This window comes from Streptomyces sp. H27-H5 (assembly GCF_026627505.1).
In the GTDB taxonomy this organism is placed as follows: domain Bacteria; phylum Actinomycetota; class Actinomycetes; order Streptomycetales; family Streptomycetaceae; genus Streptomyces.
Window position 1 is genome coordinate 1 of the sequence record NZ_JAPNLK010000012.1, and the last position, 56408, is coordinate 56408.

Sequence of the window (56408 nt, forward strand, 5' to 3'; positions counted from 1 at the left end):
CTCCTTCGTCATCCGCAGCAGCGCCGCCGGCGCGGCCCGCGTCAGGTCCGTCATCCACGCCTGCACCGGCTGCCGCCGCGCGTCCGTCCACTCCCCGAACAGCAGCATCTCCCGCCCGGCGAACCACCCCCCGCCCCCGCTGCCCGGGCCAATCCAGCCCCGCCGGCGTTTGAGGCGCGGGGCCGGTCCGACCCCACCCAGCCCCGCCGGCGTTTGAGGCGCGGGGTCCGGGGCGGAGCCCCGAAAGCCCGGCGGAGCCGGGGCCGCCCGCGCAACGGCGCCGCACCCGAACCACCCCCCGCCCCGCGGAACCGGCACCGGCACCGCCACCGCACGCAACCCCCACCAACCGGCGGAGCCCTACGCCTCCCCCCGCCCACTCGCCCGCCGAGCGTCCAGCACCGCGCGCGTCTTGCGCAGCCGCAGCGCCATCTGGATCTCCAGGGCCTGCGCCGGCTTCTGCCAGCCCTCCCCCAGGAGTTCCGCGATGCGTTCCAGGCGGCGCGACACCGTGTTCGGGTGGACGTGGAGTTCCTCCGCCGCGTGTGTCGGGCTGCCGCCCGAGGCGAAGTACGCGTCCAGCGTGCGGGTCAGGTCCGTGAGGCGGTCGGTGTCGTACTCCAGGACCGGCCCGATCGTCGAGGCGATGAACGCCTCCACGTCGTGGTCGGCGGACAACAGCAGTCCGAGGAAGCCCAGTTCGCGCAGCGAGGCCGTGCCCCCGGCGCCGTCGAGCGCGGTCAGCGCGTCCAGGCAGCGCACCGCCTCCGCGTACACCCGGGCCACCTCCCCCGGCCCGGCCGCGGGCCCGGCGGCGCCGGTGGACACGGCGTGGCCGAGCAGCGGGGACAGTTCACCGGAGGCCCGGTGCGCGGCGGCCGAGGCGTCCGTGCCCGGGAGGACCAGCACGATGCAGCCCCGGCGGACCCCCTTGAGCCCGCCCATCCGGTACGCGTACGAGGATGCCCAGGCGACGGCCTTGCCCAGTTCCCCGCCTTCCGGGCGGGCCACCACCACCACGTGCGGCCGGTCGAGGTCGAGGCCGAGGCGGCGGGTGCGGTCCGACAGGTGCGGGCCGACGGCGTGGGGCCGTTCCAGCAGGTCGGCGAGGAGTTCCTCGTGCACGGGGCCCTCGGCGGCGGCCGTACCGCGCTGGATGAGCATCAGCGAGGCCACCGACTGGGCGGCGAGCTGCAACAGCCGTACGTCCTCCTCCACCAGCGGCGCGGACGCGCTGAGCAGCAGCACCCCGAGGTCCTCGGCGCCCGCCAGCACGGGCGCCAACCACACGTCGCCGGGCAGGCCCGCGGGGCGCCGGTCGGTCAGCGCCTGGAGCGCCGCCCTGGTGACCGCCGCCTCGTCCAGGTCGGGGAGTTCGCCGGTGACGGTCAGCGGCCGCCCGCCCGGGTCGCGCACCTGGAGCACCCCGTCCAGCGCGTCGGCGGTGGCCCGGGCCAGGGTGGGCAGTCCGGCGCCGTCCAGGACCAGGCCGGCCAGCCGGGCGTGGCACTCCCAGAGGTATCGGACGCGGGTGAGCGCGGTGTTGGTGCGGGAGCCGAAGACCTCCAGTTCGTGCACCTCGTCGCGGGTCTGTTCCAGCAGCCGGGCCTTCTCGATGGCGACGGCCGCGAGGTCGGCGAGGGAGAGCAGCATGCCGATCTCGTCTGGTCCGAACCGTCGTACGGCGCGGTCGGCTCCGTAGAGCGCGCCGAGGGTGGAGTCCCCGCGCCGGAGCGGGACCGCGATGATCGCGTGCAGTCCTTCGGCCCGGACCACGGCGTCGATGCCGGGGGCGTGCGCGATGGCGTCGTCGTTCAGGTAGTCGGCGCTCCAGACGGGGGAGCGACGGTCCTGGGCGATGCTGCCCAGGCCGCGGCCGGTACCGAGTTCGAGGCCGACGTTCAGGGCGGTGGTCTCGCCCTCGGAGGTCCGTACGTAGGCGGAGCCGTCGGGGCGGCTCAGGGACAGCCAGGCCATGTCGAAGCCGAGGAGCCGGCGGACGCGGCGGGTGATCAGCCGCAGCAGGCCGTCGATGTCGTAGGGCGAGGTCAGGTCGTGCGCGGTGTCGACGAGGGCGGTGAGCGCGGCCTCCCGCTGCTCGCGGCGCCTGGTGTTCCTGCGCACCGAGCGGGACAGGTCCACCGCGCGGGTGAGGCGGGCGAGTTCCTCGCTGTCGGCGCCGGCCTCGCGGGCTTCGAGCAGCAGGGCGTCGTAGGCGCTCTGTGGGGCCTCCGCGACGAGCAGTTCCAGTACGGCCAGCGAGCCGCCCCCGTCTCCAGGCATCCTGTCCCTCCCCCGTCCGACCAGCGCTTCTCTGTCCGGAACTCGAACCTAGGTTCCGGGTGACGGGGGGTCAAGCGGCGGCCGGTTCAGGCGAGGCTGAGCCGCGGGGTGGGGCGGGCCGCGCGCAGCGCCTCGACGCGTTGCTCGGCGCGGCGCAGGTCGGCGAGGTAGGCGCCGCCGGAGCGTTCGTGTCCGCCGCGCAGTCCGGCGAGTTCCAGGCGCAGTTCCCGGTCCCGCCCGAGGAACAGTTCGGCCTCGACCCACTGGCCGAGGACGGCGCGCCGGTCGGCGTCCAGGGCGGCGACGCGGCCGGCCAGCCAGGGGCCCGCGTCGATGCCGGCGAGGGCGGGGCCGGTCCACAGGTCGAGGGCGCGCCGCAGCCTGCGGGCCGCCTGTTCGAAGTCGCCCCGGCTCATGGCGCGATAGCCGGCGCCCGCCTCCCGCTCGAACTCCTGGGCGTCCGATCGGCCGCCGCCGGTGTCGAGAACATACCCGCCGGACCGGGCCGACAGCACCGTGCGGGCGTCGCGCACCGACCCGACGGCCTGAGCCTGGGTGAACCTCTCGCGCAGCAGGCGCACGGCGGTGATCAGGACCGATCGGGCGTTCGCGGTCGGGGTGCGGTGGGCCAACTCGTCGGCGAGCACCCGGACCGGGACGACCCGGTCGGGGCAGGCGGCGAGGGCGGCCAGCAGATGACGGGACTCCGGTGTGGGCGCCGCGACGGGCACCCCGTTCTCGCTGACGCGCAGCTTTCCGAGCAGCTCGATGTCCACGTCTTCCCCCCGGGTCCGAGGAAAAATAATACCCGGAAGGATCTTTTTGGGAAGAGGGCGGTCGGGGAGGGCCTGTGAAGGGGTGTCGGATGATGCCGGGGCGCCGAGGACAGGGGGTGACCTCAGGCCGTCACCGGCTCTCCCCGCTCCTCGCTCCCGACCACCGCGGGCGGGGCGCCGGTGGGGCAGCCGGCCAGACACTCGTGCCGGCCGTGCGGACCGTACAGCGCGCGGGCGCCCCGCCCCGGGGCGGTGTCCAGCCGGATCGCCAGGGCCGGGACCACCATGCTCGGGAGGACGTGGCTGTACAGCTCCGAGACCTGGGGGTCCAGGTCCAGGCCGAGCGTCGAGGCCATCCGGTTCAGTCCGGCGTACGCGCCCACGACCAGCCGCGAGGGAACCAGCGGGTCCACGTCCGGCAGGAGTTCGCCCCGCCGTTTCGCCTCCGCCAGCACGTCCGTGTGCTGCTCGATCCACGCCGTGTACGGCGCCGCCTGGTCGAGTGCGCGACCGGCCCAGTCCAGGGTGAGCCGTGCGCTGGCCCGCATCAGCACGTCGTGCCGGAGCTGATGGGAGAAGATCATCCCGATGTCGATGAACTCCTGCACCTTGTGGCTCTGGGGAAGGGCCTGCGGCTGGCCCTGGTTCTGCGCGTCGACGACGGCCTGCGCCAGGTCGTCCTTCGAGTCGAAGTGGAAGTAGAGGGCGCCCTTGGTGACCTTGGCGATGTTGACGATGTCGGAGAGCTTGGCCGCCTCGTAGCCGTGCTCCTCGAACACCGTCGCCGCGGCCTGCAGGATGGCCAGGCGGGTACGTACCGCCCGCTCCTGCTTGACCTGGGGTCGTTCCGTCCTCATGGCTGCCGCCTCTCCTGCCCCACCGCCATTACATAACCGCGGGTACGTTCCTGTGGGTAGATTCCACACCATGGCCGGACGGCAGTCCACTGGCGTATGTCACCTCCGCCGGGCCCCGGCGCTCCCGACCACATGCGAAAGGGGCCCGCCGGTCCCCACGGGACCGGCGAACCCCTCTACCGGGTACGGGCCGGACTACTTCAGCCGGGTACCGGTGGAACGCAGGTTGGTGCACGCCTCGGCGACACGCGCGGCCATGCCCGCCTCGGCGGCCTTGCCCCAGGTGCGGGGGTCGTACTTGGACTTCGTGCCGACCTCGCCGTCGACCTTCAGCACCGCGTCGTAGTTGCGGAACATGTGGTCCACGACGGGGCGGGTGAAGGCGTACTGGGTGTCGGTGTCGAGGTTCATCTTCACGACGCCGTTCTCCAGCGCGGTGGCGATCTCCTCGGCGGTGGAGCCCGAACCACCGTGGAAGACGAAGTCGAACGGCGAGGACTTGCCGTACTTCTCGCCGACGCCGGCCTGGAGGTCCTTGAGGAGCTCGGGGCGCAGGACCACGTTGCCCGGCTTGTACACGCCGTGCACGTTGCCGAAGGACGCGGCGAGCAGGTAGCGGCCCTTCTCGCCCAGGCCCAGGGCCTCGGCGGTGCGGATCGCGTCGTCGACGGTGGTGTACAGCTCGTCGTTGATCTCGTGGCTGACGCCGTCCTCCTCGCCGCCGGTCGGGGTGATCTCGACCTCAAGGATGATCTTCGCGGCGACGGCCTTGGCGAGCAGCTCCTGGCCGATGGCCAGGTTGTCGGCCAGGGTCTCGGCGGAGCCGTCCCACATGTGCGACTGGAAGAGCGGGTTCAGGCCGCGGGCCACGCGCTCGGCGGAGATGTCGAGCAGCGGGCGGACGTAGCCGTCCAGCTTGTCCTTGGGGCAGTGGTCGGTGTGCAGCGCGACCGTGATGTCGTACTTGGCGGCGACGATGTGCGCGAACTCGGCCAGGGCGACCGCGCCGGTGACCATGTCCTTGCTGTGCTGGCCACCCAGGAACTCCGCACCACCGGTGGAGATCTGGATGATGCCGTCGCTCTCGGCCTCCGCGAAGCCGCGCAGGGCAGCGTGCAGGGTCTGGGACGAGGTCACGTTGATGGCCGGGTAGGCGAATTTTCCTGCCTTCGCCCGGTCGAGCATCTCGTTGTAGACCTCGGGGGTTGCGATGGGCATCTGTCCGCTCCTTGGATGTGCGGGGAGTGTGCTTATTGCGGGCCCTGACCTGGGGGCGACGTCATCGTCGACCCCATCCTTCCAGACTCCGCGCGTCACTCCACCCCGCCGTCCACGCCACATGCGAAAACCGGGCGGGACGTTTCACGTGAAACATTCCGCCCGGCAACGAACGAGCAGGTCAGAGCCCGACCAGGGGTCTGCGGGGACCTTCGTCCCCACTTGGTCGGGCCGGCCGGAAGCCGGTCGCGCCCGACCATCGAGGCCCGCCTGCCGAGACGGCGACAGGGCCTAGGAGAGGCCGAGGTCCTCGAGGCGGTAGCCGGTGAGGTAGGGCAGGCCGGCCTCGGCGATGGCGTCGGCCGCGCCCCGGTCCACGATGGTGGCGACGGCGACGACCTCGCCGCCGGCCTCGCGGACCGCCTCCACGGCGGTCAGCGGGGAACCGCCGGTGGTCGAGGTGTCCTCGACGACCAGGCAGCGCTTGCCCTTGACGTCGGTGCCCTCGATGCGGCGCTGCATGCCGTGCGCCTTCTGCGCCTTGCGCACGACGAAGGCGTCCAGGCACCCGCCGCGCGCGGCGGAGGCGTGCAGCATCGAGGTCGCGACCGGGTCGGCGCCCAGCGTGAGGCCGCCGACGCAGTCGAAGACGAGGTCGGCGGTCAGGTCGAGCATGACCTGACCGACCAGCGGGGCGGCCTCGCCGTCGAGGGTGATCCGGCGGAGGTCGATGTAGTAGTCGGCTTCCCGCCCGGAGGAGAGGGTCACCTTGCCGTGCACGACGGCCTTGTCCTTGATCTGCTGCAGAAGCGCATCCCGTACGTCACTCATGGCGTCGAGCTTAATTGCGCGCTACCCGAGCCGCCGCCACGTCCACGTCGTGGAGATCTCCAGCGGGTCCACGGGGGTGACCAGCCGCGGAAGGGTGTTCAGACCGTTCGGGGGGCCGGACTGCGGCTCGACGCAGACGGCCTCGGCCTGCTCGTCGTAGACGACCACCCATTCGTCCCGGCTGGTGATCCGCAGCTCCAGCGCGTCGGGCCAGGTGAGGGTGACGTCCACGCCGTCCGGCATCCCGAAGCAGTCGTCCCAGGGGCCGGGCTTCGGGTCGACGCGCCGTCCGGTGGGCAGGTGGTCGGCGCCGCGCTCCTCCTGCCAGGCCGCGTCGAAGCCGATCCGGACCTCCGGCCCGTCGGCGGCCAGGGTGCGGTTGAACCACGGGTGCCAGCCCGCCTGGGCCGGGAAGGAGTCCTGGTACGTCTCGATGCCCAGGGTGAGCGTCAGCGCGTCCTCGCCCAGTTCGAAGATCTGGGTGACCTTGCCGCTGTGCGGCCACGGGTCGCCGAGGTCGTACGTGAAGGCGGCGCGGGTCGCGTCGGCGCCTCCCGGCCGCCACGCCGCGTCCCGGCCGAAGCCGTGGATGGCGTGCGGCGGTTGGTTCTGCGGCATCTGGTGGACGGCGCCGCCGTCGCGGAACCGCCCGTCCTCGATGCGCCCGCACCACGGGACCATCGGGAAGGACCCGTACCGGGGGCCCTGTCGCAGCAGCTCGGTCCCGTCGACGCGCAGACTGCTGATCCGGCAGCCGTTCTCCTGGTCGATCGTCAGCTCGGCGCCGCCGGCGCTCAGTCGCGTACTCATACGGCCGACCCTACGGGTGCCGGACGCCCCACGTGTCCCGGGGCATGCCCCACGTCACGCGGGCACACCGGAGGCGGGTCAGCGGCGGCGGCGCAGCACCCGGCCGACCACCACGGCGGAGGCCACGGCGAGGGCGGCGGCGGGGGCCAGCCAGCGCAGGTTCGCTCCGGCCGCGCCGGCGGCGGGCGCCGGGACGGGGGCGTAGCGGCCGCGCGGCGGCGCGTGGTCGACCTCCTCGGCGCTCCGGCCGATCATCGTGCGGCGGGCGTGGGCGGCCTCGGCCGGGGGCCGTGCGGGTCCACCGACCTCGCCGAACTCGCCTTCCAGGAAGGGGTCGAGGGACGGGGGCGGCACATCGGTGTCGAAGACGGACGCGGTGACCCCGCCGTCCTCGGCGCCGTCGGCGTCATCGGTGGCCTCGACGCCCTCGGTGTCCGCCTCGAATCCCGCCTCGTCGGCCACGGGATCCGCCCGATCCGCCGGGTCCGCGTCGGCGGCCGGAACGGCCCCGGGAGCGGCGTCGGCCACCGGTTCCACGGCGCCGGCCGCGCCGGCCGTGGCGGCGAGCTGTGCGGCGGCGCGGTCCAACAGCCGCTGTACGGCGGTGGCGGTGGCTTCGGGGGCGAACCCGGCGGCCCGGCCGTCGAAGGTCGCCCCGCCGGTGAACTCCAGTCGGGTCCCGTCCCCCTGGGGGGTGAGCCGCAGCAGGAGGGCGAGCTTGACGGTGCCGCTGCCCCTGGCCTCGGTGCCCTCGCCCTCGACGGCGAACCGGTCGGGATCCCGTTCGATGACGGTCAGGGACCCCCGGTAGGTCACGGTGTGTCCGCCGATCCGCGCCTTCAGCCGGCCCGACAGCGGCCCGGACTCGGCGTCGGCGTCCTGTTGGAAGCCGGGTACGCAACGGGCCGTGCGGGCGGGATCACGCAGCACGGCCCGGAGGTCGTCTGCGGCTACCGGAACGAACACCTGATGCTCCATGCGGTCGAGCCTACCGACGAGACCCGCCCACGCGCCCGGTCCGGCGCCAAGTGCACGCGCCGTGGCCCGTTCCCGATCTTGCCGGTGCCCCCGGGCACGCGATCGTGTGCCCGGGCCGGGTGCCGCGGGCCGGGCGCCACTTCGACGACGGGGCCTAGGAATACCTCGGGTGCGGGAGGGTGGAGGGCGGCAGCCCGTCCAGGCGGGTGCGCTCGGCGTCCCGGGTCGCGTCCTGGAGCGCGCGGGTGGACAGCGAGCGCAGCCCCGGCGTGTCGCGGTCGACCCGCAGCTCGGGGACGGCGGCGCGGGCGGCAAGCACGAAGCCCCAGTCCTGCGGGGGACCGGCGCCGCCGCCGAGGGTGCGGTCGGGTCCGGCGGCGAAGCCGGTGAGGCGGCCGCCCGCGCTGTACGGGGCGGTCCGCAGGCCGGCGGCGCGCAGGGTGGTCTCGACGGTCCAGTAGGTGCGCGGCCGACCGGCCAGCGGCCCCGCGTGCACGGCGATCCGGCCGCCGGGGCGCAGGGCCCGCGCCGCCAGCCCGTAGAACTCCTGCGAGTACAGCTTCGTGCTGGGGGTGATGCCGGGGTCGGGGAGGTCGGAGACGATCACGTCGAAGCGGTCCTGGGTGCCGGGGCCGCGCAGCCAGCGGAACGCGTCCTGCGTGACGACGCCGAGCCGGGGGTCCGCGTACGCCCCCGCGTTGAGCCGCGAGAGCATCGGGTCGGTGCGCGCGAGCCGGACCACTCCCGGGTCGAGTTCGACGACGGTGACGGAGGCGACGTCCGGGTAGCGCAGCACCTCGCGGGCGGCGAGCCCGTCGCCGCCGCCGAGGACGAGGACCCTGGTGTGCGGGCCGGTCATCGCCGGGTGCACGAGCGCCTCGTGGTAGCGGTACTCGTCGTAGCCGCTGACCCGCAGCCGCCCGTCGAGGTACAGGTCGAGGGAGCGCGGGGATCCGGTGCCCGGGCCGGTGAGCACGAGTTCCTGGACCCCGGTCTGGACGGCGACCCGCACCTCCCCGCCGTAGACGGCCCGCCGGGCGACCCGCTCGAAGTCGTCGGCGAGGACGGTCGCGGAGGCGAGGACGGCCACGACGGTCACGTTCACGCCGATCAGCAGCCAGCGGGAGCGCCGGCTGAGGTCCTGGCGGAACAGCCACAGCACGAGTCCACCGCCGGCGAGCGTGTTGACGGTGCCGGTGAGCAGGGCGCCGGTGAGCTGGCCGAGCAGTGGCAGCAGCAGGAACGGGAAGGCGAGTCCGCCGACCAGGGCGCCCACGTAGTCGGCGGCGAACAGGTCGGCGACGGCGCCGCCCGCGTCCTGTCTGCGGATGCGCTGGATCAGGACCATGAGCAGCGGGATCTCCGCGCCGATGAGCACCCCGATGGCGAAGGAGAACGCGACGAGCGCGGGTCTGGACTCCCCCAGCCAGGCGAAGCTCGCGTACAGGGCCATCGCGGAGAGCCCGCCGATCAGCGCGAGCGCGGCTTCGATGGCGCCGAATCCGAAGGCGGGCCGCCGCCTGAGCCGTTTGGCGAGGAGCGAGCCGACGCCCATGGCGAAGACCATGACGGACAGCACGATCGACGCCTGGGTGACGGAGTCGCCGATCAGGTAGGAGCCGAGGGCAAGCAGCTCCAGTTCGTACACGAGCCCGCAGGCGGCGCATACGAACACGGTGGCCAGGACGAGGAGCCGGCCGGTCCGGGGCCGTACGGGCAGGGCGGCCGGACGGGTCGCCACGCCCCGTGACTCCGGAGCCGGCAACACCCGGCGCGGGACGGAACGGTCGATCATGAAGCGAACCGTACGTCACCACCCACTCGCACCCTGTCACCCACATGGGTGCAAGTGGCGCACCTGTCCGCCCAGTTGGCGTAACCCGGGCGCAACCACCGGCGCCCCACCGGCCGGTGAGCAGCACCCCGCATCCGACGGCAACGGCCTACAGCAGTGCGGCCGTCATCTCGGGGGCGGTCGCGGTCGGTGACCCGGTCCGCATGCCCACCCGGGTACGCGTGGCCACCAACTGCCCTTCCTGCGGGTACGCGTGCCAGGTCCGCCAACGGACCTGGCCCTCGTGGCGCTGTGCGAGCAGGGCGGTGAACGCGTGCGGGCTTCCCGGGAAGGTTCCGGCGAGTCCGTTCGGGTGATCCGCGACCAGCGCGAGCAGTTCCTGCGCCCGCCCTGCGAACGAGCCGCGCGACAGGGTCTCCACGCGGGCGGCGAACTCGTACTCCCAGTCGCCGACCCGCTTGGCCACGCCGAGCGGCAACGGTGTGCTGCTGCCGGGCATGCAGGCGACGGTCTCCGAACAGAGCACTTCGCCCTCCTCCAGGAGGACCTGGTGAGAGGCCCCGAGCAGGCGCAACTCCACCTTCGCTCCGTCGAGCCGGAGGTTCAGTACGGCCAAGGCGGGCAGCCGCTCCCGACCCAGGGCCCAGGCGAGATCGGCGGCACGCGTGTCGGTATAGGTGGTCTGGAGGGTCGTGAGCATGAGTCGGCTCCGCAAACGCGCGAGGGAGAGGTGGCCGGGGCCCGCCAGCGGTGGTCAACGGGTGGGGGGACACCGGCACGGGTCCACAGGAAGTCCAGGAGGTCCGAGGACTGGTCTACTCAACCGAGGGAATCATGAAAGGCACGGCACTCACAGCGTTTTTACCCAACTTGACGGGGTTTACATCCCCCCGGGGGCTACACAGTTCACGTGTTCAACCACGTGCCCCCCGTACGCCGTAATACGCAGCCGAACAAGGAGACGCCCGAGGGAAGTTGTCCCCGCTGGGCGTCTCTTTTACGCAACTCCGGCTCCGGCCGTGTTCGTCAACTGGACCCGCATCCCCCACCCCCGCAGGACGAACCGCAGGAAGAGGAGGACGAGCCGCAGGAGGACGACGAACCACAGGAGGATCCGGACGAACACCCACCTGAAGATCCTCCCCCGGCCCAGTGGCTTCCGCCACTTCGGCGGCGGGCCGCGCCGCCTGCCTTGACGGCCGCCCTGACGATCCCCACGACCACGAGCGTGAACACGCCCACTCCGACGAGCACTGCGATCAGCACCATCTCCGGCCCCTCTCTGACACCCCGGTCCCCCGGGGTCCGGGATCCCCGCGTCCCGTGTGCGGGGGAGATTCCCTCAGGCCATCGGCGCCAAAGCACACTTGAGCAACTCCAGAGGTTGCCCGCAGGATGGCCGTCATGAGCGCACCCGCGGCCGGCAGCCGCCCCTTCCTCAACCGCAGCCTGGCGGTCTTCGGCACCACGATCTTCGCGGAGATGTCGGCGCTGGCCGCCCGCACCGGGTCGATCAACCTCGGTCAGGGCTTTCCCGACACCGACGGTCCCGCCGAGATCGCCGAGGCGGCCGTGCGCGCGATCCGGGACGGCAAGGGCAACCAGTACCCGCCCGGCCCCGGCGTCCCGGAGCTGCGCACCGCCATCGCCCACCACCAGGAGCGCTTCCACGGACTCGCGTTCGACCCCGACACGGAGGTCCTCGTCACGGCGGGCGCGACGGAGGCCATCGCGGCCTCCCTGCTGGCTCTGCTGGAGCCCGGCGACGAGGTCATCGCCCTGGAGCCGTACTACGACTCCTACGCCGCCTGCATCGCCATGGCAGGGGCCGTCCGCGTACCTCTGACGCTGCGCGCGCCGGACTTCCGTCTCGACGTGGACGCGCTGCGCGCCGCCGTGACCCCGCGCACCCGCCTGCTGCTGCTGAACACCCCGCACAACCCGACGGGCACGGTGTTGACCCGGGCGGAGCTGGCGGCCGTCGCGGACCTGGCGATCGAGCGGGACCTGCTCGTCGTGACCGACGAGGTCTACGAGCACCTGGTGTTCGAGGGCACCCATGTGCCGCTGGCCTCGCTGCCCGGGATGCGCGAGCGCACGGTGACCATCTCGTCGGCCGGCAAGACGTTCTCGTTCACCGGATGGAAGGTCGGCTGGGTGACCGGGACCCAGGAACTCGTGAGCGCCGTCCGTACCGCCAAGCAGTTCCTGACGTACGTGTCCTCGGGCCCGTTCCAGTACGCGATCGCTGAGGCGCTCCGCCTGCCGGACGCGTACTTCGACGGTTTCCGCGCCGACCTGCAACGCAAGCGCGACCTGCTCGGCGACGGCTTGCGCGCGGCCGGGTTCGAGGTCTACCAGCCGCAGGGCACGTACTTCATCACCGCCGACATCACCCCCCTCGGCGAGAAGGACGCCTACGCCTTCTGCCGCGCCCTCCCCGAGCGCTGCGGCGTGGTCGCCATCCCCAACTCCGTCTTCTACGACGACAAGGACGCCGGCCGCAGCCAGGTCCGCTTCGCCTTCTGCAAGGAGGACGACGTTCTTGCAGAGGCCACCAGCCGCCTCCGACGCCTCATGTCCTGAACTCACGCCGCCCTCGGCCTCGCCCGGGGCACGCGTCCTCGTCGGCAAGAGCAGCGGCGGCCGGTGCGAGTCCGGCGGTGTCGCCGCTGGTCAGCGGCGCCGCTTGCGGCCGTTCTTGCCGACAGGGTGCCGGCGCTTGTGGGCGCGGCCGAGACGGGCGGAGGGAGCGCGCACCGCCCGGGCCGCCAGCTGCCTGAGCTCCTCCAGGCCAGCCCGGTCAGGGTGCGCGGAGTCCAATGCGGCGGCGATCGCGTCCCTGGCCTCGGGGCCCTGGGCGCGGAGCGCCTCCTCGGCGCCGCCCGAGCCGCCCGCCAGCTCCACGAGCTGGAGCAGGTTCTCGGCGAGCACCAGCAGATGCTCGGCGTCGTTCATGCCCTCGGGAGACAGCAGCTCACTCTGCGCCAGCGCGTTCAACGCCAGCGGCGCCAGCCGGGGGTCACGACGCAGCGTGCGTACCAGCCGCACGCCCTCATCGTCCGGCAACGCCGCCAGCAGCACGCCGAGCATCGCCTGCGCACGCGTACGGAAAGGCGTGGTCCGCACGGCGTCGGTCAGTTCCCGCAGTGCGTCCGCCCTCTCGCCGCGGGCCGTGATCCAGCCGGCCAGCTCCGCCTGGGCGGCATCCGGCGGGTATTCCTCAGCCAGTACGCCCAGCAGGCCGGCCGCCGGCGCCCCGGCCAGTTCACCGATCAGCGGCGCGTCCCGGCCGACCGCCAGCAGCCGCTGCCGTACGGCCCGGGTACCGAGCTCGGTGAGACGGATGAGTTCGACAGGCCCGGTGGTCAGCTCCTGCCGCCGCTGATCGGCCCGCTCCCGCGCCGCCGAGTCGGGGGTTGCCGCGACGCCCAACAGCTCCGCGATCTCCGGCGGCATGTCCGCGAGCAGCTCGGGTCCGGCATCGGAGAGGTCGGCATCGAGGAACACCGGATCGGCCATCCCACGGTCCCGCTCGATCGCGCCCAGGTCGTCCAGCAGGTCGAGCGCCTTGCGCAGGTCCCGGTCGGCGTGCTCGAACCACATCCGGTGCTGGAGGTCCGACCCGTCGTCGAGCTGGAAGGAGGTCCGATAGGCCAGGTGCACTGTGTCGCGCAGCCGCGGCCAGGGCATCGGGTACGGCAGGCTGTAGAGCGTGTTCAGCACATCCTGCAGGACGTCCTCGTAGACATCGAAGAGCATCGACTCGACGTGCCAGCCGTTGCGCGCCCCGAGCAGGACCTGCCGCAGCTCGAAGCACGCGTCGAAGGCGCGCAGCCACAGCTGAAGCGGGTCGGCCAGCAGCGGCTGGGCCTTGGCCACCGCGTACAAACGCCCTTTGACCACCCGGACCAGCCGCGCCTTCTTCGCCCACTCCACCAGCAGTCCCAGCCGCGGCAGGTCGGCCGAAGAGCGCACCCCATCGGTCTCGTCCCGAGTGCCGAGCCGGTCCGCCAACTCACGGGCATGTGCCATCCGCAGCCGTCCCGTCGCCGTCAGGGGGCGGCCGTCCTGTCCCGCCCACTCGGTGAGTCCGCGCAACTGCGCCACCGTCGTCGACGCCCCGGCCGGTCGGCGCAGGTCGTCGTCCGGAGGAAGCACCACGGGCAGCTGCGGCTCGGCGCGGGCCGAGCCGGACAGCGCGCGGCCCGTCAGCCGCCGTTCCATGATCGCGTCGAGGGCCTGCCCGTCGTAGGCGGCTTCTCCGCGCCGCGCCCGGTCCGCGAAGCGTTGCAACGCAGCCCCGTCCAGGACGTCCACGCCCTGCTCGGCGGCCGTCATCGCCCAGAACTTCGCCAGACCCCAGCGAGTGCGGTCCGCCATCGCCGCCGGATACTGTTCCGCGACCTTGTCGACCGCGGCGAGGGAATCATGGAGTGAGGGGCCGCGTGGGTCCGCCAACTGTGCGGCGTGCAGGTAGCGCAGCAGCGTGCGCAGTGTGCCCGGGGCGTCGGAGCGCTCCTCCCCGGAAAGCTCGGTGACGTTCTGGGGCAGCCAGGAGAGCAGCACCTCCTCCACATGGCGCGGCTCCCACAGCCCCAGTCGGCCGTCGGCCGTCGCCCGGTGCCGGTAGTCCAGCACCGTCTCGGCAGTGAATCCGTCCACCGGCAAGCCCTGTTCCCCGCCCCACCGGACCAGGCGGTCGACCAGCAGCCCGCGCGCGGCCTCGAACTCCTCCTCGGCCTCGGCTTCGAACCTCATCCGCATGCAACTCGCCCAACCCGTCCGCAGCAGTCCTGACGGTGGCACGCTACCGCCGAACCACGGCCGAATCGGTCGAGGACGAGTAGCTCACCTGCTCAAGGGTCAGCGGGCGTTCGACTGCTCGGGCTCCGGACGCGGGAGTTCGTCGAGGTCGAGGGTGAAAGTGCGGCCGTCGGCCAAGGAGATGGGGAGCTTGCCCGTGCCGTACTTGTGGGTGTGCGCCGCGATGTAACCGGTGTCGGTCGGCTGGGTGTGGAGGACGACCTCCTGGGCGTAGGGGTCCACCACCAGGTAGATCGGGATGCCGTAGCGGCCGTACTTCAGCCGACCATCGGGAGAGCGCGAGGGAAGCACAGGCGTCCTCGGGCGTGGCCAGGGCCTCCGCGATCGCGTACTGGAACGGGCCTCCGAGGCGACGTACGTCAGGAACTGCTTCGCGGAGCGGACCGCCGCCGTCAGGGCGGGCGGGGCGGTGACCCAGCCGACTCCTTGTTCATACACCCATTCGTGTGTCACTGCCGGACGCCTACTACGACACCTTCCGCGCGGACCTCGCCGCCAAGCGCGACATCCTCGCGGACGGCCTGACGTCGGCCGGCTTCGAGGTCTACCGGCCCCAGGGCACCTACTTCATCACCACCGACATCACCCCCCTCGGGGAGAAGGACGGGCTCGCCTTCTGCCGCGCCCTGCCCGAACGCTGCGGTGTGGTCGCCATCCCCAACCAGGTCTTCCACGACGACCGGGCCGCCGGCGCCACCCAGGTCCGCTGGGCGTTCTGCAAGCGGGAGGACGTCCTGCGCGACGCCGTCGACCGCCTCGGGCGGCTGTAGGACCCCCGTCGCGGCCCTCGCGGCCCCCCGGAGGGGGGAAGGCGAGAGCCCGGGCGCGCACGGGGGTCGTGGTGACCCCGGTGTCGTCCGGGCTCTCGTGCGGCCACGGGGCGTACCTGCTCCTCGTGGCGCGCTTACCGCTGTGGGCCTAGTTGTTGTCGTCGCCCTTGTCTTCTTCGCCCTCGGCGGAGTCGACGTCCTTTTCGAGGCCGAGCTGCTCGACGAGCCACTTGTCGAACTCGATCGAGGCACGGACCCAGCTGACCGTGGAGGACACGAAGTGCTCCAGGCTGACGCCGGTGCCGATCAGCATCTGCGCCTCACCGATCAGGCGGACCGAGCCGTCGTCGTGCGTGTGGCTGTAGACCTTCGGCCACAGGGTGCGACGGTTCCAGTCGTCGATCGTCTCCAGGAGCTGCGGCTTGTCCTCGATCTCGTGCGGGCGGTCGTAGAAGGTCCGCACCGAGAAGACCTGCTGCTCGTCCTCGCCGCGGAACATGAAGTACGTGCGGAACTCCTCCCACGGCGCCGCGAGGTCACCCTCGTCGTCGACGACGTACTTGAGCTCCATCTGTTCCAGCAGCTGCTTGACCAGATCCTGGTCGGGGACGACGGGGCCCGCCGGTCCTGTGGCCTGCGGATCGGGCTGCTGCCCTCCGAAGTTCGGAATCGAGGCCGGGTCGATGCTCACCGTGTACTTCCCTTCGTGCGGATGAACCACATCCTCCACCATCGGTCCCACCCCGTGTCCAGCCCCGCACGCGCGATCCGCTCCGGGCGGACACGAGTAGGACTCAGGTAAGGAGGACGGGGCCCCACACGACCCGGCGCGGGGCCGTTCGTCGCGGGGGCGGCGGGGGCCCGGATCCTTCGGCCCCCACCGCCCAGGGTACGACCGGCTCGGCCTAGAGAACCTTGCCGACCAGCAGGTCTTCCCCGGCCACGGCCACCCGTACGGTGTCGCCGTCCCTGACCTCGCCGGACAGGATCTCCTTCGCGAGGCGGTCCCCGATGGCCGTCTGGATCAGCCGGCGCAGGGGTCGCGCGCCGTACGCCGGGTCGTTGCCCTTGTCCGCCAGCCAGGCCAGCGCCTCGGGGGTGACGTCCAGGGTGAGGCGGCGGGCGGCGAGCCGCTTGGCGAGGCGGTCGATCTGGAGCTGCGCGATGTGGGCCAGCTCGTCCCGGCTCAGGGCGGAGAAGACCACGAGGTCGTCGAGGCGGTTCAGGAACTCCGGCTTGAAGGAGGCCCGGACCACGTCCAGCACCCGCGCCTTCTTGTCCTCCTCGGAGATCGCCGGGTCGACCAGGAACTGGCTGCCCAGGTTCGAGGTCAGGATCAGGATCGCGTTGCGGAAGTCGACGGTGCGGCCCTGGCCGTCGGTGAGGCGGCCGTCGTCGAGCACCTGGAGCAGGACGTCGAAGACCTCGGGGTGCGCCTTCTCCACCTCGTCGAGCAGGACGACGCTGTAGGGGCGGCGCCGGACGGCCTCGGTGAGCTGGCCGCCCTCCTCGTAGCCGACGTAGCCGGGAGGGGCGCCGACCAGGCGGGCCACGCTGTGCTTCTCGCCGTACTCCGACATGTCGATGCGGACCATGGCCCGCTCGTCGTCGAAGAGGAAGTCCGCGAGGGCCTTGGCCAGCTCCGTCTTGCCGACGCCCGTGGGGCCGAGGAAGAGGAACGAGCCGGTCGGGCGGTCCGGGTCGGCGATGCCGGCGCGGGTGCGGCGGACCGCGTCGGAGACGGCCCGCACGGCCTCGGACTGGCCGATCAGGCGGCGGCCCAGCTCCTCCTCCATGCGCAGGAGCTTCTGGGTCTCGCCTTCCAGGAGGCGGCCCGCGGGGATGCCGGTCCAGGCGCCCACCACGTCCGCGATGTCGTCGGGGCCGACCTCGTCCTTGACCATGCTGTCCTTGGAGGCGCCGGCCTTGGTGGCCTCTTCCTCCTCCTCGGTGGCCTCCGCCAGCTCGCGCTCCAGCGTCGGGATCTCCCCGTAGAGCAGCTGGGAGGCGGTGTCGAAGTCGCCGTCGCGCTGGGCGCGCTCGGCCTGGCCGCGCAGGTCGTCGAGGCGTTCCTTCAGCTCGCCGACGCGGTTGAGGGACTGCTTCTCCTTCTCCCAGCGGGCGGTGAGGCCCCGCAGGTCCTCCTCCTTGTCGGCGAGGTCCTTGCGGATCTTCTCCAGCCGTTCGAGGGAGGCCGGGTCGGACTCGTTCTTCAGGGCCAGTTCCTCCATGCGCAGCCGGTCCACGGAGCGCTGGAGCTCGTCGATCTCCAGCGGGGAGGAGTCGATCTCCATGCGGAGCCGGGACGCGGCCTCGTCGACGAGGTCGATGGCCTTGTCGGGCAGGAAGCGGGAGGTGATGTACCGGTCGGAGAGGGTGGCCGCGGCGACCAGGGCGCTGTCGTTGATGACCACCTTGTGGTGGGCCTCGTAGCGGCCCTTGAGACCGCGCAGGATCGCGATGGTGTCCTCGACGGTCGGTTCCGCCACCAGCACCTGCTGGAAGCGGCGCTCCAGCGCCGGGTCCTTCTCGATCCGCTCGCGGTACTCGTCGAGGGTGGTCGCGCCGACCATGCGCAGCTCGCCGCGGGCCAGCATGGGCTTGAGCATGTTGCCCGCGTCCATGGCGGAGTCCCCGCCGGCGCCCGCGCCGACGACGGTGTGCAGCTCGTCGATGAAGGTGATGATCTGGCCGTCGCTGGACTTGATCTCCGCGAGGACCGTCTTCAGTCGCTCCTCGAACTCGCCGCGGTACTTGGCGCCCGCGACCATCGCACCGAGGTCGAGGGAGACCAGCCGCTTGTTCTTCAGCGATTCGGGGACGTCGCCCTTGACGATGCGCTGGGCGAGACCCTCGACGACGGCGGTCTTGCCGACGCCGGGCTCGCCGATGAGGACCGGGTTGTTCTTGGTGCGGCGCGACAGGACCTGGACGACCCGCCGGATCTCCTGGTCGCGGCCGATGACCGGGTCGAGCTTGCCCTCGCGGGCCGCCGCGGTGAAATCGGTGCCGAACTTCTCCAGGGCCTTGTACTGACCCTCGGGGTCGGGGCTGGTCACCCGGCGTCCTCCTCGTGCTTCCTCGAATGCGGCCAGCAGCTTCTTCGCCGTCGCGCCCTGGGTGGAAAGGAGCTCGCCGACCGCGCCGCCCTTGGCGGCGAGGGCGATGAGCAGGTGTTCGGTGGAAAGGTAGTCGTCCCCGAGCTTCCCGGCCGTCTCGTCGGCGTCGGCGAGCACGGCGAGCAGCTCGCGGGTGGGCTGCGGGGGTGCGACGGTGGAACCCGTCACGCTGGGCAGGGCGGCGAGCAGGCGGTCCGCGCCGGCGCGGACCTCGACCTGGTCGGCGTCGGTCGCGGCGAGCAGGTCGGTGACGTTCTCGTTGTCCTCGCCGGCGAGCAGGGCCAGCAGCAGGTGCGCGGGGGTCAGGTCCGGGTGGCCGTCCTTGACGGCCCTGCGGGTGGCGGCGTTCAGCGCGTCCCGGCTCTTGTTGGTCAGCTCGGCGTCCACTGCGGCTTCTCCTCTCCGTCGCGATACAGGGGCATGACACGTATAGCGTGCACAAAGTTGAGTCTATTCCACTCAAGGCAGTGTGTGGCGCTGCATCTCGTACTCTTCGGGCCATGCCTGGTTCGAACACAGCCCACGACGTACTCAACCCGACGCCGGAGTACCTCGCCTTCTGGCGGGAGCGGCACGTCTGCACCCTGACCACTCCGCGGCCCGACGGCAGCCCGCACGTGGTGCCGGTCGGCGTGACGTACGACCCCGAGGCGGGGCTGGCCCGGGTGATCAGCAACCGGCACAGCAAGAAGATCCGCAACGTCCTGGCGGCCCCGGACGCGACAGCGCGGGTCGCGGTCTGCCAGATGGAGGGCCGGCGCTGGGCCACCCTGGAGGGCCGCGCGGTGATCCGCACGGACGAGGCCTCGGTGGCGGAGGCGGTGGCGCGCTACGCGGAGCGCTACGGGCGGACGCCTTCGCCCAACCCGGACCGGGTGGTCATGGAGATCACCCTGGACCGCGCGATGGGGCGCGGCTGACGGCGGAGCCGACCCGGACGCCGGCGCGGCGGACCCGGGCGGAGGCGCGGGCGCGGCGGCTGACGTGGGCACGGACCTGAACTGACCGATGTGTTTGTCCGGTTCAACCACTGGACGCGAACATCACAACGGCGCCATCGTGGTCAGGTCCACGATGGCGCCGTTGTGTGGGGGTAGTGCCTGAGCGATCTGCAACGACGGGGGAATCGCTTCAGGCACTTCGGGGGGTGGCGGCGGTGATGTCGGGTTCGAAGAGTTGGTGGTCCCGCTGGTCGAGATTGACGAAAACCATGCCGTACCGCACTTCGCAGCGGACGGGCTGCGGTGCGCCCCGGGGGCGGCGCAGACAGCGGTAGGCGCGGACGTCTTCGTCCTCCTCGCGCACGACGACGATCGGCTGGCCGAACAGCGTGACCATCAACGAATCGCCGGCGTGGGGGATCGCGGTGGCGAGGTCGATGAACTGCCAGCCGGACCGGTACGCCGAAGCCATCTCGCGTCGGAAGTCTCGGTCGTCGGGGGTCATCAGACGGCCATCACAGGCAGAGCGGTCCAACCCGAGTCCGACGCGCCGGAGGGCGCGCTGGTCCAGCCGCTGTCCGACGAGCGCGAGGGGGCGCTGGTCCAGCCGGAGTCGCCGGCCTGGGTCCGGGTCCACCCGCTGTCCGCCTTGCCGGACGGACCGTTGGTCCAGCCCGAGTCGACGGCCGGCAGCACGGTCCAGCCACTGTCCGCCTTGCCGGTCGGACCGTTGGTCCAGCCGGAGTCACCGGCCTGCAGTACGGTCCATCCGCTGTCCGACTTGCCCACCGGCGCGCCGGTCCAGCCACTGTCGCCGGTCAGAGCGGTGCCCCCCGCGTCACTTTCGACGGCACCGACTACCCCAAAGACCGCAACAGCGGAGAAACCAACGGCAAGCGCCGAGCGAAGCATTCTCTTATACATGGTCGGCTTCGTCCTCACTTGATGGAATCCTCTCCCCCGCCACACAGACGATGGCTCATTCAGGCACGTCAATGCCACAGGGACGATGCATCATGTTCTTGCATGTTCAGGACCCTGGGGGGTGGAGATTTGCCCAAAAGTGCGACAAACCCGACTCATCCCCACTCCGTCACGTCCCTGTGCCCTGAGGGAACGCGGCTGTACACGGCTGCGCTCAGCGCCGGCCGGATCGCTCGGAGCGAGGTTCAGCAGGCCCCCTGCCTGCTTGAATTCGCCCTGGTGCAGCCTGACCCGGATGACGCGAACCAGCTCCGCCCGGTTCCCCCGTCCGTCGCATTGGCGCAACGGCTGCATCCGATTGAACGCGAGATCCAGGACAGGCGACGTACGGCTGTAGATCTCACCGATGCTTTCGAGCCGTTTCTGACCATCAGTGCGCAGAACCCGGCGAACACCCACGCCATCACCGTCCTGGAGGGCTTCGAGCGCATCAACGCCGCGTTGGACCTGGCGACGGCCGAGTGCCACACGGAGATGCTGACCATCCAGCCGGGCGGCGCGCGGCCCTCCCTGGCCCTCACACAGGCCCTGGAGCGGGACGCCCCGCTGATCGACCGGGGCATCAGCATCAGGACGCTCTACCAGCACACTGCGCGGCACAGCCAGGGCACGCTGGCGTACGTGGACCGGATCTCCGCGGGAAAGGTGGAGATCCGCACCCTGGAGGAGCTCATCGAGCGACTCATCGTCTTCGACCGCACGGTGGCGTTCATCCCGGTCAGCGACGACCGGAGGGTGGCGCTGGAGCTGCGGCACCCGGGGCTGGTCGACTACCTCATCAAGGTGTTCGAGCAGCTCTGGCGGCGCGCCGTGCCCCTGAGCGAGGAGGTCACCTACACCCACATGCACGACGGCATCACGGGCGTGCAGCGGTCCATAGCGCAGCTCCTGGTCGAGGGGCACGTGGACGAGGCCATCGCCCGCCGGCTGGGAATGAACGTACGAACCTGCCGTGCGCACATCGCCCGGCTGGCCACGGCCCTCGGCAGCGGCAGCCGGGCGCAGCTGGGCTTCCTGATCGCCCAGTCCGGCATCCTGCACAGCTCGGCCCCGCACCTCCCGGAGGACGAGACCGACCACGCGAACCACCTGTAGCGGCGCGGAAGGCCCCGCCCGGGAGATCCGGGCGGGGCCTTCGCGTCGAACGGCGGTGTCGGGCGGCGGTGTCAGTCCATCGGGCGCTTGGGGCGCCAGACGACCAGGGCGCTGCCCGGCTGCGGCGGCTGGTACGGGACCAGGTCGCGGCGGTACGAGGCGTGCACCTGCGCCTCGCGGGCCTGGAGCGCGGCGGCCGCGCCGTCCACGGCCGTGGACAGTTCGGCCACGCGCTGTTGGAGGGCGGCGACCTGGTTCTCCAGTTCGATGATCCGCTTGATGCCGGCCAGGTTGATGCCCTCGTCCTGGGACAGCGCCTGCACCGTGCGGAGCAGCTCGATGTCCCTGGCCGAATATCGACGTCCGCGGCCGGCCGTCCGGTCCGGGGAGACCAGACCGAGACGGTCGTACTGACGCAGGGTCTGCGGATGCAGTCCCGAGAGCTGGGCGGCCACCGAAATCACGTAGACCGGGGTCTCATCAGTGAGCTGATAAGCCCCGCCCAACCGGGACTGTCTGCGGCGGCCGTCCATGTCATGCTCCCTTCGCGGACTCGAACAACGCGGCGCGCGGGTCCTGCGACTCCGTCGCGTCGCGGAACATCTCCAGGGCTTCGCGGGCCTTGTCGGACAGCTCCGAAGGCACCTCGACCTCCACCGTCACGAGCAGGTCGCCGCGGGTGCCGTCCTTGCGGACCGCGCCCTTGCCGCGGGCCCGCATCGTACGCCCGTTCGGGGTGCCCGGGGGAAGCTTCAGGGTCACCGGGGGACCGCCCAGCGTCGGCACCTTGATGTCGGCGCCCAGGGCGGCCTCGGCGAACGTCACGGGGACGGTCACCGTGAGGTTGTCGTCCCGCCGGCCGAACACCGGGTGCCCGTCGACGTGGACGACGACGTACAGGTCGCCGCCCGGGCCGCCGCGCTCGCCCGGGGCCCCCTTGCCGCGCAGTCGGATCCGCTGGCCGTCGGAGACGCCCGCCGGGATCCGGACCTGCATGGTCCGGGAACTACGGGCCCGCCCGCTGCCCTTGCAGATGTCACAGGGGGTCTCGGCGATCAGGCCGCGCCCCTTGCAGTCGGCGCAGGGGTCGGTCAGGGAGAAACCGCCACCGCTGCCCCGCGAGACCTGGCCGGTGCCGACACAGGTCGGGCACACCCGGGGGGTGCCGTTCTTGTCGCCGGTACCGGAACAGGCCTTGCAGGGCGACTGCGAGGACATCCGGAGCGGGACGGTCGCGCCGTCCACGGCCTCCGTGAACGACAGCGTGACCTCGGACTCGATGTCCTGGCCGCGGCGCGGCTGGGTGCGGGGCCCCGCACCCGGGCCGGCGCCACCGCGGTTGAACAGGCCGCCGAAGACGTCGCCGAGGCCGCCGCCGAAGCCGCCCGCCGCGCCGCCGCCCTGCTGCTGCTGACCTCCGAAGAGGTCGCCGAGGTCGAAGTTGAACGAGCCGCCGCCCCCGCCCGGACCGGGGCGGAAGCCCCCGTTGCCGAACAGGGCGCGGGCCTCGTCGTACTCCTTGCGCTTCTTGGCGTCACCGAGGATGTCGTTCGCCTCGGAGATCTCCTTGAAGCGCTCCTCGGCCGAGGCGTCGCCCTTGTTGGCGTCCGGGTGGAACTCGCGGGCGAGCTTCCGGTACGCCTTCTTGATCTCGGCCTCGGTGGCGTCCTTCGGGACACCGAGGACCTTGTAGTAGTCCTTCTCGACGAAGTCCTTCGTGCTCATCCCCGGTGGCCCTCCTCTCGTGCGGCTACATGGTGGACGTCAGCCCTTGTCGGGGGCATCCGCGTCCTTGTCAGACGGCGTGTCGCCGTCCGCGGACTCGGACTTGGCGGCCGGGGCCGCCCCGGGCTGGGGCTCGGCCACCGCGACCCGCGCGGGGCGGATCGTGCGCTCGCCGATCCGGTAGCCCGGCTGCAGGATCGCCACGCAGGTGTCCTCGGTGACATCCGGCGCGTACGAGTGCATCAGGGCCTCGTGGATCGTCGGGTCGAAGGGCTCGCCCTCCTTGCCGAACTGCTGCAGCCCCATCTTGGCGGCGGCGGTCTCCAGCGATTCGGCCACCGACTTGAAGCCGCCGACCAGTTCGCCATGCTCCCGTGCCCGGCCGATGTCGTCCAGGGTCGGGAGCAGTTCCGTCAGGAGGGACGCGACCGCGATCTCCTTGACGGCGATCCGGTCCCGCTCCACCCGGCGGCGGTAGTTCTGGTACTCGGCCTGGAGCCGCTGGAGGTCCGCGGTGCGCTCACCGAGCGCGGTACGGGCCTGGTCCAGCTGCGCCAGGAGGGCCGTTTCCTGGCCGACGGCCTGAGTGTCCGAGTCCCCGGCCGGGGCCTCCTTCTCCTCCGGGGAGGAGTCGGCGGCCTTCGGCTCGGCGGCGGCGTCGTCCGCGTCGGCGCCGGTGGGGACTTCAGGCTTCTCGTCGAAACCCGGGGTCTCCTCCGACATCAGGCAGCGCCACCCTTCGGCTTCTCGTCGTCCACGATCTCGGCGTCGACGACGTCGTCGTCGGCCTTGGCCTGGTCGGCGTCACCGGTCGGCGCGCCACCGGCCTGGGCGGCCTGCGCGTCGGCGTAGATGGCCTGGCCGAGCTTCTGGCTGACCGCGGCGAGCTTCTCGGTCGCCGTGCGGATCTCCGCGGCGTCCTCGCCCTTGAGCTTTTCCTTCAGCTCGGTGACGGAGGCCTCGACCTCGGCCTTGACGTCGGCCGGGACCTTGTCCTCGTTGTCCTTGACGAACTTCTCCGTCTGGTAGACGAGCTGCTCGCCCTGGTTGCGGGACTCGGCCGCCTCCTTGCGACGCAGGTCCTCGTCCGCGTACTGCTCCGCCTCCTGGCGCATGCGGTCGACCTCGTCCTTGCCGAGCGAGGAGCCGCCGGTGACGGTCATCTTCTGCTCCTTGCCCGTGCCGAGGTCCTTGGCCGTGACGTGCATGATGCCGTTCGCGTCGATGTCGAAGGAGACCTCGATCTGCGGGACGCCACGCGGGGCCGGCGGCAGGCCGGTCAGCTCGAACATGCCGAGCTTCTTGTTGTACGCCGCGATCTCGCGCTCGCCCTGGTAGACCTGAATCTGCACGGACGGCTGGTTGTCCTCGGCCGTCGTGAAGATCTCGGACCGCTTGGTCGGGATCGTGGTGTTGCGCTCGATGAGCTTGGTCATGATGCCGCCCTTGGTTTCGATACCGAGGGACAGCGGGGTCACGTCGAGGAGCAGGACGTCCTTGACCTCACCCTTGAGCACGCCCGCCTGGAGGGTCGCGCCGATGGCGACGACCTCGTCAGGGTTGACGCCCTTGTTGGCGTCCTGACCGCCGGTGAGCTCCTTGACGAGCTCGGCGACGGCCGGCATGCGGGTGGAGCCGCCGACCAGGACCACGTGGTCGATCTCGGACAGGTTGATGCCCGCGTCCTTGATGACGTTGTGGAACGGGGTCTTGCAGCGGTCCAGCAGGTCCGCGGTCAGCTGCTGGAACTGCGAGCGCGTGAGCTTCTCGTCCAGGTGCAGCGGGCCCTCGGCAGACGCCGTGATGTACGGCAGGTTGATCGTGGTCTCCGTGGAGGAGGACAGCTCGATCTTCGCCTTCTCGGCGGCCTCGCGCAGACGCTGGAGCGCCATCTTGTCCTTGGACAGGTCGACGCCGTGGCCGTTCTGGAACTGCTTCACCAGGTAGTCGACGACGCGCTGGTCCCAGTCGTCGCCACCGAGGTGGTTGTCACCGTTGGTGGCCTTGACCTCGACGACACCGTCGCCGATCTCGAGGAGCGACACGTCGAAGGTGCCGCCACCGAGGTCGAAGACGAGAATGGTCTGGTCGTCCTTGTCGAGACCGTAGGCCAGGGCGGCGGCCGTCGGCTCGTTGACGATGCGCAGGACGTTGAGGCCCGCGATCTCGCCGGCTTCCTTCGTCGCCTGACGCTCGGAGTCGTTGAAGTAGGCCGGGACGGTGATGACCGCGTCCGTGACCTTCTCGCCCAGGTACGCCTCGGCGTCGCGCTTCAGCTTCTGCAGGATGAAGGCGCTCATCTGCTGCGGGTTGAAGTCCTTGCCATCCAGGTTGATCTTCCAGTCAGTGCCCATGTGGCGCTTGACGGAACGGATGGTCCGGTCCACGTTCGTGACCGCCTGGCGCTTGGCCACCTCTCCGACGAGGACCTCGCCGTTCTTGGCGAAGGCGACGACGGACGGCGTGGTCCTGGCGCCCTCGGCGTTGGTGATGACGGTGGGCTCGCCGCCTTCCAGAACGCTGACGACGGAGTTAGTGGTGCCCAGGTCGATGCCGACCGCACGTGCCATTTCGATTCCTCCAGCTGACTTGAGTGGAACAGACTCAACCATGCACCATCGCCCGCGCCGACGTCAACAGAGCTGAGTCGAGGGCGCTCAACTTTTATCCCGCCCTTACGCTCACCAGGGCCACGACACGCCGCCGGCGCCCGCCCCGTCCGCCACACAGCCGAGCGGGCGACCCTCCGGCCACCACCCCGCGCGGCATCCGGGGACCGCCGAACGTGTGGGGCACCGTGCCTCCATGCGCCCGCAACCACCCTCGCCGCGCCCACCCCGGACGTTCCGCCTGCCCACCCCGTCGAAGCCGAACCCGTCCGCCCCGCCGGGGCCCTGCCGGCCCGCCTTCCCGCGCCCCGACCTGTCCACCAAGCGGGTGCTCGACCTCGTCGGCGCGGTGATCCTGCTCGGGGTGTTCGCCCTGCCGCTGCTCGCCGCCGCGGGGCTGCTGTACGCGGGCCGGCGCGGCGTCCTCGTACGGGAAGCCGCGCTCGGGCGGGGCGGGCGGGAGTTCCGGACCTGGCGGCTGCGGACGCGGGACACCGGTCGACCGGGCGCGGTGGTGGAGCGGTGCGGCCTGGACGCGCTCCCGCAGCTGCTGAACGTGCTGCGGGGGGAGATGTCGCTGGTCGGACCGCGCCCCGAGGCGGCCACGGATCGGCCCGAACGACTCTTCGTACGCCCCGGAATGACCGGATTGTGGCAAGTCAGCGCGCGCTCCGACCTCCCCTGGGAGGAGATGACCCTGTTGGACCGGCACTATGTGGAGAGCCATTGGCTGGGGATGGATCTCGCGATCCTCGCGCAGACACCTCGGGCCGCCTGTCTACAGAGGCATGCCTGAGCGACACAGATCACCGCTCGCTCACCTACATTGCGGCGCGGGAACTGGGTAACCTCAAGCCTTGACTCAATAAGTTACCGCTTAGTAAGTCCCGCCCGAGGAGCCCTCCCATGCAACTCGCCGCGATCATCGTGTCGCTGGTCCTGACCGTGGTCGGCGTCGCGCTGCTCGCCCGAGCCGTGGCGCAGATCTACCGGTTCGTGAAACTCGGCCAACCCGTGCCGGCGGGTAGCCGCACGGACAACCCGAAAGCACGAACGATCACCCTGGTCAGGGAGTTCCTCGGCCACAGCCGCATGAACCGCTGGGGCATCGTCGGATTCGCCCACTGGTTCGTCGCCATCGGCTTCCTGACGCTGCCTCCGACCCTGGCGCAGGCCTACGGCCAGCTCTTCCAGGCCGACTGGACGCTGCCGATCATCGGCGGCTTCCTGCCGTTCGAGCTGTACATCGAGTTCATCGGCGTGATGACGATCCTCGGCATCCTCGTGCTGATGGGCATCCGCCTGGCCAACCTTCCCTCGCGGGCCGGTCGCAAGTCGCGCTTCACGGGCTCGAAGGCCTGGCAGGCGTACTTCGTCGAGTACATCATCCTGACCATCGGCCTCGCGATCCTGACGCTGCGCGGCCTTGAGGGTGCGATCCACCACGTCGACCACTACGAGCCGGCGTACTTCCTGTCGTACCCGCTGGTGCTGGCCTTCAAGGGCCTCTCGGTCGACACGCTCCAGACGCTCATCTACTTCACCGCGATGATCAAGATCGGCACCTCGCTGATCTGGATGATCGTCGTCTCGCTCAACACCAACATGGGTGTGGCCTGGCACCGCTTCCTCGGCTTCCCGAACATCTGGTTCAAGCGCAACGCCGACGGCGCGGTCGCGCTCGGCGAGCTGAAGCCGATGACGAGCGGCGGCAAGGAGATCGACTTCGAGGACCCGGGCGAGGACGACGTCTTCGGCGTCTCCCAGGTCGAGCAGTTCTCCTGGAAGGGCATCCTCGACTTCTCCACCTGCACCGAGTGCGGTCGCTGCCAGTCGCAGTGCCCCGCCTGGAACACCGGCAAGCCGCTGTCGCCGAAGCTCCTGATCATGTCGCTGCGCGACCACGCGCACGCCAAGGCCCCCTACCTGCTCGCCGGTGGCGGCAAGGACATGGAGGGCAACGAGAAGGCGACGGCGGAGCAGCTCAAGGACGTTCCGGCGGCCGCCCTCGCGGAGGCCGAGCGCCCCCTGATCGGCACCGCCGAGGAGAACGGCGTCATCGACCCGGACGTGCTCTGGTCCTGCACCACGTGCGGCGCGTGCGTCGAGCAGTGCCCGGTCGACATCGAGCACATCGACCACATCGTCGACATGCGGCGCTACCAGGTGATGATCGAGAGCGCGTTCCCGTCGGAGGCGGGCACGATGCTCAAGAACCTGGAGAAGAAGGGCAACCCCTGGGGCCTCGCGAAGAAGCAGCGCGTCGAGTGGACCAAGGAGGTGGACTTCGAGGTCCCGATCATCGGCAAGGACGCTGAGGACCTCTCCGAGTACGACTACCTCTACTGGGTCGGCTGCGCCGGCGCCCTGGAGGACCGGGCGAAGAAGACCACGAAGGCCTTCGCCGAGCTGCTGAACATGGCGGGCGTCAAGTTCGCGATCATGGGCGGCGACGAGAAGTGCACCGGTGACTCCCCGCGCCGCCTGGGCAACGAGCCGCTGTTCCAGCAGCTCGCCCAGGAGAACGTGGCCATGCTCAACATGGCCTTCGGCGAGGACGACGAGGACGAGTCCACGAAGAAGCCGAAGTCGGCGAAGCGGATCGTCTCCACCTGCCCGCACTGCTTCAACACCATCGCGAACGAGTACCCGCAGCTGGGCGGCGAGTACGAGGTCATCCACCACACGCAGCTGCTCCAGCACCTGCTCGACGAGGGGCGGCTGACGCCGGTCACGCCGGTGGACGGTCTGATCACCTACCACGACCCCTGCTACCTGGGTCGGCACAACAAGGTCTACACGCCGCCGCGCGAGATCATGTCGGCCGTTCCGGGGCTGCGCCAGCAGGAGATGCACCGCCACAAGGAGCGGGGCTTCTGCTGTGGCGCCGGTGGCGCCCGGATGTGGATGGAGGAGCGGATCGGCAAGCGCATCAACAACGAGCGTGTCGACGAGGCCCTGTCCCTGAACCCGGACATCGTGTCGACGGCGTGCCCGTTCTGCCTGGTGATGCTGACCGACTCGGTCAACGGCAAGAAGAACGACGGCCAGGCGAAGGAATCCGTCCAGGTCGTCGACGTGGCGCAGCTGCTGCTGGAATCGGTGAAGGCACCGGGTCCGACGGCGGAGGAACTCGCCGCGGAGGCGCTCGCCGCGGAAGAGGCGGAAGCGGCCGCCGCGGCCGCCGCCGAAGCCGAGGCGGCGGCGAAGGCGGCCGCGAAGGCGGAAGCCGCCGCGAAGGCTGAGGCGGAGGCCAAGGCGAAGGCGGAGGCGGAGGCCCAGGCGAAGGCGGAGGCGGAAGCCAAGGCGAAGGCGGAGGCGGAAGCCAAGGCTGACGCGGAGGCGAAGCCCGAGGCGGCGGCGGAAGCTGCTGTCGAGGCCGAGGCGAAGCCGGAGCAGGCCGAGGCGAAGCCGGAGCAGGCCGAGGCGAAGCCGGAGGCGTCCGCGCCTGAGGCCGAGGCGTCCGAGGCGGAGGCCGACACCAAGGCCGCGGCGGAGCCCGTGGCCGAGTCGAAGCCCGAGACGCCCGTGGCGGCCGAGCCCGAGGTCGAAGCCGAAACCGAAGCGAAGGCCGAGACCAAGGCCGACGCGAAGGCCGAGACGAAGGCCGACGCGGAGCCCGCGGCGGAAGAGGCGAAGCCCGAGGCTGCCAAGTAGGTGTAGGTACACCCACAGGAACGGCCGGCCCCCACTCGGGGGACCGGCCGTTCCGTCGTTTCCCGGCGGCGCCGGCGGCGGTCTACTTGCCGCTCGCGACCGTGTACCGCTCGATCAGCTTGCCGCTGTCGAAGTCGTACACCCAGCTGTTGCCACCGCTCTTGCCGTCGATGACGACGAACTTCACGTGCCGGCCGTCCCGGACGAGCTTGTACATCCAGCCGTCGTTCAGCGCGTTCGGGTCCTTCAGGTCGATCGTGCCCAGCCGGTGCCCGTTCGCCGTGGACAGGTCCACGCGCTTGCCGTGCACGCCGTACACCGCCTCCGCGACGTTCCCGTCCGGCATGACGATCCGCGCGGCGCTCTCCTGCTCGACCACGGGCTTCGGCTTCGACTGCGGCTTGGGCTTCGGCTTGGGCGCGGCCTCGACCCACGAGCTCACGGTGCCGTTCGGGTAGAGGGTGATGTGCACGCCGTTGTTCTGGCCGTACGCCGGCCGCCCGTCCCTGCTGACCAGCGTGCCCAGCTTCGTGGAGCCGGCGAAGACGTCCGCCTCGACGTGGTCGACGCCGATCTCGTAGATCTTGGCCACCGATCCGTCCGCCAGCCTGGCGGTGGTGACGTACCCGCGGGCCGGCTTCGTGGGCGAGGCGCCGGCCGGGACCGTGGACGGGACGGTCTGCGGGGTGGTCGGCGGGGGCGTCGGGTCCACGGCCGGCTGCTCGACGCCGGGCAGCACCTGCGGATCCGGGGCCGCCGGCGAATCCGCGAAGGCGGCCCCCACGGGGAGCGCCAGGACGGCGGTCGCGCCGGCGAGGACGGCGGCGGTACGGAAGGCGGTACGGCGGCTGGTGGGGCGGGGGCTGCGCATGGGGGGACTCTTTCCGTGCTCGTTCGGCGTTCGTGACGCGTGGTGCGTGGCGGCGACCCTCACGAAGCTACGGGTCCGATATCTCCGCATTCAGTAGAGAACGTAACGAACCTCCGCAGACTGCCCCTCAGCCACGTAAATCCCACCGGCCTCAGGGGTGGGGAGAACCCCCCGGGGTTCCCCTAGGGGATGTCACAGCTCAGCCGCAAAGGCCCCCTGTTCCGGCCGCCCGACCACCATCACCCGCCGGAGCAGGTACTTTCGATCACGTGGCTGGATTCAGGATCGGACGCGGCCGGGACAACAACCGCACCCCGCAACAACCCCCGCAACCCCCGCGGCAGCAGCCGTACGGTCAGCAGCAACCGCCGCAGGCACCGTACGGCCGACAGCCCTACCCGCCTGCCGGCGGGCCGCCACCGCAACAGCAGTGGCCGCAGCAGGGCGCGCACGGGGACCACGGCGAGCCCGAGTACTTCGACCCGTACGGACAACAGCAGCAGCCGCACCACGGGCAGCAGCAACCCCCGTACGAGCCCTCGTACGCGAACAACCCGGGCTTCACCCAGGCCTTCTCCATCGGCGAGGACCCGTACAGCCAGGGCGCGACGTACCACGCGGGCGCGGCGGCCCCGGCCGGTCCGCGGCTGCCCTGGAAGGAGCTCCTGCGCGGCATCGTGATGCGGCCGGGACCGACGTTCCTCCAGATGCGCGACTACCCCGTCTGGGGTCCGGCGCTGATCGTGACCTTCCTCTACGGTCTCCTCGCGGTCTTCGGCCTCGACGACACCCGCGAGGACGTCATCAAGGCCACCCTGGCCAACGCCGTCCCGATCGTGCTCAGCGCCGCCGTGGCGTTCGTGCTCTGCGGCCTCATCCTGGGCGCGGTCACGCACACACTGGCCCGCCAACTGGGCGGCGACGGCGCGTGGCAGCCGACGGTCGGCCTGTCGATGCTGGTCATGTCCATCACCGACGCCCCGCGACTGCTGTTCGCGATCTTCCTCGGCGGCGACAACATCGTCGTCCAGGTCCTGGGCTGGGTCACCTGGCTGGCCGCCGGCGCCCTGTTCACTTCGCTGGTGAGCAAGTCGCACGACCTGCCGTGGCCGAAGGCGCTGGGCGCCTCCGCGATCCAGCTGGTCGCCCTGCTGTCCATCATCAAGCTGGGCACGATCTGACCGCCGCCGTACCCGGTAGGAGCGAGCGTACGAAGGGGCCCGGCGCGCACACCGCGCGCCGGGCCCCTTCGTACGGTCGGCGCCCGCACGAACCCGGCCCGTACGGCGCCGCGCCGGCTGAGGACGACACGAAGACGGGGCCGGGCGCTGTCCGCCCGGCCCCGGATCACTGCCGTGTCACCTCACGACGCCACGTGTCAGGCGTCGAGGATCTGACCCTCGCGCTTGACCACGGGCGGCTCGACCGACCACGGGAAGTTGATCCACTCGTCGGTCTTCTTCCACACGTACTCGCACTTCACGAGCGAGTGCGACTTCTCGTAGATGACCGCGGAGCGCACCTCGGCGACATGGCCGAGGCAGAAGTCGTGGACGAGCTTGAGCGTCTTCCCGGTGTCGGCCACGTCATCGGCGATGAGGACCTTCTTGTTCGTGAAGTCGATCGCCTCGGGCACCGGCGCCAGCATGACCGGCATCTCCAGGGTGGTGCCCACGCCCGTGTAGAACTCCACGTTGACGAGGTGGATGTTCTTGCAGTCGAGCGCGTAGGCCAGACCACCGGCCACGAACACACCGCCGCGGGCGATGCTCAGGATGATGTCCGGCTCGTAGCCGTCGTCGGCGATGGTCTGCGCCAGCTCGCGCACGGCGCGACCGAAACCCTCGTAGTTCAGGTTCTCGCGTACGTCGCTCATGCCTCGTGCCTCACCTGGGTGCGGTGGAAGTTCTGGAAGGAGCGCGAGGCCGTCGGGCCGCGCTGCCCCTGGTAACGGGATCCGTACCGCTCGCTCCCGTACGGGAACTCCGCGGGCGAGCTGAGCCGGAACAGGCACAGCTGCCCGATCTTCATGCCCGGCCACAGCTTGATCGGCAGCGTCGCGAGGTTCGACAGCTCCAGGGTCACGTGACCGGAGAACCCGGGGTCGATGAACCCGGCCGTCGAATGCGTCACCAGACCGAGGCGCCCCAGACTGGACTTCCCCTCCAGTCGGGAGGCGATGTCGTCGGGCAGCGAGATGACCTCGTACGTGGAGGCGAGCACGAACTCGCCCGGGTGGAGGATGAACGCCTCGTCGCCGTCCGGCTCGACCATCCGCGTCAGATCCGACTGCTCGGTGGCGGGGTCGATGTGCGCGTACCGGTGGTTCTCGAAGACCCGGAAGAACCGGTCGAGACGTACATCGATGCTGGAGGGCTGCACCATCGACTCGTCGAACGGGTCGATGCGAACCCGTCCGCTGTCGATCTCGGCCCGGATGTCTTTGTCAGAGAGAAGCACGCCCCGAGGATACGCAGAGCGCACGGGCCACCCCCAATCGAGAGCGGCCCCCGCGCGCCTGCCGACGCCTGCCGACGCCTGCCGACGTCTACCGCGCCTGCCGACGCCTCGCGACCTCGCGACTAACGCTTCGCGCCGCCGACGGGCACCGCGTGCCTCAGCCGCGCGCACCGCAGCAGCCGCCCGGGCCCGATCCGACCGGCACCGAGGTGCTGCAGCGGAAACGAAGCGGTGCTGAATACATGCCCTTCGGCACAACGGACGACGGTGTGCTCCATCGAGTCCCTTTCCCCAACCAGCCGTACTGCGACGAATCGCCACATTAAGGGATGACCGGGACCCACTCCAGCCGCCGCTCCGAACCCCTACGGTACGCCCCAACTCCCCCTCGTACGCGCCTCGCTGCACCCCCCACACAACGACGACCCCGCGGCAAATTCACCGGGGGTCGATCATGGGGTAGAGTGTGCAACGATACGGCTCCAAGCAATTGGACCCCTGTGCGGATGTAGTTTAATGGTAGAACATGAGCTTCCCAAGCTTATAGCGCGGGTTCGATTCCCGTCATCCGCTCTTGCAAGAAGGCCCAGGTCAGCGACCTGGGCCTTCTTCGTTGTCTAGACCTCTATGGCCCTACCGTGCCCTCCGCGTGCCCCAACTCGCGTAAATGCCCTGGCCGGAGGAGCCCGGCGCACCATCCGCGCCACCTCGGCGCCGCGCACCTCAAGAACGCGGCGGGCTGACGACACCGCGCGACCAGGTGATGAATGAGGGGTGGCCTCGCCGGTGATCCGGATACCGGTGTCTTCGCCCGAACGGACGGCGAGGGGGCCCGCGACGCGGACGTCGATCGGGGTGTCCAGGACGGCGGTGGCGCCGGTGGCCTGGAGGGCGGCCCGGACGTCGGCCCGGACCCTGGTCCGCAGGGCGCTGTCCAGCGCGTTGAACGGCTCGTCGAGCAGGACCAGTTGGGGGCTCGGGGCGAGGGCGCGGGCCAGGGCGATGCGCTGCTGCTGGCCGCCGGACAGCTCGTGGGGCATCCGGTCGCCGTAGCCCGCCAGTCCGACCAGCTCCAGCATCTCCTCGGTACGACGGCGGCGGTCGGCCCGGTCGAGGGAGGTCAGGCCGAAGGCCACGTTGCGAGCCACGCTCAAGTGGGGGGAAGAGCGAGCCCTCCTGGGGGACGATGCCGATCTGCCGGTGTTCCGGCGGCAGGTGCACGCCCGGCCCGGTCAGCACGCGTCCGCCGACCGAGACCGTGCCCGCGTCGGCGCGCAGGAAGCCGGCGATGATGCGGAGCATGGTCGTCTTGCCGCAGCCGGAGGGGGGCCGAGTACGGCGGCCAGGGCGCCGGCCGGCACCGTGAGGTCGAGGCCGTCGAGGACGGGTGGGGCGTCGGGGCCGCCGTAGGACTTGGTCAGGCCTTCGATGTGCAGTCCGGTCATGTGCGGTGCCTCCCGAGGAGGTAGGAGGGGATGGCCGCGAGCAGGATCAGCGCGGCGGCGTACGGGGCCGCGGCCGCGAAGGATCCGCTGCCGGTCTCCGTCCACAGCCAGGTGGCCAGGGTGTCCATGCCGGTCGGGCGCAGCAGCAGGGTCGCGGGCGGTTCCTTCATGCAGACCCCGAAGGTCAGCGCGGCTCCCGCGGCGACCCCGGGGGCGGCGAGCGGCACGGTGATCTCGCGCAGTACGCGCCAGGGGCCGCGGCCCAGCGACCGGGCGACGTCCTCCAGTGCGGGCGGGGCCTGGAGGACCGCGGCGCGGGTGGCGGCGACCGCGATGGGCAGGAACAGTACGGCGTACGCGCAGACCAGCAGCGGGAGTTCCTGGTAAAGCGGCCGCCACTGCCGAACAGGCCGCCACCCGCCTCGCAGTGCGGATGCGGCGCCAGGACCGGCCTCGCGCCCCGGGCAACCCACTGCGCCTATGGGCCGTGCTGGACGCATCGGCGCTGTGCCGCGTCGCGGGCAGCCGCGAGGTCATGCGCGAACAGCTGAAGCATCTGGCCCACCTCAGCGCCCAGCCGCACGTCACCATGCAGGTCCTCCCCCACGATGCAGGTGCGCACCCAGGCGTCTCGGGACAGTTCACGCTGCTCGAGTTCGCCGACACCACCGATGGGAGCGTGGTGTATCTGGAGAGGTTCACCAGCGACCTCTATCTGGAAAAACGATCCGACGTGGGACGCTACAGCGGCATGCATGCGCACTTGTGGGCCCAGGCGCTGAGCCCGGACGGCACCCGGCATTTCATCAAGGAAACCATCAGGGCGTACACCGACCCCGAATCGTGCCCGGATGCCCGCGCGCTGTCCCTGCCGAGCCCGTGAGCGCCACTGAACCCCCGGACGATGTCTCCAGGGGCTCAACTGCCGAACGGCGGACCGAACTGCCTATGTGGTTGATCGAGCGTCAGCCTTTCTGTGAAGGGCTAGTCCTGTCGGATTGCTCCATCTCGCCGGGTCCGCCTCATGGCGAAGACGGCCGAGCCTCCGACGAATGCCGGCGCGGCTGCAGTGGCGGCCATGATGCTGACCTCGCCGCTCAAGTCGGTCGCGGTGAGGGCCCGGCGTCGTCTCCTTCGACCGCAGGCCGGTGGCGGCGCTTACAGGGGTGAAGTTGACGTTCTTGGCGGTGTGCCCCGGACCTACGTGGCCCAGAGCATCGTGGAAGCCGCCTGGTAGGAAGTCGGCCGACTAGGCCTTGCCCTGGTCGGAGCCGTCGTGGCCGTGCCCGGGCTTGCCGTGGCCGTGCCCGGGCTTGCCGTGGTCGTGGCCGGGCTTGCCGTGGTCGTGATCGTGACCGTGCTCACCGTGCTCGCCCTCGTCGTCGTGACCGTGGTCGTGATCGCCCGCGTCACCCTTTTCACCCTTGTCGCCGCGAGGCCCCTTGGGTCCGGCGGGTCCGGCGGGTCCGGCGGGTCCGGCGGGTCCGGCAGGTCCGGCAGGTCCAGCAGGTCCAGCAGGTCCAGCAGGTCCGGGGGCGCCGGTCGGTCCGGGGGCGCCGGTCGGGCCAGGGGCGCCGGTCGGGCCAGGGGCGCCAGGACTGCCGTCAGGGCCGGGAGCACCCGTCGGGCCGGGGGCGCCGGTCGGGCCGGGCGCACCCGTCGGGCCGGGGGCGCCGGTCGGGCCGGGCGCGCCAGGACTGCCGTCAGGGCCGGGAGCACCCGTCGGGCCAGGGGCGCCGGTCGGGCCGGGGGCGCCGGTCGGGCCAGGGGCGCCAGGACTGCCGTCAGGGCCGGGAGCACCCGTCGGGCCAGGGGCGCCGGTCGGGCCAGGGGCGCCAGGACTGCCGTCAGGGCCGGGAGCACCCGTCGGGCCCGTCGGGCCAGGCGAGCCGGTCGGCCCGGGAGGCCCAGGCGGCCCAGGCGGGCCAACGGCGCAGGCCGCCCTCGTGATGGTGTTGGTGTCCAGCGTGACAGCGCCATTGCGCGCCAGGGCACGGCCTTCGAGCACGGCGCCCGTGTTCAGCGTGATGGACGTCAGGGCCAGGATGTTGCCCTTGAACTGGGAGGTCGTGTCGATGGTGGCGGAGCTGCCCACCTGCCAGAACACGTTGCAGGCATTTGCCCCGTTGATGAAGGCCACGACACTCGCCGGAGCCGTGATCAGGGTCGAGGGGATCTGGAAGATGAAGACGGCATCGGGGTTGTTCTGGCCGTCGAGAGTGACCGTTCCGGTGATGTTCAGTGTCGACGAGGCCGTGTAGACGCCGGGCGCCAGCGTTTGTCCGCCGATATCGGCCGAAGTGGCGGCGCCGGGTCCCCGGCTTGCCGCGTCGTTGTAGGCGACGACGAGGTCGGACTTCGCCTGAGCGGCGGCGGCGTCGGTGACGTGCTGCGTTCCGTTGACGATGCCGGGCGGAAAGCCGGTTACCGATGTGCCCGGATGGAGCCCCAGATCTCCGTTGATGACGGAGGGGCCCGTGTTGGTGACCGTTGAACCGGCCAGGACCGCGTAATTGGTGGTGGTCCCCAGCCCGACGGGAGCTTCCAGGGCGTGAGCGAGGGTCGGGACCAGGGTTGCCGCCGCCAGGATCGCTGCGGGGAGCAGGACAAGGGCTCCCCGTTTGAACAGATTGCGTCGAGGCCTTCTGTCGGGTGGACCCGACCGGATGACATCCAATGACACAGCAGGACCTTTCTTGTTGCTTCGGGTCTCAGGTCCTCCCGGAGGAGGTTCCCGAGCGCCCGCGACGATGGCTGCGCGGGGCCGCAAGCCCCTACCCGCGCCGGGCGCGCAGGCTCCTGAGCGGGGACTTCGAGAGCGGCTCCCTGCCCGAGCTAGTGATATGCCGTCACACGGGAACAGTCACGCATATTCCACCGTAATTGCCTACAAATCAGAAAAAATGGTCTATGTGAGTGACGTAACGTCAGGAAGCCGCCTCGGAGGCAGGGCCGTCTCCCCCCGTCCCTGCGAGCTTCGAGGTCGCGTCGGGCGGGACATGACAGACCCCGGCCGGGCTCTGTGCGTGAGGGCGAGTGGTTCTCCGGCCAAAAGGTCTCGTCGCGCGGGTCCTCTTCACGCAGCAGGCCGTCTTCGCGGCGGCGCGAGGCCGCCGTCTGGCCCTGCTTCTGGACCTGCTTCAATCCCGTCTCATTCAGGTCGGTGCAGCAGCGTTCAGCACCGTCCACGCTGCAGACGGGCGGAGGTACGGGAACGCTCATGAACCCAGGTGAACACCCAAGAATACTGGACTGACCTGCGCCAACAGACTTGCATATGATGCACAGCCGGCGCTGGCAGGTCTGCTCGTGGCCATCGACACAGCCTGACCGTCCGGCAGTCGGCACGACGATGCATGGCTGGACGCCAGGGCGAGCGGCTCGGAACGCTCCTCGCACGCGGCCCTGCGCTCGTACCTCGCAGATCAGGCCGGCCAAGCACTCTTAGCGGCGCGTGCCCTTACGTGCCAGTCAGGGCGGTAAACAGCGGTCGGCAGAGGACGCCCGGAACCCTTGGAATCCACTTCGAAAGACACATCTTCGCAGGTCAGCACCCCAACGAGCCTCAAGTACCGGGGGATTCCCAAGCTTATAGCGCGGGTTCGATTCCCGTCATCCGTTCTTCTGCGAAGCCCCAGGTCAGCGACCTGGGGCTTCGTCATTGTCTAGACCTCTCCGGCCCCGCCGTGCCCTCCGCGTGCCCCAACTCGGGGGAATCGCCTGCTCGGAGGGGTCGCGGCGCACCGCATCGGCCACCTCAAGCCCAGGTCGTCTCGAATCGCGAGACACCTTTCGTGTGACCTGCACCGCCCTCGGGCGCCTTTGTGTGAATTCGCTTCCACAAAGCCGCCGTTGGCGGCATGTCCCTAGTGGGCATGCCCGTCGTTGTGGGTCGGTGCAGGCGAAGAGGGCTTCGGCGTGGGAGAGGCGCCCTGGGCAGGGGCAGTCGGTACGGGTCCGGTCGGTTCGGGGGCGGAGCCGTGGTTGTCTGCCGGTTCCCCTTCGGTTCCATGGCTGTGCCCGCCGCCCGGGGCGCCTTCCTTCGAAGCGGCAACCTCACGCAGGCCGAAGAGGGCGAGGGCCGCCACGGCGAGGACGGCGAGCCCCACAGGGCCGAAGATCCGGTGCCAGGGCGTGTCTGCGTCCTTGATGACGTAGGCGACGAAGGAGACGACCAGACCGGCGGGGACGAGGACGGCGCCGCGGGCAGGGAAGTCGTCGAAGTGCTGGAGGCCGCCGCTCAGCATGCCGATGCCGAACGAGAGCAGCAGCGAGGAGCCGATCACGGCCAGCATGCGCGGGAGCCCGGGACGCTCCCGGGTAAGGAGGAACTCGTTGAGGACCGTCGCCGCGAGGAAGACGAGGGCGCCGTAGACGGCGATTCGGGTGTAGCGGTCGGGGTCGAGCGGGTGGTGGACGACCGCGCCGCTGATGAGGCCGGCGCCGACGAAGTAGCCGACGTATCCGAGGTAGCGGGCGGCGAACGACCGCTTGCGGGAGGAGTGCTGCTTGCGCCGGGCGGCCCGCCCCACGGCGGGAGGGGCGGGCGCGGCGTCCGGGGTCCGGGCGCCGAGGAGCTGGGTGGAGGTCATGTGCGAGTTCCTTGGGTGCTGCGGGCGGGGCTCATCGCTGACGAACCCGCTGTAGGGCGGGCCGGGGTCGACAACGAGAGTCAGGTCAGATCGGGGCAAAGCACCCGGACCTATACCTGTTGCACCACTGAGTCGAGGGAACTGTGCAAGGAAGGAAGGCTTGCCGGGAAGGTCCGGCACCAGGACTGCGGCGTCGTCCCGGCGTCGGCGGGAGCCAGCTCCGCGAGGGGGACCAGTGGCGGGCCGGGCAGGTCACAGCCCTGCTGCAGGTGGATGGTGGCGCACGCCGCGGCGGGGTGGGAGTGCCCGCTGTCGTCGTCGCGCCCGCCGGACGTCTCGTCGTGGTCGGGCCGGGCACCTTCGGTCTCCGCGAGCGCCGGGTGGGGCACTGCGACGCCGCCACCGGTGACATGCGCGGAGGCGCTTTCGGCTCCGGCGGCGTGCGTGTAGAGGAAGGCGAACAGCAGGGCGGCCAGCCACAGCAGCCGCAGCGGACCCGCCGGGCGGCGGGTCCGCCTCGTGCTGAAAGCAGCCCGGGCCGTGACCATGCCGGGACCCTATCCGGCTGTCATCTCCCACTGTCCGGCAGCCCCGTTGTTGATCACACGAATTGGGGATCTTGTCCGGTTCAGGGAACCGCGGTGCTCGGCCCTGATGGAGCAGGGCGGCGAGGTCGCAGCCCTGCCGCTGTCAGCCTGTCTTGAGCATGGTGCGCATCTGGGCGATCTCGGCGGTCTGGGAGGTGATGATGTCGTCGGCCAGGGCCGTGGCGGGGCCGTAGGCGCCCTGTTGCTTCTCCGTCTTGGCCATGTCGATCGCGCCCTCATGGTGCTCGATCATCATGGTCAGGAACATGGTGTCGAAGGCGTTGCCCTTGGCGTTGCCGAGCTGGTTCATGTCCTGGTCGTTCATCATCCCGGGCATGCCGGAGTCGTCATCGCCGTGGCCCATGCCATCCATGCTGTGGCCGGTGGGGACCTTCTCGCCCCACGCCTTGAGCCAGCCGGACATGGTCTCGATCTCCGGGGCCTGGGCCTTCTTGATTTTTTCCGCGAGTGTCTTGACGTCGGCGGAGGCGCCGTGGGTGGCGACCATGTCGGACATCAGGACGGCCTGACGGTGGTGGGGGATCATCCCCTGCGCAAAGGTGACGTCCGCCTGGTTGTGCCGGTCGGCCTCTGTCGACGCCGGGGCGGTCGTGGTCGCGGGAGTGGTGCCGGCCGTGTTCGCGCTGTTGTCGCTGCCGCACGCGGCCAGGACCAGGCCGGCGGCGACCGCGGTGGCCGCCAGGACCGCGCGGTGCGCCAGGGATCGGTTCGTGTTCATTTCGTTGGGCTCCAGTGATCGGATGCGGGAAGGAAGGGCTGGGCCGTCCGTGGCCGGCGCCCTCGGCGCGTGCCACAGGAGGAGCCCCTATATCCGCAGGATCTGGAGTTCGGCGAGCAGGGGTGGTGCCCGCCCTCCGGCGGGCTCGTAGGCCGGCGCGAGCAGCAGCGCGGCCAAGGCGTCGGCGATGCCGCTCGGCATGCCGGTGAGGGGCGCGGTGTCCGGCGCGGCGATGCCGGGGGATCCGGGCAAGGCCGCGGATGCGCACATCTGGTCCGCGTGGCCGCCGTGGCGGGCCGGGCCCGAGTCATCGTCGGGGCACAGGTACTGCGGGCCGGCCTGCACTGCCGCCACGTGGTGGGACGTGTGCTCGGTGGCACCCGTCGACGGCAGCGCGGCGGCAGTGCCCAGCGCATGCATGCCGAGCAGCCCGAGAGTCAGTCCGAGAACGAGCAGCAGCCTGAGCCGCAGCATCGGCTGGGGCTGCGGCGGCGTGCGGGGCTCGCGGACGGTCACATTTCCCACCGTAGGCCGCACTCGTACCCGGCGCAGCGCGGCCTGGGCCCGGTCACCGGCCATTGCCATCACTTCCGTCCGCCGGATCCGTAGGGGCAGGGCGCGGCAGGCGGAGGCGTTTGAGGGCGAGGGCGTTGACGGCGACGATGATGCTGGATCCGGACATGGACAGTGCCGCGATCTCGGGTCGCAGGACCAGGCCGGTGGCGGGTTCGAAGACGCCTGCGGCGATGGGCAGGGCGATGGCATTGTAACCGATGGCCCAGCCGAGGTTCTGGCGCATCTTGCGCACGGTGCCCCGGCCGATGCGCAGGGCGGTGGGGACGTCGAGGGGGTCGGAGCGCATCAGGACGAGGTCGGCTGTCTCGATGGCGACGTCGGTGCCGGCGCCAATGGCGATGCCCAGGTCGGCCTGGGCGAGGGCGGGTGCGTCGTTGACGCCGTCACCGACCATGGCGACCCTGCGGCCGCCGCGCTGGAGCTCGGCGATGGTGGCGGCCTTGTCGCCGGGCAGGACCTCGGCGATGACGGTGTCGATGCCCAGACGCTGCGCGATCCGTTCGGCTGTGGCCTGGTTGTCGCCGGTGAGCATGACGACCTCGACGCCCAGGGCGTGCAGTTCGCGTACGGCAGCCTCGGAGGTCTCCCGCGGTGCGTCGGCGATGCCGATGAGGGCTGCGGCCTGGCCGTCGACAGCGGCGAGGACGACGGTGCGGCCGGTGGCTGCGAGCTCGTCCCGCGGGGCGGCCAGAGGACCGAGGTCCACGCCTTCGCGTTCGGCCAGCCGGCGGTTGCCCACGGCGACCCGGTGGCCGTCCACCACGGCGGTCGCCCCGTGGCCGGGAACGTTCTCGAAGTGCCGGGCCTGCGCCGGCCCGACGCCGCGCGACTCGGCGTGGCGTACGACCGCCTCGGCCAGCGGGTGCTCGGACTCCCGCTCGACGGCCGCGATCAGCCGCAGGATCTCGTCCTCGTCTCGACCGGGCGCGGTGATCACCTCGGTGACCTCGGGTTCGCCCTTGGTGAGGGTGCCGGTCTTGTCCATCACCACGGTCTGGATCCCGGCGGACGTCTCCAGGGCCATCGCGTTCTTGAACAGGACTCCCCGCTTGGCCCCCAGCCCGGTGCCGACCATGATCGCGGTGGGAGTGGCCAGGCCCAGCGCGTCCGGGCAGGTGATGACGACCACCGTGATCGCGAAGAGCATCGCGCTGCTGAAGGGGCGGTCGGTGGCCAGCAGCCAGACGGCGAGGGTGAGCGCGCCGCCGATGAGGGCGACGAAGACCAGCCAGAACGCAGCGCGGTCGGCGAGCCGCTGACCCGGCGCCTTCGAATTCTGGGCCTCCTGGACCAGCTTGACGATCTGGGCCAGTGCCGTGTCCGCGCCCACCCTGGTCGCCCGTACCCGCAGGGTGCCGTTGGCGTTGAGGGTCGCACCGACCACGGCGTCGCCCGGCGCCTTGTGCACCGGCAGGCTCTCCCCCGTCACGGTCGACTCGTCGACCTCGCTCTCGCCCTCCTCCACGACCCCGTCCGCGGCGATCTTCGTCCCGGGGCGTACGAGCAGCAGGTCACCGACGGCCACCTCGGCGGTGGCGACCTCGACCGGTTCGCCGTCCCGCAGGACGACGGCCTTGGGCGGGGCGAGGTCCAGCAGCGCGCGGATGGCGTCGTTGGCGCCGCCGCGGGCGCGCATCTCGAACCAGTGGCCGAGCAACACGAAGGACGCCAGCACGGTGGCGGCCTCGTAGAAGACGTCCCCGCCGCCGGTGAGCGTGACGATGAGGGAGTACAGCCAGCCCGCGCCGACGGCGACCGCCACCAGCACCATCATGTCCAGCGTCCGGGCGCGCAGGGCCCGGACGGCGCCGACGAAGAAGATCGAGCACGAGTAGAAGATCACCGGCAGGCTCAGCAGGAGCGCCCACACGTCCTGACGGAGCCCGAACGGCACGGGCACGTGCCAGCCGAAGACCTCCTCCCCGATCGGGGACCAGATCACGATCGGAATGGAGAAGATCACCGCGACGAGGAAACGGTTGCGCATGTCGGCGGCCATCGCCGCCATCGACATCCCCGCATGACCGCCATGACCGTGATGGCCGTCATCGTCCACCGTCGCCTCGTGGGGCGAGTGCATGACCTCTGGCTCGTGCCCCACGTGCGCGGGCCGCACGGCTTCGGGCGCTCGCGCGGGGCCGGGCGGGTCAGGCTCGTCCATCGGGTCGCAGATGTGCGACGGCACCGACTGGCCGGCGCAGTGGTAGCCGCACTCGGTCACCCAGCCGCGCAGCTCGGCCAGTGAGGTCCGCGTCGGGTCGAAGACGACGGTGGCCGACTGCGCCACGGGGTTGACCTCGACGTCCAGGACACCCGGCCGGCGGCCCAGAACGGCGGCGACGGTGTTCTGCTGACTGGCACGCACCATGCCCCGCACGTCCAGCACCGCCGTGCTCCGATCCTTTCGCGGATCGCTTGGTCCAAGTCCTGGCGGGTGCCTCATGCGCGTTCAGCTCCTGGGCGCGTACGTGCTCATCCATGTAAACGGTTCGCCTGCCGGCAGCCTGCGGCGGTCGCACCCGCGCCGCAACGGCTGATACGGCACGCGGGCGCACGACGGCGCGGAAAGAGAAGCGGGGCGACGTTCCCGTGCCAGCGGTGTCAGTCGGGACGGGCCCGCCTCCCGCCCCCTGCCAGGCGGTCACTTCCGTCGGGGCCTGGGATGGTCGTCGTGCCTGCGGTCCATGTCCTGCATGTCGTGGCCGTCGCTGTTGTCGCGCATGCCTCGCATCATGAAGAACATCATCAGCGGGCACATGGCAATGATCGCGATCCAGGCCAGGGCCGCCAGCGGGATTCCCAGTGCGAGGGCTCCGACCAGAACGATCGCCGCGGCGATCGCGTAAAGGCCGTAATTGCGGTTGGTGTTCACGGCGTCTCGCTTTCCTCAGGAGAGGGCGGGAGCATGCTGTGCCCGCGCATCTTCATGGTTGAGGGTCGGGTCCGGCCTAGCGCTCGCCACGAGCGAGCCGGGCGGCAAGGACCTGCTCGGGACTCGGCGTCGCAGGCACGTGGGTGTGCTCGTGGGGGCGGGCGATAGCCCGGAAGAGCAGCACCGCAACGGTGATGATCAGCGCCCAGAACAGGATCATGCCGACCGACATCGCGAACCAGCCCCAGCCGCTGACGTCGTGGTTGTACCAGAACATCACGACCGATCACCTCCCGAGGGCCACGAAAGCCTTCACTCACATCGTCCAGCGCCGCCCCGCTCCTGGCATGGGCCGAACGGTCCCCGACGACGGGCCACGCAGTCCCTTGAATGGGTTCCGATGCCGAGTGGCCTCGCCGGCCCACGGGGCGGGGGCAATTTCCTTGCCTCCGCCCCTGCCGGTCATGGCTGCCTGCTCCTCCGGGCGCATCGGGCCGTAGGCGCAGAAGTAGACCATCAGCCGCCAGCGCGGGCCCATGGCCTCGGCGAGGGCGTCGACCTCCTCCCCGAGGACACCCGCCCGGACAAGCACGTCTGGCACGCCTCCGTCCGTGCCGCCCCCGGCGACCGCACGCTCACCGACGCCGAGCGGGCGGACATCGCCCGCCGCGTCATCGCCGCCACCGGGATCGACCCCGGCGACGGTGCGGGCTGCCGCTGGGCGGCCGTGCGCCACGCCGAGGACCACATCCACCTCATCGCCACACTCGTACGCGAAGACGGCCGCAAGCCCGACCACCACCACTCCGGCCAGCGCGCCCAGACCGAATGCCGCCGCATCGAGGCCGACTACGACCCGTACCGGGTGGCGCCCGGAGACGGCACCGCCGCCAAGCGCCCCACCAGCGCCGAGCAGCACAAGGCCAAGCGCCGGGGCCGGGACCGTACCGCCCGCGAGGAACTGCGTGAGACCGTCCGCCGCGCTGCAGCGGGTACCGGCTCGGAAGCGGAGTTCCTCGACTGCCTCGCCTCCGCCGGCCTCCTCATCAAGCGCCGGATCGCGCCCTCCGGTGACACCCTCGGTTACACCGTCGCCCTGCCCGAGGACCGCAACAAGGACGGAGCGCCCGTCCATTACTCAGCACTCGCATGCCCGAAACCGAAATCCGACCCGCCGTCGTCGCCCTCCTCTGCGACTCGGACTTCAAATACCGGCGCGACACCAAAACCTGGTCCCACATAGACGGCCGCCCCTTCACCAAGGAGGAGCAGGCCACCGCCTTGCACGCCACCCGCGCCGAGTTCGAAGAGTTTGCGGCACAGCACACTCGCTACATGGAGTACCGACGGACCACTCAGGAGGCCCCGGACGCCCTCCAGCGGTTCCTCACCCCGTTCATGGAGCAGCTCACCACGAAGAACCTCGGCAATGCCGTCGAGCTCATGACCAAGGACGAAAGGGCCGAACTCGACCAGCTGCTTCGCCTCACGATCGAGCCCCTCGCCGCTTCACCGCGTACTCCTTCTGAGCAACGCCACCGGGGCCAACGCAATTCAGCGTTGGCCCCGGTGGCATGTCCGCATATCGTACGGCTAGGCCACGACCCCAGCCCCGAGCGTGCCGGCACCGATAGCGCCCCGCAGGACGTGGGTGATCTCCTCGGGCTTGAGGTCGATGGCGTCGAGCCCCTCCACGGTCAGCGGGATCTCTTCCAGCCCGTATTCGCCGCGTCCCTCGGCGCTGAACTCGGGGCCGGTGCGGTCTTCGAAGGACCAGGTCGCGATGCGGGCGAGGTAGAAGAGCTGACGCTCGGTGTCGGACTCCATCGTGTGCAGGAGGCGGACGACGTCGGCCTTGCCAGCGATCTCCTCGTGGATCTCCCGGTGGAGGGCGGCCTCCCGGGACTCGTCGCTCTCCTCGACCCCACCGCCGGGCAGCACCCAGTACACGGGGATTCCGGGCTTGGTGCGGCGGATGACCAGCATCGTGTCGTCCGCGGTGACGAGGACGGCTCGGACTCGTTCGATCATTTCGCTTTGTCTCCTTGCTTGTTGACGTCTCAGCGCAGCAGCCAGCCGCCATCGACGTGGATAGATTGCCCAGTGATGAACGACGCGGACGGGCCGACGAGGAACGCGGCCAAGGCCGTCACGTCTTCGGGGCGGCCGCGTCGCGGGACGCACTGCCGGTTGATCTGGTCCTCCGGGCGGGCGCGGTGGTGCTGGATGGCCCAGGACGAGGGCGACACCCCCGAACTCCGCGGGCTCGCCCAGCGCCACTACGCGCACTCCTTCCGCCTGGCCGCCGAGGCTGGCGACCCGGAACTGTCGGCGACCGCACTCCGAGGTCTGGCAGTGCAGTGCGTCGATCTGGGCTACCGGGCCGAGGCGGTCCAGCTCGGCGAAACCTGCGTCGAGTACGGCCGCTGGGCCCACGAGTCCGGCATGCTCCTCTCCCGCCTCGGCGACCTCGACGCCGCCGAGGAACACCTCCACCTCGCCCTCGACATCCACGGCCTCGACCGCCGCCGCACCCGCCCCATCGTCCTGGCCGGCCTGGGCGGCGTCCGCCTGCGACAGGGCGACGCAGACGGAGCCATGGCCACCTGGCGCGACTTCCTCGACTGCGCCGACGGCATCCGCTCGGTGAAGGTCCAGGCCGCCCTCCAGGACATGCGCGTCCGCCTCCGCCGCTACAGCGGAGTTCCCGAGGCTCAGGAACTTCGTGAACGAGCAGCCCGCGTCGCAGGCCGAGGTCAACCACGGTAATTCCAGGTGCGTCTGGGGCCATTTACCTCCCCATCAGTAGACGCAGAAGGTCCACACCCTGGTGCGCCGGAAAGGCCCCCTGTACGTCACGATGACGGCGTAGTCCTTGGCACTGCCAAGGGCCGGCGCTACCAGGATGGGAACGACCTCTCCTGGACCAACGACGGCGACGCTCTCGTCAGCTTCGACATCCAGCGCGTCACCGGCTGATCCGACGCCCTCGCCGTCGCGAAGGGACCCGCTGTTCGGGTCACCACTGGCTGATGAGCGGCGTATCCGGGCCGTGCTTCCGCCAGGCTTCGGTGAGGCGGACGAGGCGGGCAGGGGCGGCGATGCCGCGCACCATTGCGATCTTGCCGCCCGCGATGTCGAAGGTCACGGCGCCGACGACCTGGTCACCGACCACGAACAGCATGGCCGGGGCGCCGTTGACGAGCGCGGAGTGGACGGCGGACGGGCCGCCGGCAAGGCGCTGCTTCGCGGGTGTGGACTTGAAGCCACCGCGCGCGATGGCGGCGACGCGCTGCGGAGTGTCGTACCGCAGCAGCTTCTCGGTCAGGCCGGCGCCGTCGGAGATCGCGATCACGTCGTCGGTGAGCAGTGCCACCAGCCGTTCGGTGTGGCCCGAGGAGGCGGCGGCGAGGAATTCCTCGACGATCCTGCGAGCGGACGCGGGGTCGACTTCGCCGCCTCCGCGGCGCGCGGCTGTGATGTGGCGCCGAGCCCGGTGGAGGTGTTGCTGGCTCGCGGACTCGGTGATGTCGAGGATCTCGGCGGTCTCGGCGTGGCTGTAGGAGAACGCCTCGCGCAGGACGTAGACGGCCCGCTCCAGGGGTGAGAGGCGCTCCACGAGAGTGAGCACGGCCAGGGAGACCGATTCGCGCTGCTCGAAGGTGTCGGCCGGGCCAAGCATCGGGTCGCTGTCGAGGAGCGGTTCGGGCAGCCAGGCACCGGCGGTGCGTTCGCGGCGGGCGTGTGCCGAGCGGAGCCGGTCGAGGCACAGGTTGGTGACCACCTTGGTCAGCCATGCTTCCGGCACCTTGATCAGCTGCCGGTCGGCGGCCTGCCAGTGCAGGAACGCATCCTGCACCGCGTCCTCGGCGTCGGTGGCGGAGCCGAGCAGGCGGTACGCCAGGGAGGCCAGCCGGTTTCGGCTGGCCTCGAACCGACTGGTGTCGAAGCGATCAGTCGCGGTGCTGTCCACGCCGGTCACCCTAAATGATCATTCTTCCCGGTGGGCGGTTATGCGATTGCCTTCTCGACTGACGCCTGGGGTACGGCGGCCAGGTGGTGCTTGCGCTTCGGCAGGCCGAAGGTCGGGTTCGAGTTGGCCCACAGCGACATCTTGAGGATGCCCGCCTTGATCCGGGCGGCCTTCCGGCCGCCCATGTACTTCGACTTCGCCTGGGCTTCGTCGTCGACCATCTGCAGGATCCCGTCCCGCCGCCCGAGGCTGATGTGGTTGCCCGGGTACTCCAGCTTGGTGTTCGGGATCTTGCGGCCGGTCAGGCGGCCGATGATCGCGGCGGAGGCCTGCATGCCGGTATAGCCGGCCGAAGCGCAGGACATCGGCAGCGGCCGCCCGTTCTCGCCGATGGCGTAGGCGCTGTCGCCGACGGCGTAGACGTTCAGGTGCGAGAGCGACCGCATCGTGCGATCAACGACGACCCGACCCTCCTCCGTGACCTCCAACCCTGCGGCGGCAGCGATGGGGTTGACCGCGAACCCGGCCGTCCACACGGTCGCGTCGGATGCCAGGGCAGCGCCGTTGGCGCACAGAACCCGCGTCGCTTCGACGGCTTCCACGCTCGTGTGCTCCAGGACGGTGATGCCCAGCCGGTCGCAGGTCCCGCGCAGGTGGCCGCGGGCTCCGGCGGAGAGCGGGGCGCCCAGCTCGCCTCGGGCGATCAGCGTCACCGACAGGCCGGGCCGGGATTCGGCGATCTCGGTGGCGGTCTCAATGCCGGTCAACCCGTCGCCGACGACCAGGACACTCCCGCCTTCGCCCCGGCCCTCCAGGCCGTCCAGGCGTTCACGCAGGCGCAGCGCCGAGGGCCTGGCGGCGACGTCGAAGGCGTGCTCGGCCACGCCGGGGACACCCTGGTCGGCACCGTGGCTGCCGAGCGCGTAGACGAGCGTGTCGTAGTCGAGCTCGCCGCCGCCGTCGGTGTCTGCCACGGTGACGACTTGGCGCTCAGGGACGACATCGGTGACACGGGCCACGCGCAGCCGTATCCCCGTTCCCGCGAAGACCTCGGCGAGCTGGGGAGCCTCTATCTCCTGACCGGCCGCGAGCTGGTGCAGCCGCAGCCGCTGGACGAAGTCCGGCACGGCGTTGACCACGGTGACCTCGATGTCAGCCGGGGACAGCCGGCGGGCCAGGGTCCCGGCCACGTTGCACCCGGCGTAGCCGGCGCCGAGGACGACAATGCGGTGCTTCATGTGATGCTCCCGTCAGTTCGCTTGCTCTCGGAGACTTGAGCGGGACAGCGCCCCGATTCCTGACAGGAACCATGTGTGACCTGGGTCGCGAAGCGGCAAGGGTGGCGCCTGACTGCGCTCGCGACCGTGATGGAGGCATGCGGAAGCGCTCGATGTGGACGTCGAGTGGCCGCTCGTCACGCCGTTCACCGCGGCGCGGCCGCCTCCGCCGGCTGATCCGAAGCCGCGGGGCCCGCCTCTTTCGAAGGGGGCCCCGCACTGGTCGACGTACAGAGGTCGCCGGAGGTCAGTCGGTGATGGCGATCTTGCCGTTGACCGTGGCCGCGGTCGTGGTCGTGGCCGGCTCGGCGGCCTGTTCGGGCTTGGCCGTGGTGAGGCCCTTGAGGAGCTGGGCGAGGTCGACGCCGGTGGTGGAGCCGAGGAGTTCCATGCCCTGGGCGACATTGTCGGCGACCGTGCGGGTGAGTTTGCTCGCGCCGTCGGTGGAGATGACGGTCATCTTGTCGATGGCGGACAGCGGTTCGGCGGCCTTGGCGACGACCTGCGGGAGGATCTCGACCAGCATCTGGATTTTCGCGGCATCGCCGTAGCTCTCGAAGGCTTCGGCCTTCTTCTGCATGGCCTCGGCCTCGGCTGAGCCCTTGGCCGCGATGGCGGAGGCTTCGGCGGCGCCCTCCAGGCGGACGGCGTCGGCGATCGCGGCACGGCGGGCGAGTTCGGCCTCACCGCGCTTGGCGCCCTCGATGGCCTCGGCCTCGGCGAGGGCGGAGCGGCGCTGCTTCTCGCCCTCACCGGTCAGCCGGGCCCGCTCGGCCTCTGCCTGGGCGGCGGCGATGGCCGCCAGGCGCTCGCCCTCGGCCTGCTTGACCCTTGCCACGCGCTTGGCCTCGGCCTCCTGCTCGGCCTCGTAGCGCCGGGCGTCGGCGGGCTTGCGTACCTGGGTGTCGAGCTGGCGGTCGGTCAGTGCGGCCTGGCGTTCGGCGACCTTCTCCTGCTCGGCGAGGATCTGCTGCTGCCGGTCGGCGTCGGCCAGCGGGCCGGCGGCGTTCGCCTGGGCGGTCGCCGCGTCGGTCTCGGCCTTGATCTCGGCCTGGCGCAGGTACAGGGTCCGCTGCGCGACCGCGATCTCCTCCTCCGCCTTCAGCCGGGCCTGCTCGGCCGCCTGGCGGGAGTTGGCCTCGGCGATGTCCGCTTCCTGCTTGGCGCGGGCGGCCTCGGGGCGGCCCAGGTCCTCCAGGTAGGAGCCCTCGGTGGTGATGTCCTGGATCTGGAAGGCGTCCAGCACCAGGCCCTGTCCGGACAGGCTGGCCTCGGCCTCCTCCGCGACCTGCCCGGCGAAGGCGGCGCGGTCGCGGATGATGTCCTCGACGGACATCCGGCCCACGATCGCGCGGAGGGCTCCGGAGAGCACTTCCTGGGTGAAGCCGACGATGCCGTCCTGCTGCTGGAGGAAGCGCTGGGCCGCGGCGCGGATGGCGTCCTCGTTGCCGCCGACCTTGACGATCGCGACGCCTTCGAGGTTGGCCTTGATGCCGCGCAGGGTGACGGCGCCCCGGACGGCGATCGGGATGTGCCGGCTGGAAAGGTCGAGGGAGTAGCGCTGCTGGACGAAGGGGACGACGAAGACGCCGCCGCCGACGACGACCTTCTGACCGCTGTTGTCGGTGGATATCTGCCCGGTGTCGGGGTCGGTGGACTTCTTGCCCCGGCGGCCCGTGATGATGAACGCCTCGCTGGGGCCGGCCACCTTGTAGCGGGTGACGACGACCAGGGCGAGGAGGACGAGGAGTACGACCACTCCCACGACCGCGATGACGACTGAACTCATGATTGATCCCCCCTGCCCGCTCTCGGTCGAGGGGACAGATCGGTGGTGGATGAGAAAGTGAAACGGCCGGTCAGCGCTCGACGGCGCGGACGCTGACCGAGGAGGACGACGGCGTCGCCGTCACCCAGACCTCCGCGCCCCGGGCCAGTGGCCCCTCGGCGGTCGCGGCGTACTTGGCGGGCTGGCCACCGAGGCGCAGCAGGACCTCGCCGTAGCCCCCTGCGGGGATGGCGGTGACCACGGTCCCGGCCGAGCCGAGGAGTTCGGCGGGGCGCGGGGCGGCCCCGCTGCCGGTCCGGGCGAGGGCGCGGCTGAAGCGGTACGTCAGCCAGCCCGCCCCCGCACCGGCCACGGCCCCCGCGGCGGCTGCCGCTGCCGGCCCGAGGCCTGTGGCCCCGAGCACGATCGCCCCCGTGAAACCGAGCATCGAAACGAAGCCCGCGACCACCGGCAGCGACAGCCATCCGTCGAGCAGTCCGTCCAGGGCGCCGTCGAAGACCCCCTCCAGCACCCCGTCGAACACCAGCGAACAGGCCAGCAGGGCGATTCCCCCGATGCCGAGACCCAGAAACAAGCCCATGAGCACCTCCCCGCTTGGCACGCGTTTGCGCCGGACAACAGCATCGTGCCAGCGCAACCGGCTACCGCACATTGCCTACCCTCGGCAATCTTTACGTGGCTTTAACGCAGCAGGGACGGCAGGATGCGGCTCCGATGTGCACGCCCATGGGAGAGGGCCCTTCGGTGACGCGTGCGGGCTGCGGAAGAACTGGAAGAACCCGGCCCGTGCGCTGGGGCTGGGCATGCCGCTGGCCATGGCCGGCATGGCGGTGGTCGCGCACTACCTCGTGGGCCTGGACTGGACGACGTCCTTCCTGGTCGGTGCGGCGCTGCTGGTCTTCGGCGCACTGCTGACCCCGCAGCTCTTCGGGGACCTGCCCGTGGGCGGGTACGTGGCGGTGGTGCTGGCGATCGTACTGATCCGCCCGGCTTCGCTGCTCGTATCGCTGCTGGGCGCGCGGATCGAGCGGCGCGAGAAGCTGGTCGCCGCCTGGTTCGGCCCCAAGGGGTTCGCGTCCGTGGTCTACGGCCTGCTCGTCCTCCAAGCCGGTATCCCCCAGGGCGAGAAGGCGTACACACTGATCGCCGTCTGCATCGCCTTCTCGATCATCGCCCACAGCAGCACCGACGTACCGATCGCCCGGCTGTTCCAGGTCGCCGACCTGGCCGGCATCCCGGCCGAGCCGTCGCCCCCGACCGACGCCGTTCCCCACCCGACCGCCGCCGTCCCCAGCCCGAGCAGTGCACCCGACCAGGAGAAGATCCATGCCGGCCCGTGACCTCGCCGAGCCCTACCCGCACGTGACCACCGACGACCCCGCCGTGGACGCCGTCCGGCTGCTGGCCGAGCGGAACCTGGGTTCGTCCTGCACCCCGTACTCCACTACGAGCCCAGTGTCGTCGCCCTGCTGGGCGCCGGCCTGCTCATCGCGATCTCCAAGGTCGAGACCGGCGAGGTCCTCGGCGAGGTGGAGTGGCCCACGCTCGCGTTCTTCGCCGGGCTCTTCGTCATGGTCGGCGCCCTCATCGAGACCGGGGTCATCGGGAACCTCGCGGCCTCCCTCACAGACGCGATCGGGGGCGACGAATTCGGCGGCTCCATGCTCCTGCTGGGCGGCTCGGCCGTGCTCTCCGGGATAGTCGACAACATCCCCTACGTCGCCACCATGGCCCCCATCACCGGCCGGCTGGTCACCGACATGGGCGGCGACCCCGACCACGTCATGTGGTGGGCCCTCGCCCTCGGCGCCGACCTCGGCGGCAAGGCCACCGCCATCGGCGCCTCCGCCAACGTCGTCGTCCTCGGCATCGCCGAACGCAACCGCCAGCCCATCAGTTTCTGGCAGTTCACCAAATACGGCCTCATCGTCGCCGCCGTCACCGTCGCCGTCTCGGCCCTGTACCTGTGGCTGCGCTACTTCGCCTTCGCGTGAGAGCCGGTTACGCCGTCGCGGCCGGCCAGCCCAGCAGCCGGGAGCCGATCACCGCGGTCTGGAGCGTGTAGCGGTTCACCGGATCCGCCGGATCCGCGCCGGTCAGGGTGTGGATGCGCTCCAGCCGGTACGTCAGGGCCCGCACGCTCAACGACAGGCGACGGGCGGTCTCCGTCGCCACACAGCCGCAGTCGAAGTACGCGGTGAGGGTGTCCAGCAGCGGCCCGGGACCGCCGCGCGCCCCGCGGAGCGGGCCCAGGACGCTTTCCACGAGGTCGGCCATGGCCTGCCGATCGCGGGTAAGGACCGGGTAGACCAGCAGATCGGAGGCGTGCAGCACCGGTCCCTCCAGCCCCATCCGCTCGGCGAGGTCGAGGGCGTTCAGCGCCTCCTCGTACGAGTGAACGACGCCGCCGGGGCCCGGGTGGGAGCGGCCGACGGCCACCCGTCCTCCATCGGTGGCCGCGTGCGCCTGCTTGGCGAAGTACGCGAGGACGTCGGGCTGGTCCCCCGGCGCCACGCAGATCAGCCGGCCGTCCTTCGTGGCCAGCAGGATCTGCCGGTTCCCGAACCGGCCCAGCACCGCCGCCTCGATACGGCGGGCCACCGGGTAGCCGTCCCCGTACGGCTCCGGCCCGGCGGCCACCGCCACGGCATGCGCCTGCGAGAGGCGTAGTCCGAACCGCTCGGCCCGCTCCGCCAGCCGGCCCAGCCCGCCCCGTCCGTACAGCAGGTCGTCGATGAACTCGCGGCGCGCGGCCTCTTCCTGGCGGACCGCCTGTCGCTGGGCCCGCTCGTACCCCTCGACGAACGCGTCCACCGCCTGCTCGACGACGGCCAGCAACGGCCTGGCCTCCGGCGCCGGCTCCACCTTCTGAGCGGCGGCCAAGTGGTCCCGTATCAGCGCCCGCAGCGGCAGTCCCGCTTCCGCCGCCCGCTCGCCGTCGGCCCGACGGGCCTCCAGCTCGGCACGGGTGAGACGGCGTCCCGTGGCACACGCGTCGCGCAGGACCCCGGCGTACCCCGCCAGATGACTCCCTGACGTTTCCCGGTCCGCCACGTCTTCCCCCGATACCGATGCGCATGGTCATTCACGCGCCTTTGACGCGACGACCAGGGTGACACGGACACAAGGGTGACCATGGGCACGGGCATCAGTCACGGCCCCTTGGCGGGGGTCACGCTGCCTGGAGAGCCGCCGCCCCGAAGGACACGTTGAAGCGGTCGCACCAGATGGTGACGCTGGTGTAGTCGGCAAGGTCCACGTCGGCCGGGATCTCGTAGTTCTGGTCGCCCTTGTTGCCCTTGAGCTTGCCGAGGCTGACGTACTTGCCGTCATCGAAGACTTCCCAGCCCTCCTTGCCCTCCTTCACAGGGGCGTCGGTGAGCCATACGCGCAGGTCCGGGCCATTGCTGGTGTCGAGGTTCTCCAGCCGGAGCGTGCGGGAGCCGTCGGGGAGCCGGACCAGCTTCACCGTGCCCGTGGTGGCGTGCTCGTGGCTGATCAGGGAGCCCTGAGCCAGTGTCCGTGGTCCAGCGGGAGCCGAAGGGGATGCGGTGGCGGCAGCCGTGGGCGAGGAGGTGGAACCCGGGGCGGCAGCGGTCGGCAGCGCGTCATTGACCGTGGCGTCCTGCCAGAGCTTCCACGGCTGGAACCAGTACAGCCCGACGGCCAGCACCACCAGGGCCGTGACCAGCCCGCCGATGACCAGCCCTGTGCGTCGCTTCCTGTCCTGCACTGCCGCTCCTCCACCGTCACACGATTCTGTCCTCGCCCTTATTCAACGAGGTGGGCGCGGGCGTCGGCCAGACCTGGCGGACGACGGTTCCCTTACGGCCTCAGCGCCGCCGGCCGGCAATCCACACCGCGGCGGCGGCGGCCAGGGCCAGCGCGCCAAGGGCGAGCCGGGGCTGTCGGGGCTGTCGGGGCTGTCGGGGCTGTCGGGGCTGTCGGGGCTGTCGGGGCTGTCGGGGCTGTCGGGGCTGTCGGGGCTGTCGGGGCTGTCGGGCAGCACGTACATCACCGCGCCGGCCGCCGTACAGGATGACGCCGAAGGCGAAGAGAGGGGACGCGGGGCCGGACCGGGCAGGTCGAGGCATGCGAGGGGCTCCTGGCAGGGAGGGCAGTGGCCCCAGGTTCGCACGGCCGCGGAGCGGGGTACAGGTCCCACCCCCGCGCGGACCGTGCTCCTTGCCGCCGACGGTCGCCGCTCCTGGAATCAGACCCCGGGTGTACGGGCATGCCCGCGCCCGAGCAGTTCCACCAGACCCCGCTGGGTGGCGGCCAGGACGACCGCCGTGGACTCGAATCTCCCTCTCGGCTCGCCGGCCAGGCATCGCTTGCGCCCGCAACCCCCGCCCGCAGGCGCCACGGCCTGACCCCGGAAACGGCGGTCCTGTCGCGGTCGGGGAGCCCCTGCCCCGTCGCATACAGCGCGCGTGCCCCAGCCGTGCCCTTCAGGGCGGTAAACAGCGGTCACCAGGGGTGTCGGGAACACTCCGCCAGAAGCTCCCCCACAAGGGGAAACAGCAGGTCAGGCACCATGCGACCGGTCTAGGCGGCAGTGATTCCCAAGCTTATAGCGCGGGTTCGATTCCCGTCATCCGCTCCATGGCAAAGCCCCAGGTCAGCGACCTGGGGCTTTTGTGTTGCCCCGCATCTGACAGATCAACGATCCCTACGCGGGAACGCATTTGCGTCCTGTGGCGGAATGCGGCGTGACGCTGTCGGGCGCATTTCAGACCGCGGGTGCTGCCGACCACGGCAGGGAGTGTGAGGCCGACGGGGCGGGGCCTGCACGTGCTTGGCGCTCAGGTGCACGGGAGCCGCTCGTGGGCTCGGCCCGCCCGGTGTCAGACACCGCCGGTACGGTCCTGGCTCGGGGCAAGATCAACAATGTGGGCGGGGAGACGGGCTCGTACCCGCTTCGGGAGTAGTGCGTCGCTCGCGCCACGGTCTCGGCCCCGTCCCTGATCTCGATCTCGATCTCGATCTCGACAATGACGAGGATCCGCTGAATGTCCGATTCCCCTGTGAGCCCGCCCGGCGGTCTGCGCCGGGCCGCCCTGTACGGGTGGTTGTCCGCGCTCGTGGCGGCCGTGTTGACGGCCGTCGCGCTGATACCGACCGCGCCCGCCGTCGCCGCCGCGGCGGGGTCCGCGCTGCCCGGCACGGTGTCGACGCCCTTCCCTGCACGCGGTGAGGGCTACTACTGCTTCCGCATCCCGGCGTTGGTCACCACCAAGTCCGGTGATCTGCTCGCCTTCGCCGAGGGTCGCGTCGCCACGTGCAGCGACGTCGGTCACAACGACATCGTCGTGAAGAGGTCCACCGACGGCGGGAAGACCTGGGGTCCTCTGACCGTCGTCGTCGGGAAGGACGACACCGACGCGCACGGCAATCCCGCGCCGGTCGTCGACGCGGTCACCGGCCGGGTCAGCCTCCTGTACGCGACCAGCACCTGGAGCGGTACCGCCGGCGCACCGGTGCGGGATACCCGCGGCGTGCGTGTCGTGCACAGTGTCGACAACGGCGCCGGCTGGCAGCCGAGTGTCGCGCTGCCGCAGTTGAAGCCGGCGGGTTGGGTGTGGGTTTCCACGGGCCCCGGACACGGCATCCAGCTCACGCACGGCGCGCACCGCGGTCGCCTGGTCGTCCCCGGGGACCACACGGCCACCGGCAACAAGGCGGGCGCCCAGCTGTACTACAGCGACGACGGCGGCCTGACCTGGACGCTCGGCGCCACCTCGAACGTGGACCAGGCCGTCGCCTACCCGGCCGAGTTGACGGTCGCCGAGACCGCGGGCGGCTCGCTGTACGTGAACGCCCGCAGCTCCGCCCGGTGCGACACGGAGGAGCACCGTCTGGACGCGACCAGCGCCGACGGCGGTGCCACCTTCGCCGCACCCTTCAAGCCCGTCGCGGGTCTCGACACGTCCCCGGTGTTCGGGTCCCTAC

General features: G+C 70.9%; 49 protein-coding genes, 1 tRNA gene and 7 pseudogenes (1 of these 57 running past the window's edge). 14 read left to right on the plus strand and 43 right to left on the minus strand.

Annotated features, from left to right (window positions below):
• Window positions 1-360 precede the first annotated feature (360 nt).
• The 10 genes from OTB19_RS07770 to OTB19_RS07815 all read right to left on the minus strand — a co-directional run bounded on the left by OTB19_RS07770 (window position 361) and on the right by OTB19_RS07815 (window position 10674).
• Window positions 361-2283: a helix-turn-helix domain-containing protein gene (locus OTB19_RS07770; RefSeq protein WP_267797285.1), complete on the minus strand. Its 1923-nt coding sequence runs from the start codon at window positions 2281-2283 to the stop codon at window positions 361-363.
• Between the two features lie 86 nt (window positions 2284-2369).
• A complete protein-coding gene (locus tag OTB19_RS07775; protein WP_267797286.1) occupies window positions 2370-3059 on the minus strand; it encodes an AfsR/SARP family transcriptional regulator in 690 nt (229 codons plus the stop codon).
• Window positions 3060-3181: 122 nt separating this feature from the next.
• Window positions 3182-3916, minus strand: a complete 735-nt coding sequence (locus OTB19_RS07780; protein WP_267797287.1) for a ScbR family autoregulator-binding transcription factor — start codon at window positions 3914-3916, stop codon at window positions 3182-3184.
• A gap of 195 nt (window positions 3917-4111) precedes the next feature.
• The gene (fbaA, locus tag OTB19_RS07785) at window positions 4112-5134 is read right to left on the minus strand and encodes a class II fructose-bisphosphate aldolase (RefSeq protein WP_267797288.1); all 1023 of its coding nucleotides are present in this window, start codon (window positions 5132-5134) and stop codon (window positions 4112-4114) included.
• Between the two features lie 291 nt (window positions 5135-5425).
• Window positions 5426-5965: an orotate phosphoribosyltransferase gene (gene pyrE, locus OTB19_RS07790; protein WP_267797289.1), complete on the minus strand. Its 540-nt coding sequence runs from the start codon at window positions 5963-5965 to the stop codon at window positions 5426-5428.
• A gap of 21 nt (window positions 5966-5986) precedes the next feature.
• A complete protein-coding gene (locus OTB19_RS07795) occupies window positions 5987-6775 on the minus strand; it encodes an aldose 1-epimerase (protein ID WP_267797290.1) in 789 nt (262 codons plus the stop codon).
• A gap of 78 nt (window positions 6776-6853) precedes the next feature.
• Window positions 6854-7753 (minus strand): SRPBCC family protein, encoded by a 900-nt coding sequence (locus OTB19_RS07800; RefSeq protein ID WP_267797291.1) that lies wholly within the window; start codon window positions 7751-7753, stop codon window positions 6854-6856.
• A 154-nt stretch (window positions 7754-7907) separates the two neighbouring features.
• Entirely contained in the window at window positions 7908-9548 is a 1641-nt protein-coding gene (locus tag OTB19_RS07805; RefSeq protein ID WP_267797292.1) for a polyamine aminopropyltransferase, read from the minus strand.
• A gap of 148 nt (window positions 9549-9696) precedes the next feature.
• The gene (locus OTB19_RS07810) at window positions 9697-10248 is read right to left on the minus strand and encodes a DUF2617 family protein (protein WP_267797293.1); all 552 of its coding nucleotides are present in this window, start codon (window positions 10246-10248) and stop codon (window positions 9697-9699) included.
• Window positions 10249-10545: 297 nt separating this feature from the next.
• Window positions 10546-10674: a hypothetical protein gene (locus OTB19_RS07815; RefSeq protein ID WP_267797294.1), complete on the minus strand. Its 129-nt coding sequence runs from the start codon at window positions 10672-10674 to the stop codon at window positions 10546-10548.
• Between the two features lie 269 nt (window positions 10675-10943).
• Here OTB19_RS07815 and OTB19_RS07820 point away from each other — a divergent pair, with 269 nt between their 5' ends.
• A complete protein-coding gene (locus OTB19_RS07820; RefSeq protein WP_267797295.1) occupies window positions 10944-12134 on the plus strand; it encodes a pyridoxal phosphate-dependent aminotransferase in 1191 nt (396 codons plus the stop codon).
• 90 nt (window positions 12135-12224) lie between these two features.
• Here the strand turns inward: OTB19_RS07820 and OTB19_RS07825 are convergent, their stop codons facing one another.
• Both OTB19_RS07825 and OTB19_RS07830 read right to left on the minus strand, forming a co-directional pair.
• Complete coding sequence (locus OTB19_RS07825) at window positions 12225-14315, minus strand: hypothetical protein (protein WP_267797296.1); 2091 nt, start codon at window positions 14313-14315, stop codon at window positions 12225-12227.
• A 358-nt stretch (window positions 14316-14673) separates the two neighbouring features.
• Window positions 14674-14798, minus strand: a pseudogene (locus OTB19_RS07830) (aminotransferase); the annotation flags it as partial.
• Between the two features lie 23 nt (window positions 14799-14821).
• Here OTB19_RS07830 and OTB19_RS07835 point away from each other — a divergent pair.
• Window positions 14822-15145, plus strand: a pseudogene (locus tag OTB19_RS07835) (aminotransferase class I/II-fold pyridoxal phosphate-dependent enzyme); the annotation flags it as partial.
• A 148-nt stretch (window positions 15146-15293) separates the two neighbouring features.
• On the opposite strand, the gene OTB19_RS07840 reads toward OTB19_RS07835, so the two are convergent.
• Together OTB19_RS07840 and clpB are read right to left on the minus strand one after the other, a co-directional pair.
• A complete protein-coding gene (locus tag OTB19_RS07840) occupies window positions 15294-15836 on the minus strand; it encodes a YbjN domain-containing protein (protein WP_053684367.1) in 543 nt (180 codons plus the stop codon).
• A 214-nt stretch (window positions 15837-16050) separates the two neighbouring features.
• Window positions 16051-18651, minus strand: a complete 2601-nt coding sequence (clpB, locus tag OTB19_RS07845) for an ATP-dependent chaperone ClpB (protein WP_267797297.1) — start codon at window positions 18649-18651, stop codon at window positions 16051-16053.
• A gap of 113 nt (window positions 18652-18764) precedes the next feature.
• On the opposite strand from clpB, the gene OTB19_RS07850 reads away from it, so the two are divergent.
• Window positions 18765-19184 carry a pyridoxamine 5'-phosphate oxidase family protein gene (locus OTB19_RS07850; protein WP_267797299.1) on the plus strand — a complete coding sequence of 140 codons (420 nt, stop codon included), beginning with the start codon at window positions 18765-18767 and terminating at the stop codon, window positions 19182-19184.
• 211 nt (window positions 19185-19395) lie between these two features.
• Here the strand turns inward: OTB19_RS07850 and OTB19_RS07855 are convergent, their stop codons facing one another.
• Together OTB19_RS07855 and OTB19_RS07860 are read right to left on the minus strand one after the other, a co-directional pair.
• Complete coding sequence (locus OTB19_RS07855) at window positions 19396-19710, minus strand: (2Fe-2S)-binding protein (protein WP_267797300.1); 315 nt, start codon at window positions 19708-19710, stop codon at window positions 19396-19398.
• Window positions 19710-19994 carry a hypothetical protein gene (locus tag OTB19_RS07860; protein ID WP_267797301.1) on the minus strand — a complete coding sequence of 95 codons (285 nt, stop codon included), beginning with the start codon at window positions 19992-19994 and terminating at the stop codon, window positions 19710-19712. The genes OTB19_RS07855 and OTB19_RS07860 overlap by 1 nt, the downstream gene beginning before the upstream one ends.
• A gap of 237 nt (window positions 19995-20231) precedes the next feature.
• Between OTB19_RS07860 and OTB19_RS07865 the strand changes: the two genes are divergently transcribed.
• Window positions 20232-21284, plus strand: coding sequence for a helix-turn-helix transcriptional regulator (locus OTB19_RS07865; RefSeq protein ID WP_267797303.1), 1053 nt, complete (start codon window positions 20232-20234; stop codon window positions 21282-21284).
• A 71-nt stretch (window positions 21285-21355) separates the two neighbouring features.
• Here OTB19_RS07865 and OTB19_RS07870 read toward each other — a convergent pair whose 3' ends face one another.
• The 4 genes from OTB19_RS07870 to dnaK are packed head-to-tail and all read right to left on the minus strand — an operon-like array spanning window position 21356 to window position 25579.
• A complete protein-coding gene (locus tag OTB19_RS07870; protein ID WP_053684360.1) occupies window positions 21356-21817 on the minus strand; it encodes a heat shock protein transcriptional repressor HspR in 462 nt (153 codons plus the stop codon).
• 1 nt (window position 21818) lies between these two features.
• On the minus strand, window positions 21819-23009 hold the full coding sequence (gene dnaJ / locus OTB19_RS07875; RefSeq protein WP_267797306.1) for a molecular chaperone DnaJ: 1191 nt from the start codon (window positions 23007-23009) through the stop codon (window positions 21819-21821).
• Window positions 23010-23048: 39 nt separating this feature from the next.
• Entirely contained in the window at window positions 23049-23732 is a 684-nt protein-coding gene (gene grpE, locus OTB19_RS07880) for a nucleotide exchange factor GrpE (protein WP_267797308.1), read from the minus strand.
• Entirely contained in the window at window positions 23732-25579 is a 1848-nt protein-coding gene (dnaK, locus tag OTB19_RS07885) for a molecular chaperone DnaK (RefSeq protein ID WP_267797310.1), read from the minus strand. The genes grpE and dnaK overlap by 1 nt, the downstream gene beginning before the upstream one ends.
• 235 nt (window positions 25580-25814) lie before the next feature.
• Between dnaK and OTB19_RS07890 the strand changes: the two genes are divergently transcribed.
• Window positions 25815-26414: a sugar transferase gene (locus tag OTB19_RS07890; RefSeq protein ID WP_324290506.1), complete on the plus strand. Its 600-nt coding sequence runs from the start codon at window positions 25815-25817 to the stop codon at window positions 26412-26414.
• A 110-nt stretch (window positions 26415-26524) separates the two neighbouring features.
• Window positions 26525-28747 (plus strand): annotated as a pseudogene (locus OTB19_RS07895) (heterodisulfide reductase-related iron-sulfur binding cluster); the annotation flags it as partial.
• Window positions 28748-29357: 610 nt separating this feature from the next.
• Here OTB19_RS07895 and OTB19_RS07900 read toward each other — a convergent pair.
• Entirely contained in the window at window positions 29358-30146 is a 789-nt protein-coding gene (locus tag OTB19_RS07900) for a hypothetical protein (protein ID WP_267797312.1), read from the minus strand.
• A 269-nt stretch (window positions 30147-30415) separates the two neighbouring features.
• Here OTB19_RS07900 and OTB19_RS07905 point away from each other — a divergent pair, with 269 nt between their 5' ends.
• Window positions 30416-31327: a Yip1 family protein gene (locus tag OTB19_RS07905; RefSeq protein ID WP_267797314.1), complete on the plus strand. Its 912-nt coding sequence runs from the start codon at window positions 30416-30418 to the stop codon at window positions 31325-31327.
• Between the two features lie 197 nt (window positions 31328-31524).
• Here the strand turns inward: OTB19_RS07905 and OTB19_RS07910 are convergent, their stop codons facing one another.
• Both OTB19_RS07910 and dcd read right to left on the minus strand, forming a co-directional pair.
• On the minus strand, window positions 31525-32022 hold the full coding sequence (locus OTB19_RS07910; RefSeq protein WP_267797316.1) for a phosphoribosyltransferase: 498 nt from the start codon (window positions 32020-32022) through the stop codon (window positions 31525-31527).
• Complete coding sequence (dcd, locus tag OTB19_RS07915; protein ID WP_053675430.1) at window positions 32019-32606, minus strand: dCTP deaminase; 588 nt, start codon at window positions 32604-32606, stop codon at window positions 32019-32021. The genes OTB19_RS07910 and dcd overlap by 4 nt, the downstream gene beginning before the upstream one ends.
• Before the next feature lie 502 nt (window positions 32607-33108).
• On the opposite strand from dcd, the gene OTB19_RS07920 reads away from it, so the two are divergent.
• Window positions 33109-33179, plus strand: a tRNA-Gly gene (locus tag OTB19_RS07920).
• A 281-nt stretch (window positions 33180-33460) separates the two neighbouring features.
• Here OTB19_RS07920 and OTB19_RS43380 read toward each other — a convergent pair.
• Window positions 33461-34051, minus strand: a pseudogene (locus OTB19_RS43380) (ABC transporter ATP-binding protein); the annotation flags it as partial.
• Window positions 34048-34458: pseudogene (locus tag OTB19_RS07935) on the minus strand (ABC transporter permease subunit); the annotation flags it as partial. The pseudogenes OTB19_RS43380 and OTB19_RS07935, both read right to left, overlap by 4 nt.
• A 26-nt stretch (window positions 34459-34484) precedes the next feature.
• Here OTB19_RS07935 and OTB19_RS07940 point away from each other — a divergent pair.
• On the plus strand, window positions 34485-34934 hold the full coding sequence (locus OTB19_RS07940; RefSeq protein WP_324290507.1) for a DUF5753 domain-containing protein: 450 nt from the start codon (window positions 34485-34487) through the stop codon (window positions 34932-34934).
• A gap of 317 nt (window positions 34935-35251) precedes the next feature.
• Here OTB19_RS07940 and OTB19_RS07945 read toward each other — a convergent pair whose 3' ends face one another.
• The 9 genes and pseudogenes from OTB19_RS07945 to OTB19_RS07985 form a co-directional block, all read right to left on the minus strand.
• Window positions 35252-35980, minus strand: coding sequence for a hypothetical protein (locus OTB19_RS07945; protein WP_267797421.1), 729 nt, complete (start codon window positions 35978-35980; stop codon window positions 35252-35254).
• A gap of 76 nt (window positions 35981-36056) precedes the next feature.
• Window positions 36057-36734, minus strand: a pseudogene (locus OTB19_RS07950) (ice-binding family protein); the annotation flags it as partial.
• A gap of 1183 nt (window positions 36735-37917) precedes the next feature.
• Window positions 37918-38643, minus strand: coding sequence for a hypothetical protein (locus OTB19_RS07955; protein WP_267797320.1), 726 nt, complete (start codon window positions 38641-38643; stop codon window positions 37918-37920).
• Window positions 38644-38753: 110 nt separating this feature from the next.
• On the minus strand, window positions 38754-39191 hold the full coding sequence (locus tag OTB19_RS07960) for a hypothetical protein (RefSeq protein WP_267797321.1): 438 nt from the start codon (window positions 39189-39191) through the stop codon (window positions 38754-38756).
• A gap of 142 nt (window positions 39192-39333) precedes the next feature.
• A complete protein-coding gene (locus OTB19_RS07965; RefSeq protein WP_267797323.1) occupies window positions 39334-39969 on the minus strand; it encodes a DUF305 domain-containing protein in 636 nt (211 codons plus the stop codon).
• A gap of 87 nt (window positions 39970-40056) precedes the next feature.
• Window positions 40057-40485: a DUF6153 family protein gene (locus tag OTB19_RS07970; protein ID WP_267797325.1), complete on the minus strand. Its 429-nt coding sequence runs from the start codon at window positions 40483-40485 to the stop codon at window positions 40057-40059.
• 52 nt (window positions 40486-40537) lie between these two features.
• Complete coding sequence (locus tag OTB19_RS07975) at window positions 40538-42931, minus strand: heavy metal translocating P-type ATPase (protein WP_267797326.1); 2394 nt, start codon at window positions 42929-42931, stop codon at window positions 40538-40540.
• Between the two features lie 255 nt (window positions 42932-43186).
• A complete protein-coding gene (locus tag OTB19_RS07980; protein WP_267797328.1) occupies window positions 43187-43417 on the minus strand; it encodes a DUF2933 domain-containing protein in 231 nt (76 codons plus the stop codon).
• 76 nt (window positions 43418-43493) lie between these two features.
• Window positions 43494-43697, minus strand: coding sequence for an SHOCT domain-containing protein (locus OTB19_RS07985; protein WP_420716808.1), 204 nt, complete (start codon window positions 43695-43697; stop codon window positions 43494-43496).
• Window positions 43698-43958: 261 nt separating this feature from the next.
• Here OTB19_RS07985 and OTB19_RS07990 point away from each other — a divergent pair.
• Window positions 43959-44558: pseudogene (locus OTB19_RS07990) on the plus strand (relaxase/mobilization nuclease domain-containing protein); the annotation flags it as partial.
• A 452-nt stretch (window positions 44559-45010) separates the two neighbouring features.
• Here the strand turns inward: OTB19_RS07990 and OTB19_RS07995 are convergent.
• Window positions 45011-45448: an NUDIX hydrolase gene (locus OTB19_RS07995; protein ID WP_267797330.1), complete on the minus strand. Its 438-nt coding sequence runs from the start codon at window positions 45446-45448 to the stop codon at window positions 45011-45013.
• A gap of 29 nt (window positions 45449-45477) precedes the next feature.
• Window positions 45478-45666 carry an SDR family oxidoreductase gene (locus OTB19_RS08000; RefSeq protein WP_267797332.1) on the minus strand — a complete coding sequence of 63 codons (189 nt, stop codon included), beginning with the start codon at window positions 45664-45666 and terminating at the stop codon, window positions 45478-45480.
• Here OTB19_RS08000 and OTB19_RS08005 point away from each other — a divergent pair.
• Complete coding sequence (locus tag OTB19_RS08005; RefSeq protein WP_267797333.1) at window positions 45644-46186, plus strand: hypothetical protein; 543 nt, start codon at window positions 45644-45646, stop codon at window positions 46184-46186. The genes OTB19_RS08000 and OTB19_RS08005 overlap by 23 nt on opposite strands.
• 250 nt (window positions 46187-46436) lie before the next feature.
• Here OTB19_RS08005 and OTB19_RS08010 read toward each other — a convergent pair whose 3' ends face one another.
• From OTB19_RS08010 to OTB19_RS08025, 4 genes are all read right to left on the minus strand, one after another.
• Window positions 46437-47390: a sigma-70 family RNA polymerase sigma factor gene (locus OTB19_RS08010; protein WP_267797335.1), complete on the minus strand. Its 954-nt coding sequence runs from the start codon at window positions 47388-47390 to the stop codon at window positions 46437-46439.
• Between the two features lie 38 nt (window positions 47391-47428).
• A complete protein-coding gene (locus OTB19_RS08015) occupies window positions 47429-48628 on the minus strand; it encodes an NAD(P)/FAD-dependent oxidoreductase (RefSeq protein WP_267797336.1) in 1200 nt (399 codons plus the stop codon).
• Between the two features lie 286 nt (window positions 48629-48914).
• Entirely contained in the window at window positions 48915-50456 is a 1542-nt protein-coding gene (locus tag OTB19_RS08020) for a flotillin family protein (RefSeq protein WP_267797337.1), read from the minus strand.
• Window positions 50457-50526: 70 nt separating this feature from the next.
• Complete coding sequence (locus tag OTB19_RS08025) at window positions 50527-51036, minus strand: hypothetical protein (RefSeq protein WP_267797338.1); 510 nt, start codon at window positions 51034-51036, stop codon at window positions 50527-50529.
• 136 nt (window positions 51037-51172) lie between these two features.
• Here OTB19_RS08025 and OTB19_RS08030 point away from each other — a divergent pair, with 136 nt between their 5' ends.
• Together OTB19_RS08030 and OTB19_RS08035 are read left to right on the plus strand one after the other, a co-directional pair.
• The gene (locus OTB19_RS08030) at window positions 51173-51796 is read left to right on the plus strand and encodes a cation:proton antiporter (protein WP_420716809.1); all 624 of its coding nucleotides are present in this window, start codon (window positions 51173-51175) and stop codon (window positions 51794-51796) included.
• A gap of 87 nt (window positions 51797-51883) precedes the next feature.
• Window positions 51884-52450 carry an SLC13 family permease gene (locus OTB19_RS08035; protein WP_267797416.1) on the plus strand — a complete coding sequence of 189 codons (567 nt, stop codon included), beginning with the start codon at window positions 51884-51886 and terminating at the stop codon, window positions 52448-52450.
• A 7-nt stretch (window positions 52451-52457) separates the two neighbouring features.
• Here the strand turns inward: OTB19_RS08035 and OTB19_RS08040 are convergent, their stop codons facing one another.
• The 3 genes from OTB19_RS08040 to OTB19_RS08050 all read right to left on the minus strand — a co-directional run bounded on the left by OTB19_RS08040 (window position 52458) and on the right by OTB19_RS08050 (window position 54550).
• Window positions 52458-53510, minus strand: a complete 1053-nt coding sequence (locus OTB19_RS08040) for a PucR family transcriptional regulator (RefSeq protein WP_267797339.1) — start codon at window positions 53508-53510, stop codon at window positions 52458-52460.
• Between the two features lie 118 nt (window positions 53511-53628).
• Window positions 53629-54189 (minus strand): DM13 domain-containing protein, encoded by a 561-nt coding sequence (locus OTB19_RS08045; RefSeq protein WP_267797340.1) that lies wholly within the window; start codon window positions 54187-54189, stop codon window positions 53629-53631.
• Window positions 54190-54289: 100 nt separating this feature from the next.
• A complete protein-coding gene (locus OTB19_RS08050; protein ID WP_267797341.1) occupies window positions 54290-54550 on the minus strand; it encodes a hypothetical protein in 261 nt (86 codons plus the stop codon).
• 918 nt (window positions 54551-55468) lie between these two features.
• Between OTB19_RS08050 and OTB19_RS08055 the strand changes: the two genes are divergently transcribed.
• Window positions 55469-56408, plus strand: the 5' portion of a protein-coding gene (locus tag OTB19_RS08055; RefSeq protein ID WP_267797342.1) for a sialidase family protein. Its footprint extends 668 nt past the window's final position; 940 of the gene's 1608 nt are visible here — the first part of the coding sequence; the start codon lies at window positions 55469-55471; its stop codon lies beyond the right edge, outside the window.

Bases quoted from the DNA above. Each gene is read 5' to 3' on its own strand.
- OTB19_RS07805 (WP_267797292.1), bottom strand. From the start codon at position 9,548: ATGATCGACCGTTCCGTCCCGCGCCGGGTGTTGCCGGCTCCGGAGTCA.
- OTB19_RS07795 (WP_267797290.1), bottom strand. From the start codon at position 6,775: ATGAGTACGCGACTGAGCGCCGGCGGCGCCGAGCTGACGATCGACCAG.
- OTB19_RS07890 (WP_324290506.1), top strand. From the start codon at position 25,815: ATGCGCCCGCAACCACCCTCGCCGCGCCCACCCCGGACGTTCCGCCTG.
- OTB19_RS07800 (WP_267797291.1), bottom strand. From the start codon at position 7,753: ATGGAGCATCAGGTGTTCGTTCCGGTAGCCGCAGACGACCTCCGGGCC.
- OTB19_RS07900 (WP_267797312.1), bottom strand. From the start codon at position 30,146: ATGCGCAGCCCCCGCCCCACCAGCCGCCGTACCGCCTTCCGTACCGCC.
- OTB19_RS08025 (WP_267797338.1), bottom strand. From the start codon at position 51,036: ATGGGCTTGTTTCTGGGTCTCGGCATCGGGGGAATCGCCCTGCTGGCC.
- OTB19_RS08015 (WP_267797336.1), bottom strand. From the start codon at position 48,628: ATGAAGCACCGCATTGTCGTCCTCGGCGCCGGCTACGCCGGGTGCAAC.
- OTB19_RS08020 (WP_267797337.1), bottom strand. From the start codon at position 50,456: ATGAGTTCAGTCGTCATCGCGGTCGTGGGAGTGGTCGTACTCCTCGTC.
- OTB19_RS07910 (WP_267797316.1), bottom strand. From the start codon at position 32,022: ATGAGCGACGTACGCGAGAACCTGAACTACGAGGGTTTCGGTCGCGCC.
- OTB19_RS07825 (WP_267797296.1), bottom strand. From the start codon at position 14,315: ATGCGGATGAGGTTCGAAGCCGAGGCCGAGGAGGAGTTCGAGGCCGCG.
- pyrE (WP_267797289.1), bottom strand. From the start codon at position 5,965: ATGAGTGACGTACGGGATGCGCTTCTGCAGCAGATCAAGGACAAGGCC.
- OTB19_RS07870 (WP_053684360.1), bottom strand. From the start codon at position 21,817: ATGGACGGCCGCCGCAGACAGTCCCGGTTGGGCGGGGCTTATCAGCTC.
- OTB19_RS07770 (WP_267797285.1), bottom strand. From the start codon at position 2,283: ATGCCTGGAGACGGGGGCGGCTCGCTGGCCGTACTGGAACTGCTCGTC.
- dnaJ (WP_267797306.1), bottom strand. From the start codon at position 23,009: ATGAGCACGAAGGACTTCGTCGAGAAGGACTACTACAAGGTCCTCGGT.
- OTB19_RS08050 (WP_267797341.1), bottom strand. From the start codon at position 54,550: ATGCCTCGACCTGCCCGGTCCGGCCCCGCGTCCCCTCTCTTCGCCTTC.
- OTB19_RS07780 (WP_267797287.1), bottom strand. From the start codon at position 3,916: ATGAGGACGGAACGACCCCAGGTCAAGCAGGAGCGGGCGGTACGTACC.
- OTB19_RS07965 (WP_267797323.1), bottom strand. From the start codon at position 39,969: ATGAACACGAACCGATCCCTGGCGCACCGCGCGGTCCTGGCGGCCACC.
- grpE (WP_267797308.1), bottom strand. From the start codon at position 23,732: ATGTCGGAGGAGACCCCGGGTTTCGACGAGAAGCCTGAAGTCCCCACC.
- OTB19_RS07850 (WP_267797299.1), top strand. From the start codon at position 18,765: ATGCCTGGTTCGAACACAGCCCACGACGTACTCAACCCGACGCCGGAG.
- OTB19_RS07810 (WP_267797293.1), bottom strand. From the start codon at position 10,248: ATGCTCACGACCCTCCAGACCACCTATACCGACACGCGTGCCGCCGAT.
- dnaK (WP_267797310.1), bottom strand. From the start codon at position 25,579: ATGGCACGTGCGGTCGGCATCGACCTGGGCACCACTAACTCCGTCGTC.
- OTB19_RS07955 (WP_267797320.1), bottom strand. From the start codon at position 38,643: ATGACCTCCACCCAGCTCCTCGGCGCCCGGACCCCGGACGCCGCGCCC.
- OTB19_RS07865 (WP_267797303.1), top strand. From the start codon at position 20,232: ATGTTCAGGACCCTGGGGGGTGGAGATTTGCCCAAAAGTGCGACAAAC.
- OTB19_RS07995 (WP_267797330.1), bottom strand. From the start codon at position 45,448: ATGATCGAACGAGTCCGAGCCGTCCTCGTCACCGCGGACGACACGATG.
- OTB19_RS08005 (WP_267797333.1), top strand. From the start codon at position 45,644: ATGGCCCAGGACGAGGGCGACACCCCCGAACTCCGCGGGCTCGCCCAG.
- OTB19_RS07960 (WP_267797321.1), bottom strand. From the start codon at position 39,191: ATGGTCACGGCCCGGGCTGCTTTCAGCACGAGGCGGACCCGCCGCCCG.
- OTB19_RS07940 (WP_324290507.1), top strand. From the start codon at position 34,485: ATGCGGCGCCAGGACCGGCCTCGCGCCCCGGGCAACCCACTGCGCCTA.
- OTB19_RS07855 (WP_267797300.1), bottom strand. From the start codon at position 19,710: ATGACCCCCGACGACCGAGACTTCCGACGCGAGATGGCTTCGGCGTAC.
- OTB19_RS07820 (WP_267797295.1), top strand. From the start codon at position 10,944: ATGGCCGTCATGAGCGCACCCGCGGCCGGCAGCCGCCCCTTCCTCAAC.
- fbaA (WP_267797288.1), bottom strand. From the start codon at position 5,134: ATGCCCATCGCAACCCCCGAGGTCTACAACGAGATGCTCGACCGGGCG.